This is a genomic window from Streptomyces sp. cg35 (assembly GCF_050410835.1).
Lineage (GTDB): Bacteria > Actinomycetota > Actinomycetes > Streptomycetales > Streptomycetaceae > Streptomyces.
In genome coordinates this window covers 3,571,817-3,629,487 of record NZ_CP191268.1, presented here as the reverse complement: position 1 = coordinate 3,629,487, position 57,671 = coordinate 3,571,817, and the positions used below count along the sequence as shown (strand labels likewise).

Sequence of the window (57,671 nt, the reverse complement as noted above, 5' to 3'; positions counted from 1 at the left end):
CGTCAAGTCATCATGCCCCTTATGTCTTGGGCTGCACACGTGCTACAATGGCAGGTACAATGAGCTGCGATACCGCGAGGTGGAGCGAATCTCAAAAAGCCTGTCTCAGTTCGGATTGGGGTCTGCAACTCGACCCCATGAAGTTGGAGTTGCTAGTAATCGCAGATCAGCATTGCTGCGGTGAATACGTTCCCGGGCCTTGTACACACCGCCCGTCACGTCACGAAAGTCGGTAACACCCGAAGCCGGTGGCCCAACCCCTTGTGGGAGGGAGCTGTCGAAGGTGGGACTGGCGATTGGGACGAAGTCGTAACAAGGTAGCCGTACCGGAAGGTGCGGCTGGATCACCTCCTTTCTAAGGAGCACTTCTTACCGAGTCCTTCGGGACGAGGTCAGAGGCCACTACGTCGGCAAACGTTCGACGGTGGTTGCTCATGGGTGGAACGTTGATTATTCGGCACACTTGACCTGCTCTGGTCGCGAGTACTGCTTCGGCGTGGAAAGCGAGATGGAGGGGCGAGGGTGTCGGGCACGCTGTTGGGTATCTGAGGGTACGGACTTGTTCCTGACCTCAATGCCGGCCCCGGTGAAGCGCCAAGGTTCTTGGTGTGTGACGGGTGGTTGGTCGTTGTTTGAGAACTGCACAGTGGACGCGAGCATCTGTGGCCAAGTTTTTAAGGGCGCACGGTGGATGCCTTGGCACCAGGAACCGATGAAGGACGTGGGAGGCCACGATAGTCCCCGGGGAGTCGTCAACCAGGCTTTGATCCGGGGGTTTCCGAATGGGGAAACCCGGCAGTCGTCATGGGCTGTCACCCGCTGCTGAACACATAGGCAGTGTGGAGGGAACGCGGGGAAGTGAAACATCTCAGTACCCGCAGGAAGAGAAAACAACCGTGATTCCGGGAGTAGTGGCGAGCGAAACTGGATGAGGCCAAACCTACGACGTGTGAGACCCGGCAGGGGTTGCGTCGTGGGGGTTGTGGGATCTCTTTTCTACGGTCTGCCGGCCGTGGGACGAGTCAGAAACCGTTGATGTAGGCGAAGGACATGCGAAAGGTCCGGCGTAGAGGGTAAGACCCCCGTAGTCGAAACGTCAGCGGCTCGTTTAAGAGACACCCAAGTAGCACGGGGCCCGAGAAATCCCGTGTGAATCTGGCGGGACCACCCGTTAAGCCTAAATATTCCCTGGTGACCGATAGCGGATAGTACCGTGAGGGAATGGTGAAAAGTACCGCGGGAGCGGAGTGAAATAGTACCTGAAACCGTGTGCCTACAAGCCGTGGGAGCGTCGGATATGTGCTTGCACATATCTCGTGACTGCGTGCCTTTTGAAGAATGAGCCTGCGAGTTTGCGGTGTGTTGCGAGGTTAACCCGTGTGGGGAAGCCGTAGCGAAAGCGAGTCCGAATAGGGCGATTCAGTAGCGCGCTCAAGACCCGAAGCGGAGTGATCTAGCCATGGGCAGGTTGAAGCGGAGGTAAGACTTCGTGGAGGACCGAACCCACCAGGGTTGAAAACCTGGGGGATGACCTGTGGTTAGGGGTGAAAGGCCAATCAAACTCCGTGATAGCTGGTTCTCCCCGAAATGCATTTAGGTGCAGCGTCGTGTGTTTCTTGCCGGAGGTAGAGCACTGGATAGGCGATGGGCCCTACCGGGTTACTGACCTTAGCCAAACTCCGAATGCCGGTAAGTGAGAGCGCGGCAGTGAGACTGTGGGGGATAAGCTCCATGGTCGAGAGGGAAACAGCCCAGAGCATCGACTAAGGCCCCTAAGCGTACGCTAAGTGGGAAAGGATGTGGAGTCGCAGAGACAACCAGGAGGTTGGCTTAGAAGCAGCCACCCTTGAAAGAGTGCGTAATAGCTCACTGGTCTAGTGATTCCGCGCCGACAATGTAGCGGGGCTCAAGCGTACCGCCGAAGTCGTGTCATTGCAGCAAGAGGGCCAACGCCTGCTGTGATGGGTAGGGGAGCGTCGTGTGCCGGGTGAAGCTGCAGCGGAAGCTAGTGGTGGACGGTTCACGAGTGAGAATGCAGGCATGAGTAGCGATACACACGTGAGAAACGTGTGCGCCGATTGACTAAGGGTTCCTGGGTCAAGCTGATCTGCCCAGGGTAAGTCGGGACCTAAGGCGAGGCCGACAGGCGTAGTCGATGGATAACCGGTTGATATTCCGGTACCCGCTGTGAAGCGTCAAACATCGAATCCAGTGATGCTAAGGCCGTGAAGCCGTTCCGGACCCTTCGGGGAATGGAAAGTGGTGGAGCCGCCGGCCCAAGTTGGTAGTAGGTGAGTGATGGGGTGACGCAGGAAGGTAGTCCAGCCCGGGCGGTGGTTGTCCCGGGGTAAGGGTGTAGGACGTGATCCAGGTAAATCCGGTTCACATGAGTCTGAGACCTGATGCCGAGCCGATTGTGGTGAAGTGGATGATCCTATGCTGTCGAGAAAAGCCTCTAGCGAGTTTCATGGCGGCCCGTACCCTAAACCGACTCAGGTGGTCAGGTAGAGAATACCGAGGCGTTCGGGTGAACTATGGTTAAGGAACTCGGCAAAATGCCCCCGTAACTTCGGGAGAAGGGGGGCCATTCCTGGTGATGAGTCTTGCACTCTGAGCTGGGGGTGGCCGCAGAGACCAGCGAGAAGCGACTGTTTACTAAAAACACAGGTCCGTGCGAAGCCGTAAGGCGATGTATACGGACTGACGCCTGCCCGGTGCTGGAACGTTAAGGGGACCGGTTAGTCAAGATTCGTCTTGGCGAAGCTGAGAACTTAAGCGCCAGTAAACGGCGGTGGTAACTATAACCATCCTAAGGTAGCGAAATTCCTTGTCGGGTAAGTTCCGACCTGCACGAATGGCGTAACGACTTCTCGACTGTCTCAACCATAGGCCCGGTGAAATTGCACTACGAGTAAAGATGCTCGTTTCGCGCAGCAGGACGGAAAGACCCCGGGACCTTTACTACAGTTTGATATTGGTGTTCGGTTCGGCTTGTGTAGGATAGGTGGGAGACTGTGAACTCTGGACGCCAGTTCAGGGGGAGTCGTCGTTGAAATACCACTCTGGTCGTGCTGGATGTCTAACCTGGGTCCGTGATCCGGATCAGGGACAGTGTCTGATGGGTAGTTTAACTGGGGCGGTTGCCTCCCAAAGGGTAACGGAGGCGCCCAAAGGTTCCCTCAGCCTGGTTGGTAATCAGGTGTTGAGTGTAAGTGCACAAGGGAGCTTGACTGTGAGACCGACGGGTCGAGCAGGGACGAAAGTCGGGACTAGTGATCCGGCGGTGGCTTGTGGAAGCGCCGTCGCTCAACGGATAAAAGGTACCCCGGGGATAACAGGCTGATCTTCCCCAAGAGTCCATATCGACGGGATGGTTTGGCACCTCGATGTCGGCTCGTCGCATCCTGGGGCTGGAGTCGGTCCCAAGGGTTGGGCTGTTCGCCCATTAAAGCGGTACGCGAGCTGGGTTTAGAACGTCGTGAGACAGTTCGGTCCCTATCCGCTGTGCGCGTAGGAGTCTTGAGAAGGGCTGTCCCTAGTACGAGAGGACCGGGACGGACGAACCTCTGGTGTGCCAGTTGTCCTGCCAAGGGCATGGCTGGTTGGCTACGTTCGGAAAGGATAACCGCTGAAAGCATCTAAGCGGGAAGCCTGCTTCAAGATGAGGACTCCCACCCCCTTTGAGGGGTTAAGGCTCCCAGTAGACGACTGGGTTGATAGGCCAGATCTGGAAGCACCGTAAGGTGTGGAGGTGACTGGTACTAATAGGCCGAGGGCTTGTCCTCAGTTGCTCGCGTCCACTGTGTTGGTTCTGAAACCACGAACAACCCCGCATGGGTCACATATGCGGTGCGGTTGACAGTTTCATAGTGTTTCGGTGGTCATAGCGTGAGGGAAACGCCCGGTTACATTCCGAACCCGGAAGCTAAGCCTTACAGCGCCGATGGTACTGCAGGGGGGACCCTGTGGGAGAGTAGGACGCCGCCGAACTATTGTTGAGAAAAGCCCCGGACCGGGATACGGTCCGGGGCTTTTCTGCGTTTACGGCGAATTTTTGTCGGAGCCCCAGCCGCGTGGCGGGGCTCCGGAATGTCAGAGGCGGCCGGCTGATTTCAGGGAGAGGTAGGCGTCCGCCAGGGCCGGGGCCAGTTCCGAGGGGGTTGCGTCCACGACAGTGACGCCGTGGCGGGTGAGCTTGTCCGCGGTGCGGAGACGCTCTGCCTTGGCCTGGGCCGCTGAAGCCGCGTCGTAGATCGATTCCGTGGTGCCTCGGGAGGCCGCCATCATTTCGACCGCGGGGTCGGCGACCGATGCCACGACCACCGTGTGGCGTTTCGTCAGGCGGGAGAGGACCGGGAGGAGTCCCTCTTCGACAGGGGCCGCGTCCAAAGACGTAAGAAGGACGATGAGGGAGCGGCGGGGGGCCGTGTGCAGAGCCGTGGCGGTCAGGCCGCGGGCATCTGTTTCGACCAGTTCCGGTTCGAGAGGGGCCATGGCGGTCACCAGGGCCGGGAGAACCTCGCCTGCTGTGCGGCCCTGGACCAGAGCGCGGATGCGGCGGTCGTAGGCCAGGAGGTCGACGCGGTCGCCGGCTCGGGAAGCCAGAGCTCCCAGGAGAAGAGCCGCGTCCATCGAAGAGTCGAGGCGCGGTGCGTCGCCGACGCGGCCTGCCGACGTACGGCCGGTGTCGAGGACCAGCAGGATGTGGCGGTCGCGTTCCGGGCGCCAGGTGCGGACGGCCACCGCCGACTGCCGGGCCGTTGCGCGCCAGTCGATGGAGCGGGTGTCGTCCCCGGGCACGTACTCGCGGAGGCTGTCGAACTCGGTGCCCTCGCCCCTGGTCAACACGCTGGTGCGGCCGTCGAGTTCGCGTAGCCGGGCCAGCTTGGAGGGGAGGTGCTTGCGGCTGTGGAAGGGGGGCAGGACGCGGACAGTCCAAGGGACCGAGTGCGTGCCCTGCCGGGTGAAGAGGCCCAGGGGGCCGTAGGAGCGGATCGTGACGCGGTCCGCCTGGCGGTCGCCCCTGCGGGTGGGCAGGAGGCGGGTCGTGACACGGCGGCGTTCGCCCGCGGGGATCGTCACGCGGTGGCGGGACGCGTCGTGCTCCGTGCCCGGGCGCCAGGCGCTCGGGGGCCATGCGTCACGGATGTGCGCACGCAGGGGGCGGCGCGCGGGGTTCGTGATCGTGAGAGTGACGTCGGCCGGGTCTCCGGGGCGTACGGAGGTGTCGCCGGAGCGCGTCAGGCGCAGGCGGCGGACCGGGGCGGCCAGCGCGAAGTCGCAGGCGCAGGCCAGGGCCAGGGGAGTGTTGACGGCCAGGATGCCCGTCCAGCTGGGCTCCCAGATCCCTACGGGGAGGGAGCCCAGGGCGGCGAGCAGGGCCGTACGTCCGGTGAGGGCCATGTCGGTGTCGTCTCCGGCCTTGTTCGGATCAGCGGGGGACGGGGACGTGGGTCAGGAGCGCGTTGATGACCGAGTCCGGGGTGACGCCTTCCATTTCGGCCTCCGGGCGCAATTGGACGCGGTGACGGAGAGTCGGGAGGGCGAGGGCCTTCACGTCATCGGGGATGACGTAGTCGCGGCCGGTCAGCCAGGCCCAGGCGCGGGCCGTCGCGAGCAGGGCCGTGGCACCTCGAGGGGAGACGCCGAGGGTGAGCGACGGTGATTCGCGGGTCGCGCGGCAGATGTCGACCACATAGGCCGTGATCTCGGGGGAGATCGTCGTCCTCGCGACCGCGGACCGGGCCGCTTCGAGGTCCGCTGCCGTGGCCACCGGCCGGATGCCCGCCGCGTGCAGATCTCGGGGGTTGAAGCCGGCGGCATGGCGGGTCAGGACGTCGATCTCGTCCTGGCGCGTAGGAAGAGGAACGTTCAACTTGAGCAGGAAGCGGTCCAGCTGGGCCTCGGGCAGGGGGTAGGTGCCTTCGTACTCGACCGGGTTCTGGGTGGCTACGACCATGAACGGGTCGGGGAGCGGGCGCGGGGTGCCGTCGACCGTGATCTGGCGCTCTTCCATGGCCTCCAGGAGGGAGGACTGGGTCTTGGGCGGGGTCCGGTTGATCTCGTCCGCGAGGAGGAGGTTGGTGAACGCCGGGCCCGGCTGGAAGGAGAAGCGCGAGGTGTGGGTGTCGTAGACCAAGGAGCCCGTGACGTCGCTGGGCATCAGGTCCGGGGTGAACTGGACGCGCTTCGTGTCGAGTTCGAGGGAAGCCGCGAGGGCTCGTACAAGAAGCGTTTTTGCTACGCCGGGGACGCCTTCGAGGAGGACGTGGCCGCGGCAGAGCAGGGCCACGACCAGGCCCGTGACGGTGGGGTCCTGGCCGACCACGGCCTTGGCGATCTCGGCGCGCAGGGCCTCCAAAGAGGCCCGTGAGCTGCGGGGATCGGTCGTGGGCCCGGCGTTGTCAGTGGTCGGGTCCATCATGAATGGCGTACCTCTCTTTCGAGGGCGTCGAGGTGGTCGGCGAGTGCGATCAGCGCTGCGTCGGTGGTCGGCGGCGGGCCGAAGAGGAGGGTGTGCAAGTCCTGGGTGGGCGTCGGGAGTTGGCGCGCCAGGGCGGGGAGGAAGGTCTCGGGCGTGTGGGCCTGGGACGGGGGGACGCCGATGAGGGGGGCGAGCTTGGTGCGGGTGGAGATACGCAGGGCCGTGGCGGCGCGGTCCCGGGCGTTCGCCTTGCGGTAGAGGCGGGCGCGGCCTTCGACGGTTTCGGAGGCGCGGATCGCGACGGGCAGGCGCTCGGCGACCAAGGGGCCCAGTCGTCGTGCGCGCCACAGGGCGGCGAGTGCTGCCGCGATGAAGAGCTGCAGGGTGCCCCAGCGCCAGCCCGAGGGGATCAGGTCGAAGAAGCTGCGGTCGTTCTGTGCGCCGCCGGCCGCGGCGTCGTCGGAGAGGGAGGGGAGGTACCAGACCAAGTGGGTTCGGGTACCGAGGAGTTGCAGGGCGAGCGAGGCGTTTCCCTGCTCGTCGAGGCGGTCGTTGAGAAGGATGTCGGGGGAGCCGAGGACCACCGTGTCGCCGTTGCCGGTCGTCGCGGGCAGGCGCAGCAGTGTGGGGGCGCCGCCGCTCGGATAGCAGGAGTCCGCGCCGGCGACCGTGGTGCCGTAGCGGTGGCCGCCGGTTTCGGCAGGGCCGGCGCGACGGGCCTCGGGGAGGGTGCAGCCGGGGGCGAGCGTCGTGGCGGAGCTGGGTTCGGAGTCCGCGGTGACCCCGGGGGCCAGCCGGTCGACGGACGCGGCGCCGGGGGCGACGAGGAGCGTGCGGCCGCCGGAGTCGGCGGTCGCGGCCTGGAGCTGCTCCTGCTGGTGGGCCGTGAGCAGATCGGGGACGGCGACCAGGAGGGTGGTGTCGGGACCGGTCGCGGCCCGCGCTTCGGCGGTGGTGGTGACCAAGCGGGTGTCGACGCCCCTGTCGGCGAGGAGTTCGGCGACGGCGCGGCTGCCGTACTGGTCGGCGGAGCGCGGGTCGAGCATGCCGTGCTTCTCGCCGGAGCGGACGGCCGCGATGGCCACGCCGGCGACCAGGAGGAGGACCAGGGCGAGGGCGATGCCTCGCGTGCGGGTCCAGACCTGCCGGACCGTGGGGGTGGCCGAGGTGTCGGTGTCGTCGGAGGCCGGGGCCGGGGGAGGCGGTGCCGTGAGCGTGGACCCGCCGGTCGGCTGGTCCTCTGGGCTGCCGCTGCCGCTGCCGCTGCCGCTGCCGCTGCCGCTTTCGTGGTGGGGGTTCGGGGTGGAGGGCTCGGTCACCGGGGGGCTCCCGGGGCGGCGGTCAGGGACGGCGTCGTGCGTTCCACCTCGGTGTCCAGGGTGGTCAGGCGCTGGTACGTGTCGGGGGTCGCGGTGCGGCCGCCGTATGCGACGTCGTCGAAGTCGCGCGCCGCGGCGTGCAGGCGGTCCGCGTGCCGGGGCAGCGGACGGGAGGCTTCCGTGGCGGCCTCGTCGGCGGTGCGGCCGGGGCGCGGGTCCAGCAGGGCGCGCTCCTCCAAGGAGCGGACCAGGGCGCGCATCCGCTCCTGGACGGCCTGGTTCCAGTGGCCCTGGGCGGCGTGCGCCTCGGCGGCCGCGCGGTGCTCGGCGGCGCTGCGCGGACGGTCGTCGAAGAGCGGAGCCGCCGAGGTGGGGGAGCGGCGGGGAGTGCCGAGGCGCCACCACAGGGCCACCACCACGGCGACGACGGCGAGCAGGATCACGACCAGGCCGAGTGTGCCGCCCGGAGCGACACCGGAGGCGGCGGAGAACAGGTCGTCGACCCACTCCCAGAACTTGTTCAGGGCGCGCATGAACCAGCTCGGATCGTTCTCGTGGTACGCGGGCTTGGACAGCTCTCGTTCGGCCGCCTCCCGCGCGGGATCGCGCGGGATGGTCACCGGCGGCTCGTCGCCGCCGGCGCGCGTCAGCAAAGCTGCGGCCCTGAGCACTCCCCCGGGCGTGCTCACCGCATCAGCTCCCCGGGGTGGCGCCGGAGGTGTCCCCGTAGCCCTGCAGGCCCGCGGCGCGGGCGAGTTCGAGGTCGAGGGCCTCGCGGCGGATGCGCTGGTCGATGTAGAGCAGCACGGTGACGCCCGCGGTGATCGGGAAGGTGATGGTGGAGCCGACCACCGAGCCGATGCCGCTGATGATCAGGAAGGCCCAGCCCACGTCGCCGCCGGTGTCGAGGAAGCTGCCGAGGCCGTCGCCGCTGACCGCTCCCGCGATGAGGCTGAAGGGGACCAGGATGATCGACGCCACGACGCCGGCGATGATCGACGCGAGGATCTGGATGCCGAAGACCCGCCACCACGAGCCGCGAACGAGCTTGACGGAGCGGCCCATCGCCTTGCGGATCGTCTGCTTCTCCAGCATCAGGGCCGGCGAGGCGAGCGAGAAGCGGATCATCAGCCAGATCGCGACCACGAGGCCGGCGAGACCGCCGATGATCGCGAGGGCGAGCCCCCCTTCGGAGGAGCCCAGCACGGCGACGAGGATGCCGGGCACCGTGCCGACGAGGACGACCGCGGCGGCGATCAGCGGCAGCAGCAGCGTCAGGCCGAGCAGCCGGAGGACCTGCGGCCGGGCATCGCGCCAGGCCTCTCCTATGGCGACGGACCTGCCGAGCACGGCGCGGCTGGTGACCGTCGTCAGCAGGGCCGTGGCGATGATCGTGCCCAGCAGCGTGACGATCTGCACCACGCCCGAGCCGATCAGGACCCCGCCCATGGCGCGGGTGACCTCGCCCGCGCTGGCGTTGGGGTCGTCCAGGGCATCGGTCGTGGAGTCGTTGAGGACGAAGCCCTGGAGGAGCACGACGAGGAGCTGGGTGAGGACGGCGACCGAGAGCGAGATGCCGAGGACGGTGCGCCAGTAGGTACGCATCGTGGACACCGCGCCGTCGAGGATCTCCCCGACCCCGAGCGGGCGCAGCGGGATCACGCCGGGCTTGGCCGCGGCAGGCGGGCCGCCCCAGACACCGGGGCCCCAATTGCCGGGGCCGCCCTGCGGGGGAGCGCCCCAGCCTCCCTGCCCGCCGCCGTATCCGCCCGAGCCGCCCCAGCCCTGGCCGGGCGCCGGAGGCGGCGGCGGGGCCTGGCCGGAGGCGGAGGATCCGGAGGGCGCGGACCACTGGCCGGGCGGCGGCTGCTCCTTGGACCACTGAGGGCCGTGGCCCGCGGCGTCCTGCGGGGCGGCGCCCTGGGCGCCGCCGTCCTGACCGTCCTGGCGGTTGTCGTCGGGGCCGTCGGAGGGGGCAGATCCGGGCGATGCCCAGCCCGGAGTGTCGTTCATCGTCGCTCCTTCAAGGTGCCCGTCCGCGGTCGCGGCGGCAGGTTGGCTGCCATCGTGCCATGGGGTGGGCGCCAGGTGACCTGGCCCCGTAAGGGCTGGACACCTTCAATTGTCGGCCCTGTACGGGGCAGACTGGGCGGATGGCTGATCAGTACGCGCAATCCGGCGAGGACATACGGCCCAGCGAGGACATACAGCCCAAGGTCGTCGACATACCGGCGATCAGGTGGGAGGAACCGGCCGAGGGGCCTGTTCTGGTGCTGCTCGACCAGACGCGGCTGCCCGCCGAGGAAGTCGAGCTGGTCTGCACGGATCCGCAGGGTCTGGTGCAGGCGATCCGGTCCCTCGCCGTGCGCGGGGCTCCGCTGCTCGGTATCACGGGGGCTTACGGGGTGGCGCTCGCGGCGGCCCGCGGGTTCGACGTGCAGGACGCGGCGGACGCACTGGCCGGGGCGCGGCCCACGGCGGTCAATCTCGGGTACGGCGTGCGCAGGGCCCAGGAGGCCTACCGCGCGGCGCTGGGGACCGGGGCGGACGACTCGGCGGCCGTACGGGAGCGGGCGGCCGAGGCGGCGCTCGCCGCCGCGCGGGCGCTGCATCAGGAGGACGCCGAGGGCAGCGCCAAGATGGCCGAGCACGGGATGCGGCTGCTCGACGAGCTGCTGCCCGGCGGCAACCACCGCATCCTGACGCACTGCAACACCGGGGCGCTGGTCTCCGGCGGTGAAGGCACCGCCTTCGCCGTGGCGCTCGCCGCGCACCGGGCGGGGCGGTTGCGCCGGCTGTGGGTGGACGAGACGCGTCCGCTGCTGCAGGGTGCCCGGCTGACCGCGTACGAGGCCGCGCGCAACGGGATGGCGTACACGCTGCTCACGGACAACGCTGCCGGGTCGCTGTTCGCCGCCGGTGAGGTGGATGCCGTGCTCATCGGGGCGGACCGGATCGCCGCCGACGGTTCGGTGGCGAACAAGGTGGGGAGCTATCCGCTCGCCGTGCTGGCGCGATATCACCATGTGCCGTTCATCGTGGTGGCGCCGGTGACGACCGTGGATCTGGAGACTCCCGACGGTGCGTCCATCGAGGTGGAGCAGCGGGCCGGGCATGAAGTGACGGAGGTCACGGCGCCGCAGGCGCCGCTGGCCGGAATGGAGGCAGGTGGCGGGATTCCCGTGGCGCCGCTGGGAACGCAGGCGTACAACCCTGCGTTCGACGTGACGCCACCGGATTTGGTGACGGCGATCGTCACGGAGTGGGGCGTTGTGGCGCCCGTGACAGCTGAAGACTTGGGTGAGCTGTGTGCCAGGTCACGCCAGGTAACGATGAGCTAATGGGATGATGTGGTCCATGAAGGGACGAGTCCTTGTCGTCGACGACGACACCGCACTGGCCGAGATGCTCGGCATTGTGCTGCGTGGTGAAGGTTTTGAGCCGTCGTTCGTAGCTGACGGCGACAAGGCGCTGGCCGCTTTCCGTGAGACCAAGCCCGATCTGGTGCTGCTCGACCTGATGCTGCCCGGGAGGGACGGCATCGAGGTCTGCCGGCTGATCCGGGCGGAGTCCGGAGTGCCGATCGTGATGCTCACGGCGAAGAGCGACACCGTCGATGTCGTCGTGGGCCTGGAGTCGGGCGCGGACGACTACATCGTGAAGCCGTTCAAGCCGAAGGAGCTCGTGGCCCGGATCCGGGCGCGGCTGCGGAGGTCGGAGGAGCCCGCCCCCGAGCAGCTGGCCATCGGTGACCTGGTCATCGATGTGGCCGGGCACTCGGTGAAGCGGGACGGGCAGTCGATCGCGCTGACGCCGCTGGAGTTCGACCTGCTGGTCGCGCTCGCCCGCAAGCCGTGGCAGGTGTTCACGCGTGAGGTGCTCCTCGAGCAGGTCTGGGGCTACCGGCACGCGGCGGACACCCGTCTGGTGAACGTGCATGTGCAGCGGCTGCGTTCGAAGGTCGAGAAGGACCCCGAGCGTCCGGAGATCGTGGTGACCGTCCGTGGCGTCGGTTACAAGGCCGGACCGAGCTGACGTGTCCCGGGACAGTGCCGCTTCGGCGCCCGGCAAGCCGGGGTCTCGCTCGGAGCGGCCTGTGGGACCGGCGGCCGGGCCCGCCGCCGCGCGCGGCTCCTGGCTGCGCCGCGTCATGGACGGCGGGCTGCTGCTCCAGGGCGGGATGAACGGCAGCCCGGTGCTGCGCCTGTTCATGCGCTGGGTGCGGCGCCCGCTGCTGCCCGCGATGCGGCTGTGGCGGCGCAACATCCAGTTGAAGGTCGTCGTCACGACGCTGTTGATGTCGCTCGGTGTCGTGCTGCTGCTCGGCATCGTCGTCATCGGCTCCGTACGCAACGGGCTGCTGGACGCCAAGGTGAAGGCGTCGCAGAGCCAGGCCGAGGGCGGCTTCCGCGCGGCCAAGGACCGGGCCGACTCGGCGGTGGCCGGGACGCGGGACGGGCTGTCCGATGACAGCCGCACCCCGATCCCCAAGACCTGGATGAGCGATCTCGCCACCCAGCTCTCCAGCGGAGGCAAGGGCGCCTTCGACGTGGTGACGCTCAGCTCCAGCGAGGTCGGCAGCGGCAGCGGGCGGGCGCCGCGGGGCTCCGGTGGCGTGGAGCCGGACCGCAGCGTGCCCGTGGATCTGCGGGCCCAGGTCGACCGGACGACCAGCGCGTCCCAGGAGTACACGCGGATCGTCTACACAGACGGCCAGCCCTCGCAGCCCGGCCTGGTGATCGGCAAACAGCTCACCGACCCCCAGGGCAACCCCTACCAGCTGTACTACCTCTTCCCGCTCACGCAGGAGGAGAAGTCCCTCGGCCTGGTCAAGGGCACGCTCGCGACCGCCGGACTCTTCGTGGTCGTGCTGCTCGGGGCGATCGCCTGGCTCGTCGTGCGGCAGGTCGTCACGCCGGTGCGGATGGCGGCCGGAGTGGCCGAGCGGCTCTCGGCGGGACGCCTCCAGGAACGTATGAAGGTGACCGGCGAGGACGACATCGCGCGCCTCGGCGAAGCCTTCAACAAGATGGCGCAGAACCTGCATCTGAAGATCCAGCAGCTGGAGGACCTGTCGCGGATGCAGCGACGGTTCGTCTCGGACGTGTCGCACGAGCTGCGGACGCCGCTGACGACCGTGCGGATGGCCGCCGATGTCATTCACGAGGCACGGGTCGACTTCGATCCGGTGACCGCGCGGTCCGCGGAGCTGCTCGCCGATCAGCTGGACCGCTTCGAGTCGTTGCTGGCGGACCTGCTGGAGATCAGCCGGTTCGACGCGGGGGCCGCCGCGCTGGAGGCCGAGCCGATAGACCTCCGGGAGGTCGTACGGCGGGTCGTCGGCGGCGCCGAACCGCTCGCCGAGCGCAAGGGCACCCACATCCGGATCGTCGGCGACGACCAGCCCGTGGTCGCCGAGGCGGACGCGCGCCGCGTGGAGCGTGTCCTGCGCAACCTCGTGGTCAACGCCGTGGAGCACGGCGAGGGCAAGGACGTCGTGGTGCGGCTCGCGGCCGCGGGCGGCGCGGTCGCCGTGGCGGTGCGCGACTACGGGGTCGGGCTCAAGCCGGGCGAGGCCACCCGGGTGTTCAGCCGTTTCTGGCGGGCCGACCCGGCACGCGCGCGTACCACCGGCGGCACCGGGCTCGGCCTGTCGATCGCCCTGGAGGACGCGCGGCTGCACGGCGGCTGGCTGCAGGCGTGGGGCGAACCGGGCGGTGGTTCGCAGTTCCGGCTCACGCTGCCGCGGACGGCGGACGAGGCCCTGCGCGGTTCACCGATACCGCTGGAGCCCGAGGACTCGCGGCGCGGCCGTACCGCGGACGACGCGGAGCCGCCGCAGGGCGAGGGCAGGAAGCTCGCGACGGTGCCGGCGCAGACGCCGTCCGCGCCGTCGAAGGCCCCGATCGCGCCGCGCTTCCAGCAGGCGGCGGTGCCCGCCGACCCGACGGCGCTGCCGGGCAACGGCGCGCGCGTGGTGTCCCGTGGCGGTGCGCACGGCGGCGACGGCGCGGTGAGCGTGCCGCACCAGCCGGGTGAACGCGTCGGCGAGGCGGGCCCGGCCGAGCCGGCGGACGCTGGGGACCGGGACGTGAGCGGCAGGGACGAGGCGCGCACCGGCTCCGGTGCGTGGCGGGGGGACGTGGCCGTGGGCGGGCGCCGCACCGCGGATCGGGAAGAGCGCGCCGAGGGGAGCGACGGCGGTCATGAGTGAGCAGCGGGCGCCGCGTCGACGGCGTGCGGTACGGGCCGGTGCGCTGGCCGGATGCGGCGTGATCGTGCTCGCCGGATGCGCGTCGATGCCGGACAGCGGCGGGCTCGAAGCGGTCGAGGCGTCGCAGCGGCCGGACTCGCAGGTGCGCGTCTTCGCGCTGCCGCCGCAGGACGGGGCCAGCCCCGCGAACATCGTCGAGGGCTTCCTGGAGTCGCTGACCAGCGACGACCCTTCGTACGCGATGGCGCGCAAGTATCTGACGCCGAAGGCGGCGAAGAACTGGCGTCCCGGGCAGCGGACCGTCGTCCTCGCGGACGGCCCCAACACCCGGCCGGTCAGCCAGCAGAACGCGGGCGACGAGGGCCGGACCTTCCGGCTGACGGGCCGCCAGGTCGCCACGGTCGACCAGCAGCAGGCCTATGAGCCGCGCACGAACCAGTACCAGAAGGACCTGCACCTGTCCCAGGTCGAGACGGCCAAGGGCACCCAGTGGCGGATCGACACCGTGCCGACGGGCGTCGTGCTCAGCGAGTCCGACTTCCAGCGGATCTACCAGTCCGTCAACAAGTACTACTACGCGGTGGATTCGAAGTCCGGCGACGGTCCTCCCCGGCAGGAGCTCGTCGCCGACCCCGTCTTCGTGCGGCAGTGGACCGATCCGCTGACGGAGACGGTCAAGGAGGTGCTCGCCGGGCCGACGCGCTGGCTGAAGTACTCGGTGCGGACGTCGTTCCCGACGAACTCGGCTCTGAAGGACGGCGTGGACTCGCTGGCCCCGGACGACGACAACAAGCTGACGGTGCCGCTGAACAAGTACGCGGACGCGGCGACGCCGACCAAGTGCAAGCAGATGGCGGCCCAACTGCTCTACTCGCTGCGGGACCTGTCGTCCTCGAGCGTGAACGAGGTCGAGCTCCAGCGCGCCGACGGCCGCTTCATGTGTGCGCTGAACGAGGGGGCGGCCGACGCCCTGGCGGCGCCGCGGTCGTCCGCCGGACCGGACGCCCCGTACTTCCTGGACGACAAGGGCCGGCTCGTGCGGATGCCCAACAACAGCAGCTCCGACCGGGATCCGGTGCGGGTGCCGGGGCCGCTGGGCGAGGGCGAGCAGCGACTGCGGTCCGTGGCGGTCTCCCGCGACCAGGAGCGCGCCGCGGGCGTGTCGAACGACGGACGTTCGCTGTACGTGGCCTCGTTCGTCAACGGCGCGTCGCTGGGCGACGCGCTGGCGCGCAGCCAGGCCGCCGGTGAGAAGGACGGCTTCTCCACGCCGAGTTGGGACGGGCGCGGGGACCTGTGGGTCGCCGACCGCGATCCGAAGCATCCTCGGCTGCTGGTGTTCGGACAGGGCCTCGGCGACAAGATGCAGGAGGTCGACGTCGAGGGACTCGCCGACGGCGCCCGCATCGAGGCGGTGAAGATGTCGGCCGACGGCGCGCGGACAGCGCTGCTGGTCAAGGAGGACGGCACGACGTCGCTGCGGATCGGACGGGTCGAGCGGGAGTCCGACGGGGACGGCGGCACCGCCTTCTCGATCGCCGGACTGCGCCCCGCCGCACCGGAGATGGAAGACGTCACGGCCGTGTCCTGGGCGGGCGGCAGCCGGCTCGTGGTGGTCGGCCGGGAGGCCGGCGGGCTGCAGCAGATGCGGTACGTGCAGTCCGACGGGTCGAGCCCGACGGGGCAGGCCCTGCCGGGGCTGACCCGGGTGAGCGAGATCGCGGCGTCCGACAACGACGCCTTGCCGCTGCTGGCGCACTCCGACGACGGGATCGTGCGGCTGCCCTCGGGCGCCGCGTGGCAGTCCGTGCTGAAGGACGGAACGGCGCCGGTCTACCCGGGGTAGTGCCCGCGCGCCGTGGGGGAGTTGTTCCGGCGCGGAGCTGTGCGTCCGACTGCGGCTGGCCGGCCGGCCGGCGGAGCGGCGGGCGGACACGAGCCCCGCGCGGCTCTCGGGCAGCCGTCGGCAACGTCCGTCCGTTACTGCCCAGTTGTCCACAGGGTGTTGTCCACAGGGGTGGTCGCCTGGCGCGCATGTTGGCACAGTGGTGGGTATGCGGGCGTGGTGGCAGGACCTCTCCGATCTGGTGCTGCCGGCCCAGTGCGCAGGCTGCGGCAGGTCTCGTACGGCGCTGTGTGCGCGGTGCTCGGCGGCGTTGCGCGGCGCCGTGCCCAGACGGGTGCGGCCGCGCCCGGAGCCGCCCGGGCTGCCCGTCGTGCACGCCGCCGCGCCGTATCGGGACGCGGCGCGGGCCGTGCTCCTCGCCCACAAGGAGCGGGGCGCCCTCGGCCTGGCCCGGCCGCTCGGCGCCGCGCTCGCCGGAGCGGTGCGCGAAGGGCTGCCCAGCCGGGAGCCGGGCGGCACGGTAGCCGTGGCGCTCGTACCCGTGCCCTCGGCACCCCGTGCCGTGCGGGCGCGCGGGCACGACCCCATGCGGCGGATCGCGTACGCGGCGGCCGCCGAGCTGCGCCGCACGGGCGTACCCGCCAGGGTGCTCGCCGTGCTGCGGCAGCGGCGCGCGGTGGCCGACCAGGCGGGGCTCGACGCCCGGCAGCGGCTCGCCAATGTGACCGGTGCGCTGGAGGCGGTGGGCGGGAGCGGTGGGCTGCTCACGGAAGTTGGCCGGATCGTGCTGGTCGACGACCTCATGACGACCGGCGCTTCGTTGGCGGAGGCGGCGCGCGCAATAGGTGCCTTGATGCCGTCGACATCGGGTAGCGGAGAAGGCGGAGCGGGTCGGGAACGCTCCCGGACAGGTCCTGGAATGGCATGCCAGAGCCCGGTCCGGGCAGCCGTGATCGCGGCGTCTCCGGATTCCTTCGAAATAAACCGGAACTGACCAGCAATCTGCGTCGTTGCAGGTAACGAGAGGGTTGTTTCACCTGAATGGAGGTACGCGCCAGTAGAGGGTGACGACATCCGTCCGGGCGAGATATGTTCGGTTGTGAGGAACTTGGCGAAGAAAGGCAGCCACCGTGCCTCGCATATCGGAATGCCGTGCCGTGGGATTGCACAGAGATTTCGCAATCACCCGGTCCGGTGGGGTGGAGATCTTGTTCGTGGGGGAGGAGGAGGTGGAAGTCACCGAGTCCGAGGCTCCGGAAGTGGCCGGAGTCTGGTGCAAAAGGGAGATGCTCCGCCACAGGAGCGGAGCTATCCGGGAACGGAGTTCTGCGTGGACATCGTCGTCAAGGGCCGCAAGACCGAGGTGCCGGAGCGGTTCCGCAAGCACGTGGCCGAGAAGCTGAACCTGGAGAAGATCCAGAAGCTCGACGGCAAGGTGATGAGCCTCGACGTCGAGGTGTCCAAGGAGCCCAACCCCCGACAGGCCGACCGGTGCGACCGCGTGGAGATCACGCTGCGCACGCGCGGCCCGGTGATCCGGGCGGAGGCCTCGGCGAACGACCCGTACGCGGCGCTCGACCTCGCCACCGAAAAGCTGGACGCGCGGCTGCGCAAGCAGCACGACAAGCGGTCGTCGCGACGCGGCACGAAGCGGATCTCGGCTGCCGAGGTCGCCGAGCGCGTCCCGGACGCCGCCACGCTCAACGGGGACGGCACGGTCGCCAAGGACGAGACCGAATCCGACGGCGTACCGATCACCAGGATGGGATCGCTCGAGGTCCAGGGCGAAGGCCCGATCGTCGTGCGCGAAAAGACGCACGTGGCGGCACCCATGACGCTCGACCAGGCGCTCTACGAGATGGAGCTCGTCGGGCACGACTTCTATCTGTTCGTCGACTCCGAGACCAAGGAACCGAGCGTCGTCTACCGGCGCCACGCCTACGACTACGGCGTCATCCACCTCAGCACCGACCCGATGGTCGCCGAGGTGCACAGCGCCGACGCCGGCGACGCCATCGGCTGAGCCCCGCTCGGGCAGGACTGTCCGAAAACACACTCATCCGGTGCCCCTGGAGCGCGCGTGCGCCCCCAGGGGCACCATCGTGCGACCCCCACTTGCACCGCACCGTCGTCGCGCGGGCACCGCGGCATGAAATCATGGCCGAGCCGGGTCAACCGGCGTGGCGGCGCCTCGGGTTGGCGCGGCACAGGAAGACGGGCCACGGCCTTCAGGGGGAGGAACGATGGCGGACAGCTTCGGACCGATGCGGGGCGAGGACGCCGGCGCTGCCGACGGCGGCGCCGGCATGGGACCGGACGCGGGCTCCCCGCGCGAGGAGCCCATCCGGGTCCTTGTGGTGGACGACCACGCGCTGTTCCGGCGCGGGCTGGAGATCGTCCTCGCCGCCGAGGAGGACATCCAGGTCGTCGGCGAGGCCGGCGACGGTGCTGAGGCGGTGGACAAGGCGGCCGACCTGCTGCCGGACATCGTCCTCATGGACGTACGCATGCCCAAGAGGGGCGGAATCGAGGCGTGCACCTCCATCAAGGAGGTGGCGCCCAGCGCCAAAATCATCATGCTGACGATCAGCGACGAGGAAGCCGATCTCTACGACGCGATCAAGGCGGGCGCGACCGGTTATCTCCTCAAGGAGATCTCGACCGACGAGGTGGCCACGGCCATTCGCGCGGTGGCCGACGGGCAGTCGCAGATCAGCCCGTCGATGGCGTCGAAACTGCTCACCGAATTCAAGTCGATGATCCAGCGCACCGACGAGCGCCGGCTCGTGCCCGCGCCCCGGCTGACCGACCGGGAGCTGGAGGTGCTCAAGCTCGTCGCCACCGGCATGAACAACCGGGACATCGCCAAGGAGCTCTTCATTTCCGAGAACACCGTGAAGAACCATGTGCGCAACATCCTGGAGAAGCTGCAGCTGCACTCCCGGATGGAAGCCGTGGTCTACGCGATGCGGGAGAAGATCCTGGAGATCCGCTAGCCGGACAGGCCCGGCCCGCAGCCGTCTCCGGCGGCGCGCCCGGCGGCCCCGCTCAGGTGAGCGCCTTCACCAGGGCGGGCTTGAGCGCTGCCGCGTCCACGCGCTCCACCCGGACGCTGTCGCAGCCGACCCAGGCCGCGGCCTCCAGCAGCGCCCCCGCCACCGCAGGGACCGCCTTCGCGCCGTCCAGGGACACCTGCTTGGCGACCAGCGTGGCTCCCTCGCGCGCCGGATCGACACGGCCCACCAGACGGCCGCCGGACAGGACCGGCATCGCGAAGTAGCCGTGGACCCGCTTCGGCTTGGGGACGTAGGCCTCAAGCCGGTGGGTGAAACCGAAGATCCGCTCCGTGCGCGCCCGCTCCCAGATCAGCGAGTCGAACGGCGACAGGAGCGTGGTGCGATGGCGGCCGCGCGGGGCCGACGCCAGGGCCGCCGGGTCGGCCCAGGCCGGCTTGGACCAGCCCTGGACCGTCACCGGGACCAGGCCGGTCTCCTGGATCACCGCGTCGAACTGCTCGCTCTTCAGACGGTGGTAGTCCGCGATGTCCGCGCGCGTGCCGACGCCCAGCGCCTCGCCCGCCTGACGCACCAGGCGGCGCACGCACTCCTGGTCGTCCAGGTCGTCATGGAGCAGCTCGGCGGGGATCGCGCGCTCCGCGAGGTCGTAGACCCGCTTCCAGCCGCGGCGCTCGACGCACACCACCTCGCCGTACATCAGCGCGCGCTCGACGGCGACCTTCGACTCCGACCAGTCCCACCACTCGCCCTTGTTCTTCGCGCCGCCCAACTCCGTCGCGGTGAGCGGGCCTTCGGCGCGCAGCTGCTTGATCACCTGGTCGTACGCGCCGTCGGGCAGGTCGTGGTGCCAGTGCGGCCGGGTGCGGTAGGCGCGGCGGCGGAACGCGAAGTGCGGCCACTCCTCGACGGGCAGGATGCAGGCCGCGTGCGACCAGTACTCGAAAGCGTGACGGTCGGTCCAGTAGGCCGCCTCGATCGTCTTGCGGCCCACCGCGCCCAGACGCGCGTACGGGATCAGCTCGTGCGAGCGGGCCAGCACCGAGATCGTGTCGAGCTGGACCGCGCCCAGGTGGCGCAGCACTCCGCGGACCCCTCCCCGGCGGTCCGGGGCGCCGAGGAAGCCCTGGGCGCGCAGCGCGATGCGGCGGGCTTCGTCGGCGGACAGATCGGCGGCGGGACGCGGCAAGGTCGTCATGCCCCGAACGATAGGTGCAGCCACTGACAGTCAGGCCGGTGTCGGCAGGTAGGGCAGCGGGCACGGCAGGCCCAGGTCCGAGGGCAGCAGCGCGCCGATCCAGCAGTCACGCAGCACCTCCTTGTTGAGCAGGCCCGAGCGCAGCACGCCCTCGATCGTGAAGCCGGCCTTCTCGGCGACCGTGCGCGAGCCCACGTTGCCCACCTCGGCGCGCCACTCCAGGCGTGTGCAGGCGAGCTGAGTGAAGGCCCAGCGGGCCAGGCCCAGGGCGGCTTCCGTCATGTAACCGCGGCCGCGGTGCTCCTTGGCCGTCCAGAAACCGATCTCCCAGCTGCCCGCGCGCGGGTGGTGCAGCGAGACCGCGCCGAGGATCGGGCCGTGCTCCTCGGCCCGCACGGCGAAGGTGTACTCGGTGTCGGTGCGCCAGCCGTCCGCGACCACGCGCAGGACGAAGTACTCCGCGTCCGCGCGCGCGTACGGAGAGGGAACCGGCACCCAGCGCTGGATCTCGGGGTCCTGGACCGCCGCGCACACCTCGTCGATGTCGGCGGGCACGAAGGTACGCAGCTGCAGGCGGCCGGTGGTCAGCGTCACGGGGTCCATCGCCCGATTCTGCTCGGGGACAGGGAGGGATGTCACCACTTTTCGTGTCCCTTACCGGCACCTTCCGGGGCCCCTGTCCGTTGGACCTGATGGCAGACCTCCCGGCGCGGTGGGGTCCTCGCATACGATGGCCGTTGCTCAGGCTGTCGCCTGAGTAACCGACCGTGCCAGGCCCGACCGGCAAGGAGACCAACCCCCGTGTCCGTCCTCCAGAAGATCATGCGTGCAGGCGAAGGCAAGATCCTGCGCAAGCTGCACCGCATCGCGGACCAGGTCAACTCCATCGAAGAGGACTTCGTCAGCCTCTCCGACGCCGAGCTGCGGGCCCTCACCGACGAGTACAAGCAGCGCTTGGAGGACGGCGAGACCCTCGACGACCTGCTGCCCGAGGCGTTCGCCACCGTCCGTGAGGCCGCCAAGCGTGTGCTCGGCCAGCGTCACTACGACGTGCAGCTCATGGGCGGCGCCGCCCTCCACCTCGGGTACGTCGCCGAGATGAAGACCGGTGAGGGCAAGACCCTCGTCGGCACGCTGCCCACTTACCTGAACGCGCTGTCCGGCAAGGGCGTCCACCTGATCACGGTGAACGACTACCTGGCCGAGCGCGACTCCGAGATGATGGGCCGCGTCCACAAGTTCCTGGGCCTGAGCGTGGGCTGCATCCTGGCGAACATGACGCCGGCGCAGCGCCGTGAGATGTACAACTGCGACATCACGTACGGCACGAACAACGAGTTCGGCTTCGACTACCTGCGCGACAACATGGCGTGGTCCCAGGACGAGCTCGTCCAGCGCGGCCACAACTTCGCGGTGGTCGACGAGGTCGACTCCATCCTCGTCGACGAGGCCCGTACGCCGCTGATCATCTCCGGCCCCGCCGACCAGGCCACCAAGTGGTACGCGGACTTCGCCCGGCTCGTCACGCGCCTGAAGAAGGGCGAGGCGGGCAACCAGCTGAAGGGCATCGAGGAGACCGGCGACTACGAGGTCGACGAGAAGAAGCGGACCGTGGCGATCCACGAGCCCGGTGTCGCCAAGGTCGAGGACTGGCTGGGTATCGACAACCTCTACGAGTCGGTGAACACCCCGCTCGTGGGTTACCTGAACAACGCCATCAAGGCCAAGGAACTCTTCAAGAAGGACAAGGACTACGTCGTCATCGACGGCGAAGTCATGATCGTCGACGAGCACACCGGCCGTATCCTCGCCGGCCGCCGCTACAACGAGGGCATGCACCAGGCGATCGAGGCGAAGGAAGGGGTGGACATCAAGGACGAGAACCAGACCCTTGCGACCATCACCCTGCAGAACTTCTTCCGCCTCTACGACAAGCTCTCCGGCATGACCGGTACGGCGATGACCGAGGCCGCCGAGTTCCACCAGATCTACAAGCTCGGCGTCGTCCCGATCCCGACGAACAAGCCGATGGTCCGCAAGGACCAGGCCGACCTGATCTACCGCACCGAGGTCGCCAAGTTCGACGCGGTCGTCGACGACATCGCGGAGAAGCACGAGAAGGGCCAGCCGATCCTCGTCGGTACGACGTCGGTCGAGAAGTCCGAGTACCTCTCGCAGCAGCTCTCCAAGCGCGGCATCCAGCACGAGGTGCTCAACGCCAAGCAGCACGACCGTGAGGCCACGATCGTCGCGCAGGCCGGCCGCAAGGGCGCCGTCACCGTCGCCACGAACATGGCCGGCCGTGGTACCGACATCAAGCTCGGCGGCAACCCGGACGACCTCGCCGAGGCCGAGCTGCGCCAGGCGGGTCTCGACCCCGTCGAGCACGTCGAGGAGTGGGCGGCCCGGCTGCCCGCCGCCCTGGAGAAGGCCGAGCTGGCCGTCAAGGCGGAGTTCGAGGAGGTCAAGGACCTCGGCGGGCTCTACGTCCTCGGTACCGAGCGGCACGAGTCGCGGCGTATCGACAACCAGCTGCGCGGTCGTTCCGGCCGTCAGGGCGACCCCGGTGAGTCGCGCTTCTACCTGTCGCTCGGCGACGACCTGATGCGCCTGTTCAAGGCGCAGATGGTCGAGCGCGTGATGTCGATGGCCAACGTGCCGGACGACGTGCCGATCGAGAACAAGATGGTGACGCGGGCGATCGCCTCCGCGCAGTCGCAGGTCGAGCAGCAGAACTTCGAGACGCGTAAGAACGTCCTGAAGTACGACGAGGTGCTCAACCGGCAGCGTGAGGTCATCTACGGCGAGCGCCGTCGCGTCCTGGAGGGCGAGGACCTGCACGAGCAGGTGCAGCACTTCATGGACGACACCATCGACGCCTACATCGGCGCCGAGACCGCCGAGGGCTTCGCCGAGGAGTGGGACCTCGACCGGCTGTGGGGCGCCTTCAAGCAGCTCTACCCGATCAAGGTCTCCACGGAGGAGCTGGAGGACGAGGCCGGGGACCGTGCCGGTCTCACCGCCGAGTTCATCGGCGAGGCCGTCAAGGACGACATCCACGCGCAGTACGAGGGGCGCGAGGAGCAGCTCGGCTCCGAGATCATGCGTGAGCTGGAGCGCCGCGTGGTGCTCTCCGTGCTCGACCGCAAGTGGCGTGAGCACCTCTACGAGATGGACTACCTCCAGGAGGGCATCGGTCTGCGCGCCATGGCGCAGAAGGACCCGCTGGTCGAGTACCAGCGCGAGGGCTTCGACATGTTCACCGCCATGATGGAGGGCATCAAGGAGGAGTCCGTCGGCTACCTGTTCAACCTGGAGGTCCAGGTCGAGCAGCAGGTCGAGGAGGTCCCGGTGGAGGACGCGGCGCCCACGTCGCTGGACAAGGCCGACGCCGTGCCGGCGCAGGCCGGGCCGCGTCCGGAGATCCGCGCCAAGGGGCTCGACGCTCCGCAGCGTCCCGACCGGCTGCACTTCCAGGCGCCGAACGCCGAGGGCGGTGTCGACGAGGGCGACTTCGTGACCGAGGACGGTCCCCTGCGCTCCGAGGCGGACGGCCTGACGCGGGCCGAGCGCAGGAAGCAGTCGAAGGGGCGTCGTCGCAAGAAGTGACCATCGCTTCCTGAAGGGCCGGGCACGGTGTGCCCGGCCCTTCCGCGTGTCCAGCGTGTCCAGCGTGTGCGGCGTGTGCAGTGTGTGCCGTGTCTAGAACGTCTCGCGGGGCGGGCGGCCGTCCAGTTCCACCGCGGTGACCCGCCAGCGCTGATCGTGGGACAGGTGGAGGCGGAAGGCCAGGGCGTGCAGCCGGGAGCCCGCCGTGATGCGGGCGAAGACCTCGTAGGTGCCGCTCGACGGTTCGAAGTGGCCGATGCGGTGGATCGTCGGGCGGGGCCCGCCGGTGCCGAGGGAGCGGCGGGCCACCAGCCACAGCAGGTCCTCGTAGGCCTGATGGGCGGTGTGGCGGGCGAACCAGTGCGGGGGCCGGTGGCCCGACAGGACCAGGAGCAGGCGCTGGGTGAAGAGCTCCGTGGGGTGCGGCGGGGCCTGGGGCGGGACCCGGCGGTCGGCCGGGCGCCGGGAGTCCCGGCGGGACGGGGGCCGGGTGGTCGCGCGGGGACCCCGCCTGGTCATCACCTTCTGCACAGCGCCTCCGGATACCAGTCGGTAACTTTGCTTGGTGATCTTGTACGGGGTCCGTCGAGAGCCCCGCAAGGGACGCCGGGCCGGGCAGGCCGGGGGCGGGCGGTTCACCTATCCGAGTGGCCGGGCGGCGGACGGGCCGGAGGCCGCAAGGGGCGGGCGGGTGAATCGGCGGAACCCCGTTGACGTGCGCGCGGGGTCCGGCCGGCAGTCCGAAGGGGGACTCCCGCACGTATCCTGAAGGCCCCATCGGCACCCTGGGCCATGGGGCCGGCTCCGAAGACGACGAAAGCGGCCCGTCATGCGCGTGTACGTACCTCTGTCCCTGCCTCGACTCGCAGAGGCGTACAAGACGGGCGAGCTGGGACCCGCGCCGCTCACCGCCTACGCCGTGACGCCCGCGCTGCGCGAGTGGTACCTGTCCGACGACATCGAGGAGCTGGAGTACGCGGCCCTCAACCGCGCCGCGCTGGCCTCGCTGCGGCTGCTTGCCGGTGAGCCCGACGCGGCACGGCGGCGGGTCGTCGTCGCCGTGGATGTGGCGGACCGGGCCGCCGTCGCCGACCCCGACCGCGGGCTCGACCCGGCCGCGCTCGGTGAGGTGACCGTGCGCGAGGCCGTGGTGCTGGCCAAGGCCGCCGCCGTGCACGTGGACGCCGACGACGCCGAGGCCGATGTCGCGGCCGCCGCGGCCGCGCTGGGCGCCGCCGATCACGGGGACGACGACGCCCAGTTCGTCGTGGACGGGGCCGAGGACCACGAGCTGCTGTGGTTCGCCACGCAGGAGATCGCGAGCCTGGTGGGCCGCGGCGACTGAGCTCGTGGGGGCCCAGTGCGCACGGGGTACGTTCTAGGGCATGGGGAAGCACATAGCCGGCGCGCACATCGTCTGGGACTGGAACGGGACGCTGTTCCACGACAACGATGCCATCATCCGTGCCACCAACGCCGCCTTCGAGGAGATCGGGCTCGCCCCGATCACGCTGGAGAAGTACCGCGCGCTGTACTGCGTGCCGGTGCCCAAGTTCTACGAGCGGCTGATGGGGCGGCTGCCCACCGATGCCGAATGGGCCGTGATGGACGAGGCGTTCCACCGGCACTACCTGCGGCACTCCGTGGCGTGCGGCCTCGCCGAGGGCGCCGAGCTGCTGCTCGCCGGGTGGCAGGACGCCGGGCGCAGCCAGTCGATCCTCAGCATGTACGGGCATGAGGAACTGGTACCGCTGGTACGGCAGTTGGGGATCACCGAGCGGTTCGTGCGGGTCGACGGGCGCACCGGCCCGTCCGGCGGCAGCAAGGCCGAGCACATGGTGCGGCACCTGGGCGCGCTGCGGGGCGTGGCGCCGGAGCGGACCGTCGTCATCGGGGACGCCGCGGACGACGCGGTCGCCGCGCTGGGCGCGGGCGCGCGGGCCGTGCTCTACACCGGCGGTTCGCACAGCAGGGCCAGCCTCGAAGGGGTGGGGGTGCCCGTCGTGGACACGCTCGCGGAGGCGGTGGGCGAGGCGGAGCGGATCGCCGCCGCGGCCTGAGCCGGATCTTCTCCGCGGAGTGGTCTTCCGGGGCTTCTGCGCCGACTTCGTTCACGCTCCGCAGGGCGCTGCGTACTCTGTGGTGAGAGTTCGGTGGTGTGGCAGGGCGCGACGGGGGGACGGGGAGCATGGGTTTCGGCTTCGGGCAGCGGCGTGGCGGGCAACTGCCGGTCGAGGTCACCACGTTCGTCGGCCGGGCGGCCGAACTCGCGCAGGTGCAGGGCGCGTTCGAGCAGGCCAGGCTGGTCACGCTGGTCGGACCCGGCGGTGTCGGCAAGAGCCGTACGGCCCTGCGGGCGGCGGCCGGGCTCGCCGAGCGGTTCCCGGACGGGGTGTGGCTGGTCGAGCTGAGCGCGCTGCGCGACCCCGAGCTGATCCCGGTGACGCTCGCCGCGGTGCTCCAACTGCCCGAGCAGGCGGGCATGGAGCCCCTCGACGCGGTCGTCGCCCATCTGCAGGGGCGGCAGCTGCTCGTCGTCCTCGACACGTGCGAACACCTCGTCGACGCGTGCGCGATGCTCACCGACGTGCTGCTGCGGGAGGCGGCCGGGGTGAGCGTCCTCGCCACCAGCCGGCAGCCGCTCGACGTGCCGGGCGAGCACTGTTGCGCCATCGCGCCGCTCGGCCCCGACGACGCCCTGGAGCTGTTCGTGCAGCGGGCCGCGGCCGTCGTCCCCGGCTTCGAGGTGACGGACGCCAACCGCGCGCAACTCGCCGCGCTGGCAAGCCGGTTGGACGGGATCCCGCTCGCTCTGGAGCTGGCCGCGGTGCGCTTGCGGGCGGTACCCCTGGAGCAGCTGGTGGAGCGGCTCGGGCAGCGCTTCGAGGTACTCACCGGCGGGCGGCGCACCGCGCTGACCCGGCACCAGACGCTGCGCACGGCCATCGGCTGGTCGCACGAGCTGTGCACGCCGAAGGAGCGGCTGCTGTGGGCGCGGCTCTCCGTCTTCGCGGACTCCTTCGAGCTGTCGGCCGCCGAAGTGGTCGGCGCGGGAGGCGAGCTGGGCGGCGGCGAGGTGCTCGAGTGCCTGATCGGGCTCGTCGACAAGTCCGTCGTCCAGCGCATCGGTGAGAACGGCAGCCGCTACCGGCTGCTCGACACCATCCGCGAGTACGGCGCCGAATGGCTGGCGGAGTCCGGGCAGGCGGCCGCCGTGCGGGGGCGGCACTTCGCGTACTACCGGGACCTCGGGCAGCGCTACTGGGACGAGTACCTCACGCCCGCGCAGCCCGCGCACTACCGGGTGCTGCGCGCCGAGAAGTCCGACCTGCGGGCCGCGCTCGAATACGCCTACGAGCGGCCGGAGTCGGTCGCGCAGGGCGTGTGGCTGGCCGCTCAGCTCGGCCCGTACTGGCGGGCGGTCGGCGGGATCTCCGAGGGCCGGTACTGGATCGAGAAGGGGCTGGCGCTCCTCGACGAGGTGGGCGAGGAGCAGGCGTGGGGGCGCTTCATGGTGGCCCTCGCCGCGGTGTGGACCGGCGATCTGCCCGGCGCCCTGGAGCTGTTCCACCGGGCCGTCGAGGTGGCCCGGGAGTCGGGGACGGACCGCGTGGAGCTGTTCTGCGACGCCTACCTCGGCGGGCTGACCGCGCTGTGCGGGGAGCCCGAGGGGCTCGTGGCGCTGGAGGACGCGCGGCAGCGGATCCTGGCGCGCGGCGACGGGCTCGGCATCGGCGTCATCCACTACGAGGCCGCCGTGGTGCTCGGCGTGCTCGGCGACACCGAGAGCGCCCTGGAGCTGTGCCGCACGGGCCTCGCGTACCTGGAGAGCACCGGCGAGCGCCAGTTGCTCGGCTCCACGCTCATGGTGCAGGGCCTCATGCTGTGGCTCGGCGGCGAGCGCGAAGCGGCCCTCGGGCCCCTGTGCCAGGGACTGGAGGCCGCCGCCGAGATCGACGAGGTGCTCGTCGCCGCGATGTGCTGCCTGGTGCTCGCCTGGTCCGCCGCGCACGAGGAGCGGTACGTGCGGGCGGCGTGGCTGCTCGGCTACGCGGAGAACGCCCGGCGGCTCGGCGGCGACCCGGTGGGCATGCTGCCCTCGCTCTTCCACGAGCAGGAGACCGTGCGCGGAGCCGTGCGGCTGGCGCTCGGGGACGCGGAGTTCCGGCGGTGGAACGAGGTGGGCGCGCGGCTCTCCGGCAGCCGGGTGCTGGACGCCGTCCGCTCGGGAGCCGAGACGCCGGGGGCCGCGCCGGTGCCCGCGGCCCGGCGCGCCGGGGTGGACGCGCTCACCCGGCGCGAGCGGGAGGTCGCCGCGCTGGTGACGCAGGGGCTGTCCAACCGGGAGATCGCGGAGCGGCTGGTGATCTCCAAGCGGACCGCCGACGCGCATGTGGAGCACATCCTGGCCAAGCTGGGGGTGGGGTCCCGCACGGAGGTGGCCGCCGTCGCCGGTGCCGGCCTGGAGAACTCGGACCGGCCCTAGGGCGGGTCCGGCTCTAGGTATACGGAGTCCCGCTCACCGGGCCGACATGCGTATACGTGTCTCGCGCGATACCGATGCACCGGTCAGGCGGGTGCCGCTTAGCTGTACACGTGCCGCATGGTCCGGGAAGGACACGCGCGGCGGGGCGTCGGGCAGTAATGGTCAACTCCCCACGGCTGTCGTGGCAACGGCTCCCCGTCGTGGTGCCCGGAGCGCGGTGCGCCACGGTGGCTGCCCTCGTCGGCGGGGCAGCCACCTCCTTGAGCCAGGCCCGCCCGGACCCCGCGGGCCCAGGTGCTTCAGACCGCCGGTGCCTTCGCCCGCAGCACCGTGAGGAACTCCCGCATCCAGGCCGGGTGGTCCGACCAGGACCGGGCCGACACCAGCGTGCCGTCGACGACCGCCGCCGCGTCCTGGAAGGTGGCGCCGGCCGCCTGCATGTCCGGCTCCAGCGCCGGGTACGCCGTCACGCGGCGGCCCCGCAGGCCGTCGACCGCGGCGGTCAGGAGCGGGCCGTGGCAGATCTGGGCGACGGGCTTGTCGGTGTCGAAGAAGGCCTTGACGATCTTGCGGAGTTCGCCGTCGCCGCGCAGGTACTCCGGCGCCCGGCCGCCCGGGATCACCAGGGCGGCGTACTGGCCCGGGTCGACTTCCGCGAAGGCCAGGTCGGCCGGCCAGGTGTAGCCCGGCTTCTCCGTGTACGTGTCGAAGCCCGGCTCGAAGTCGTGCACCACGAGGCGCAGCCGCTTGCGGGTCGGGGCCGCGACGTGGACGTCGTAGCCCTCCTCGCGCAGCCGCTGGTACGGGTAGAGGACCTCCAGCGACTCCGCCGCGTCGCCGGTCACGATCAGGATCTTGGGTGCCATTGGTCACACGCTCCCCTCGGCGAGCCGGTGTCCGCCGTCGTGCCCAACCTCCCGCCGCCCCCGGATCCTGGCAAGAGGGCGCGGTTCTGTGCAGAGTGTCAAAGTTCGGCCGCTGGTTTTGTACACATACGGCTCATGACGGGTCCCCGGTGCGGAGCGATAGCCTTGTCCCGTGATCAGCGCGATATCTCGCGGGGGCATCGTCGCCCCCTGCCCGCGCCGGGAGCTCACGGGTCGCCACCGCGACCGTGCCCGGCGCTCAGCCGCTGATCGTTTCCGGCGGATGGCCAGTTCGTTGAAAATGGCGCATTACCGTCCGCTCTTCTCCCATTCCGGCATAACGTCGATGTCGACCGGACACCCCGCGTCGCGGCGTTACGTCGACCGCTTTACCTACGTCACGTCTACGTCACGCAACGGCGCGCGACAGGAGCCAGAGGACAATGCAGACCAAGCTGGACGAAGCCAAGGCCGAGCTGCTCGCACGGGCCGCCCGGGTAGCTGAGAACAGCCCGGTAGGGGGGCACCTACCGACTGGGGCGACGGACGAGGGCACTCCTGACCGGGACACCGTGCTCACGTTCCTCCAGCGCTACTACCTGCACACCGCACCCGAGGACCTCACGGACCGCGACCCGGTCGACATCTTCGGCGCCGCGTACTCGCACTACCGCCTCGCCGAGAACCGACCGCAGGGCACCGCGAACGTCAGAGTCCACACGCCGACCGTCGAGGAGAACGGCTGGACCTCCAGCCACTCCGTCGTCGAGGTCGTCACCGACGACATGCCGTTCCTGGTGGACTCCGTCACCAACGAGCTGTCCCGTCAGGGCCGCGGCATCCACGTCGTCATCCACCCGCAGGTCGTCGTCCGCCGCGACGTCGCCGGCAAGCTCCTCGAGGTGCTGCCGGCCGGCACCACCGCCGAGGGCCACGACGTGCTCACCGAGTCGTGGATCCACGTCGAGATGGACCGCGAGACCGACCGGGCCGACCTGAAGCAGATCAGCGCCGACCTGCTGCGCATCCTGTCCGACGTGCGCGAGTGCGTCGAGGACTGGGAGAAGATGCGCGACGCTGCGCTGCGCATCGCCGACGACCTGCCGCGCGAGCCCACCGCGGGCGACCTGGACGAGCAGGAGGTCGACGAGGCCCGCGAGCTGCTGCGCTGGCTGTCCGCCGACCATTTCACCTTCCTCGGCTTCCGTGAGTACACCCTCACCGACGACGACTCGCTGGCCGCCGTGCCCGGCACCGGCCTCGGCATCCTGCGCGCCGACCCGCACCACGACGCCGACGACCACCACCCGGTCTCGCCGTCCTTCAACCGGCTGCCGGCCGACGCCCGCGCCAAGGCCCGCGAGCACAAGCTCCTCGTCCTGACGAAGGCCAACAGCCGCGCCACCGTGCACCGGCCGAGCTACCTCGACTACGTCGGCGTGAAGAAGTTCGACGCCGAGGGCAATGTCATCGGCGAGCGCCGCTTCCTCGGGCTGTTCTCCTCCGCCGCGTACACCGAGTCCGTGCGCCGGGTCCCCGTCATCCGCCGCAAGGTCGCCGAGGTCCTCAAGGGCGCGGGTTTCTCGCCCGCCAGCCACGACGGCCGCGACCTGCTCCAGATCATGGAGACGTACCCGCGCGACGAGCTGTTCCAGACCCCGGCCGACGAACTGCGCGACATCGTCACCTCCGTCCTCTACCTCCAGGAGCGCCGTCGGCTGCGGCTCTACCTGCGCAAGGACGAGTACGGGCGCTACTACTCGGCCCTCGTCTACTTGCCGCGCGACCGCTACACCACGGGCGTGCGCCTGCGGATCATCGACATCCTCAAGGAGGAGCTGGGCGGCGAGACCGTCGACTTCACCGCCTGGAACACCGAGTCGATCCTCTCCCGCCTGCACTTCGTCGTCCGCGTCGCGCCCGGCACCGAGCTGCCGCAGCTCTCGGACGCCGACAAGGACCGCATCGAGGCCCGCCTCGTCGAGGCCGCCCGCTCCTGGGCCGACGGCTTCGCCGAGGCGCTGAACGCCGAGTGCGGCGAGGAGCGCGCCGCCGAACTGCTGCGCCACTACGGCCAGGCCTTCCCCGAGGGCTACAAGGCGGACCACTCGCCGCGCGCCGCCGTCGCCGACCTGGTCCACCTGGAGCAACTCACGCAGGGGGACAAGGACTTCGCGCTCTCCCTGTACGAGCCGGTGGGCGCGGCCCCCGGCGAGCGCCGCTTCAAGATCTACCGGACCGGCTCGCCCGTCTCCCTGTCCGCCGTGCTCCCGGCGCTGCAGCGGCTCGGCGTCGAGGTCACCGACGAGCGCCCGTACGAGCTGCGCTGCGCGGACCGCGCCACCGCCTGGATCTACGACTTCGGCCTGCGCATGCCGAAGCCGGCGAACGGCAACGGGGACGACCTCGGGGCCGACGGCCGTGAGCGGTTCCAGGAGGCGTTCGCCGCCACCTGGACCGGGCTCGCCGAGAACGACGGCTTCAACTCCCTCGTCCTGCGCGCCGGTCTGAACTGGCGGCAGGCGATGGTGCTGCGCGCGTACGCCAAGTACCTGCGCCAGGCGGGCTCCACGTTCAGCCAGGACTACATGGAGGACACCCTCCGCACCAACGTGCACACCACCCGGCTGCTCGTCTCCCTCTTCGAGGCGCGGATGTCGCCGGACCGCCAGCGCGCGGGCACCGAGCTGACCGACGGGCTGCTCGAGGAGCTCGACGGCGCCCTCGACCAGGTGGCCTCGCTCGACGAGGACCGGATCCTGCGGTCCTTCCTCACCGTCATCAAGGCGACGCTGCGCACGAACTTCTTCCAGGAGGCGGCGGGCGGTCAGCCGCACGAGTACGTCTCCATGAAGTTCGACCCGCAGGCCATCCCGGACCTGCCCGCGCCGCGGCCCGCGTACGAGATCTGGGTGTACTCGCCCCGCGTCGAGGGTGTGCACCTGCGCTTCGGCAAGGTCGCGCGCGGCGGACTGCGCTGGTCCGACCGGCGCGAGGACTTCCGCACCGAGATCCTCGGCCTGGTCAAGGCGCAGATGGTGAAGAACACCGTCATCGTGCCGGTCGGCGCCAAGGGCGGCTTCGTCGCCAAGCAGCTCCCGGACCCGAGCGTGGACCGGGACGCCTGGATGGCCGAGGGCGTGGCGTCGTACAAGACCTTCATCTCGGCGCTGCTCGACATCACCGACAACCTGGTGGCCGGCGAGGTCGTGCCGCCCGCCGACGTCGTGCGGCACGACGAGGACGACACGTACCTCGTGGTCGCGGCCGACAAGGGCACGGCGACGTTCTCCGACATCGCCAACGGGGTCGCGGGCAGCTACAACTTCTGGCTCGGCGACGCGTTCGCCTCCGGCGGCTCGGCCGGCTACGACCACAAGGCGATGGGCATCACCGCCCGCGGCGCCTGGGAGTCCGTCAAGCGGCACTTCCGGGAGCTGGGCGTCGACACCCAGTCCGAGGACTTCACGGTCGTCGGCGTCGGCGACATGAGCGGTGACGTCTTCGGCAACGGGATGCTGCTCTCCGAGCACATCCGGGTGGTCGCCGCCTTCGACCACCGGCACATCTTCATCGACCCGAAGCCGGACGCGGCGACCTCGTACGCCGAGCGCCGCCGCATGTTCGAGCTGCCGCGCTCGTCCTGGGCCGACTACGACAAGGAGCTGATCTCCGCGGGCGGCGGCGTGTTCCCGCGCTCCGCCAAGGCGATCCAGCTCAACGCCCACATCCGCGAGGCGCTCGGCATCGAGTCCGGCCAGGCCAAGATGACCCCGGCCGAGCTGATGAAGGCCATCCTGCAGGCGCCGGTCGACCTGCTGTGGAACGGCGGCATCGGCACGTACGTGAAGGCGTCCGCGGAGTCGAACGCGGACGTCGGCGACAAGGCCAACGACGCCATCCGCGTCGACGGCCAGGACGTCCGCGCCAAGGTCATCGGCGAGGGCGGCAACCTCGGCGCGACCCAGCTGGGCCGCATCGAGTTCGCCCGCAGCGGCGGCAAGGTCAACACCGACGCCATCGACAACAGCGCCGGGGTGAACACCTCCGACGTCGAGGTCAACATCAAGATCCTGCTCAACGGCCTGGTGGCCGACGGGGATCTGACGGTGAAGCAGCGCAACAAGCTGCTCGCCGCGATGACCGACGAGGTCGGCCACCTGGTGCTGCGCAACAACTACGCGCAGAACACCGCCCTGGCCAACGCCGAGGCCCAGTCGCCCTCGCTGCTCCACGCCCACCAGCGCTTCATGCGCCGGCTCGGCAAGCAGGGGCACCTCGACCGCGGCCTGGAGTTCCTGCCCAACGACCGGCAGATCAAGGAACTCCTCAACACCGGGCGCGGGCTGAGCCAGCCGGAGCTGGCCGTCCTCCTCGCGTACACGAAGATCACGGCCTCGGACGAGCTCATCCAGACGAGCCTGCCCGACGACCCGTACCTGCGTCGGCTGCTGCACGCCTACTTCCCCGAGGCGCTGCGCGACAAGTACGGCGAGGCGATCGACGCGCACGCGCTGCGCCGCGAGATCATCACGACCGTCCTCGTCAACGACACGGTGAACACGGGCGGTTCGACGTTCCTGCACCGGCTGCGCGAGGAGACCGGCGCCTCGCTGGAGGAGATCGTGCGGGCGCAGCTCGCCGCCCGGGAGATCTTCGGGCTCGGCGAAGTGTGGGACGCGGTGGAGGCGCTCGACAATGTCGTCGCCGCCGATGTCCAGACCCGGATCCGGCTGCACTCGCGCCGGCTCGTCGAGCGCGGCACGCGCTGGCTGCTCAACAACCGGCCGCAGCCGCTGCAGCTGGCCGAGACGATCTCCTTCTTCCAGGACGGCGTCCACGAGGTGTGGGCGGCGCTGCCGAAGATGCTGCGCGGCGCGGACGCCGAGTGGTACCAGTCGATCCTCGACGAGCTGACCGGCGCCGGGGTGCCGGAGGAACTGGCGCAGCGCGTCGCCGGGTTCTCCTCGGCCTTCCCGACGCTCGACATCGTGCAGATCGCCGACCGGACGGGCAAGGAGGCGCTGGCCGTCGCCGAGGTGTACTACGACCTCGCCGACCGGCTGTCGATCACCCAGCTCATGGACCGCATCATCGAGCTGCCGCGGGCCGACCGCTGGCAGTCGATGGCCCGCGCCTCGATCCGCGAGGACCTGTACGCGGCGCACGCCGCGCTCACCGCCGATGTGCTGGCGGCGGGCAACGGGACCTCGACGCCGGAGCAGCGGTTCAAGGCGTGGGAGGAGAAGAACGCGCCGATCCTGGGCCGCGCGCGCACCACTTTGGAGGAGATCCAGGGCTCGGACGCCTTCGACCTGGCGAACCTGTCGGTGGCGATGCGGACGATGCGTACGCTGCTGCGGGTGCACTCGTAGGGCGTAGCCGATACGCAGACGGGGGCGCCCCGGGCCGGATGTGCACCGGCCCGGGCGCCCCCGTTTCCGTGGCCGGTGCGGCACGGACCGGGCGCCGTCCTTCGCCATACGCCGCTAATTCCGGCATTCCGTCTAAAGTGGACCTGATTGTCTGACAGATCTCTGACCGATCAGGGAGAACCGATGCCGTCGAAGCCGTCCAGGCCGGATACGAAGCCGACGGACCGTGCGGTCGCGCTGCCCGCCGACTGGGCCGCGACACCGCTGACCGTCGTCATGCCGACGTACAACGAGGCGGGGAACCTGCCCGGGATCGCCGAGGCGCTGATGGCGCTGCCGCTGCCCGGGCTGCGGCTCCTCGTCGTCGACGACTCCAGCCCGGACGGCACGGGCGAGATCGCCGACCGGTACGCCGAGCGGTTCGCCGGGCGGATGGCCGTGCTGCACCGGGCCGGCAAGGAAGGGCTCGGGCGCGCCTACGCCGCGGGCATGACGCGGGCCGTCGCCGACGGCGCACGGTACGTCCTGCAGATGGACGCCGACGGCAGCCACCCCGTCGCACGGGTTCCGGAGATGCTGGGAGTCGCCCTCTCCACCGGCGCCGGGGTGACCCTGGGCAGCCGCTACGTGCAGGGCGGCACCCTGTCCGACGCCTGGGGCGCCCACCGCCGCCTGCTGTCCCGCTGGGCGAACGCGTACGCGGGCACCATCCTCGGCACCCGGGTCCGTGACATCACCGGCGGCTTCAACCTGTGGCGCGAGGACGCGCTGCGCGCCATCGACCTGGCCTCCGTGGACAGCGCGGGCTACAGCTTCCAGGTCGAGATGAAGTACCGGGCGCTGCGCCGCGGTTACGGGATCATGGAGGTGCCGATCCACTTCGAGGACCGCACCGTCGGCGAGTCCAAGATGAACCTGATGGTGCAGCTCGAATCCGTCGCCATGCCGTGGAAGCTGCGCGCGAGGTCGCGCCGGTGACCGCGACGTCGTACGCGCCGCCGCGTCCGGCCCTCGTGCGGCTGCGCCGCCTCTCCTTCGAGATCGTGAAGTTCGGCGTGGTCGGCGGCAGCGGCGTCGTGGTGAACCTGCTCGTCTTCAACCTCCTTCTGCACGGCCTGGGTTCGGGCCCGATGCCGGCGACGGTGGTGGCGAGCTGCGTGGCGATGGCCACGAACTACCTCGGCTTCCGGTTCTTCGCCTACCGCGACCGCGCCGCCCGCACCCGCCGCCAGATCGCGCTGTTCTTCGTCTTCAGCGGGATCGGGGTGGCGATGGAGAGCCTGCTGTTCTACGCGGGCTACCACGGAGCGGGCCTGACCGGACCGCTCGCCTCGAACGTCGCGAAGGGCCTGTCGATCGTGCTCGCCTCCGCCTTCCGCTTCCTCGTCTACCGGACATGGGTCTTCCAGCACCCCGCGCGCCGCTGGTAGCACGCTCGCGCGGACCCGGGCCCGGCTGCTCCTGGTCCTCCCGCGCCCCTCAGCGAACCAGCCGTACCGCCTGACGGATCGTGCGGGCCAGCGGGGTACGGCCCACCCGGCGTGCCACCGGGCCCGCCACGCGTGCGGTCAGGCCCGTCGGCTCCCAGCGGGCCTGCAACCGTCCCGCCCCCCGCCCCTCCGGCTCCACCGTCAACCGGTGATGCGGGACGGCCGCCGTGAAGGAAGGGAACTCCAGGGGGGCCAGCAGAAGGCCCGTGTTGCGCAGGCCGCCGGGGGCCTGGAGCTGGAGCAGCGGATGGCGGATCCCGGCGAAGCCCTGCGGCGGCAGCGACGCGGTGGCCAGGTCGAGGAGGACCCGGCCCTCGAAGATCCCGGGCCGCACCGGGTCCAGCCGGAACCGGACGGTCATGCGCCGGCGGCCGGGGGAGAGGACCAGCGCCGCCACCTGCGGGCCGACCGGCAGCCGCAGCCCGGGGTCGTAGGTGCGCACCGTCAGCCGCACCGAGGCCGGCCCGGGCCCTCGGTCCAGGGACACGATCTCGTGCCGGAACTGGGCCCGGGGGAAGGGGCGCGCGTCCAACGCCAGTTCGGACAGGGACAGTTCACGCCGACCGGTCTGTGTCGAGGGGACCTCGGACCCCCAGTAGACCGCCCCGGCCGCGTCGGACACGGTCTCCCGCGGAGCGACCCCGTGCCCGAGCCCCCGCGCCGCGAGCCGCGCGTCGTCGAGGCGGCCGTCCCGTACGAGCTGCAGCACGACCCGCTCGGCCCGCGGGAGACGGGCGTACGCGCCCGGTGCCAGCCGCGCCAGGTACGGGTTCACGGTCTGCGCGAAGCCCGACAGCCACTCCTCGTCCCGGTACGGCAGGTCGCCCGCGTACATCCGGAAGTCGTGCTTGAGGAACTTGTAGTCCTTGGCCTCGCGCAGCGCCGCGCTGTAGCCGCCCTGTGCCAGGAAGTCGTCGATGAGCTCCTGTACGTGGATGCGGTCGCGGACATTGCTCAGCTTGTGCCGCTGGTTGGAGATGGAGGCCGCGGACTCCTCGACGTACGGGGCGATGTACCAGCGGTACACCGGCTCCGGGACGATCGAGAAGGCCTTCGCCAGGCAGTAGGCCTGCGCGGAGAACAGCTGGTCCTCGTAGTGGATGCCCTCCGGGAAGCGCAGGCCGTTCCGGTCCAGGAAGGCGCGCGCGTACATCTTGCTCGTCGACAGGTGCTCGAAGAACAGGCCGGGTTCGGCCTCGATGCCGTTCACCGTGCGGCGCTCGGCGACCAGGTGCGGCATCCAGACCGAGGTGCGGCCCGTGTCGACGCGGACCCGCTCCACGGCGCCCATCGCGAAGTCGATGTCGGGGCGCTCGCGATGAGCCGCCAACAGCAACTCCACCGACTTCGGCGGCAGTTCGTCGTCGCTGTCGAGGAACATCAGGTACGGGGCGCGGGCGATGTCGAGCGCCCGGTTGCGCGGGGCGCTGCAGCCGCCGGAGTTCTCCGGGAGGCGCAGATACGTGATGCGGTGGTCGGCCGCCGCCAACTCCCTCGCCACGGCGGGGGTGTTGTCGGTGGAGTGGTCGTCGCTGATGACGATCTCGATGTTCGCGTGCGTCTGCGCCTGGAGCGAGGCCACCGCGCGCGGGAGGCGCTCCGCGTCGTTGAAGACGATGACCGTGACCGTCACGTCGGGGGTGAACGCCATCAGCGGGTCGCCTCCTCGGGCGTGGGGGCGGGGGTGCGGGCGGCGACCGGCACGACCGGCGGCAGCGCCTCCTCGGGTTCGCCGAGGAAGACCCGGCGCACGACCCGCTCGGCGGCGTGCCCGTCGTCGAACTCGCAGAACCGGCGCCGGAAGTGGGCACGGGCCTTGGCGGACGCCTCGTCGCGCCACGCGTCGGTGGCGAGGAGCTCCGTCAGCTCGTCCTGGGTGCGGGCCACCTGGCCGGGCGGCTCGGCCATCAGGTCGAAGTAGACGCCGCGGGTCCGCGCGTACGTGTCCCAGTCGTCGGCGTAGCTGATGATCGGGCGGTCCAGGTTGGCGTAGTCGAACATGATCGACGAGTAGTCCGTGATCAGCGCGTCCGACGCCAGGGCCAGCTCCTCCACCGGGTCGTACGCCGACACGTCGATCACGTGGCCGCTGCGGCGCAGGCTCGCGAGCGGGGAGGCGGCGCCGCCGTAGAAGTAGTGGCCGCGCACGAGGAGGACGGTGTCGTCGCCGAGACGTTCGGAGAGGGCGGCGAGGTCGAGGCGCGGTGTCCAGTTCGCCTCGTAGTCGCGGTGGGTGGGGGCGTAGAGGACCGCGCGTCTGCCGGGGGCGATGCCGAGGCGGTCGCGGACCGCGCGGATGTCGGCCGACGTGGCGCTGTAGTAGACGTCGTTGCGCGGGTAGCCGTGGTCGAGCGAGGTGTAGTGGGACGGGTAGGCGTGCTCCCACATGCGCGTGGAGTGGGAGTTGGCGCTGACGCTGTAGTCCCACTTGTCGACGCGGGACAGCAGCGCGTCGAAGTCGAGGCCCTTGGAGGCCGTCGGGTAGTCGAGCTGGTCCAGGCCCATCTTCTTCAGCGGAGTGCCGTGGTGGGTCTGGAGGTGGACCGCGTCGGGGCGCTTGACCACGGCGTTCGGGAAGTTGACGTTGTTGACCAGGTACGCGGCGCGGGCCATCACCTCCCAGTAGCGGCGGGTGCCGGGCACGACGTGGTCGGTGCCCGGCGGCAGCAGCGGCTCCGTCGCCCTCGACACGACCCACACCGGGCGGATGTGCGGGGCGAGCTCGGCGAGCTTCGCCGCGATCGCCGCCGGGTTGCAGGCCACCCCGCGGTCCCAATAGGCCGAGAAGACGGCGAGATCCGGATCGACCGGCTGGCGCAGCGCCCGCTGGTACTGCACGTCGCGGACCTTGGCACCGAGCTGCTTCTTGCGGGTGCGCGCCGTCGCCTTCCAATCGCGCCGCAGGTGGTTGGCGCTCTGGAACGCGCGGTACTTCGCGTACGCGTCCTCTTCGAGGAGCCGCCGCCGGACGCCCTCCAGGCCGCCGGGCCGCCGGTGGCCCTCCGGCCGCCAGCGCACGGCCGCGGCCGACGCCCGGCGGAAGAACTCCCGCGCCACCGCGTCCGGCATCGACTCCCGCGCCACGACCCGCATCGACTCCGTGGCCATCAGGTCGTACAGGACGGCGCGCGGCCGGGCCGGGCCGCCCCGGCGCTCCATCAGCCGCTGCAGGTCCTCGTACGCCCCGACGAGGCCGTACCGCTGCTCGGCGGTCACCGGCGGCAGGCTCTCGGGCCGCAACTCCCTTGCCTCGACGACCACGTGCTCCAGGCAGGCGATCCGGCCGGCCAGGACCAGGGCGGCGCGGGCCGCGAACATCTCGTCGGCGTCGGCCAGTTCGTCCCGGTGCTCCTGCCAGAACGCGGCGCGCACGGCGCGGTTGCCGAGCAGCGGCGCCACCCGCAGCAGGTCGGACGCCTCGGCCGGCGACAGGTCGCGGCGGCCCACCCGGGCCAGGCGTCCGGCGTCGGCGCCGGACCCGCCGGCCGAGCGCCACGTCGAACGGACGTGGTCCGCGACGACGACGTCCACGGTGTCCGGCACCTCGGCCAGCCGGTCGAGCAGGGCCCGCGGAGCGCCCGTCGGCAGCCGGTCCTTGGCGTGCACGAACCACAGCCAGGTGCCGCCCGCCCGCGCGGCGCCCGCGGCGCGCGCGGCGGCGTCGGAGGTGCCGGGCGCGAGCGGTACGACGCTGCCGCCGTGCCGCACCGCGACGTCCTGCGCGGTCTCGCCGACGGCGGCCGTCACCAGCTCGGCGTCCGGCGGGAGCTGCCCGGCGACGCTGTCCAGGCACGCGCCGAGCAGGCCCTGCACGTCGGGGCCGTACACGATGACGCTCAGCTTCGTCATGTCAGGCCTCGCTCTTCCCCGGGGCGCGCTCCGCGGACGGTTCCAGCATGCGGTCCACCACGCGACGGGCCGCCTGTCCGTCGTCGAGGTCGCAGAACGCGGCGCGGAAGTCCGTGTACGCCGCCTCGTACGGGGCGCTCGCCGCGTCCAGGTCGCGCAGCGCCGCGATCAGCTCGGCGGAGGTCTGCACGAGCGGGCCCGGCGCCTTCGCCTCGAAGTCGAAGTAGAAGCCGCGCAGCCGGTCCCGGTAGTGCTCCAGGTCGTAGGTGAAGAACAGCATCGGGCGGCCGGTCACCGCGAAGTCGAACATCACCGAGGAGTAGTCGGTGACCAGCACGTCCGCGACGAGCAGCAGGTCCATCACGTCGGTGATCCCGGCCTGCGCGGACACGTCCCACACGAAGCCGTCGCCCGCGCCGGGCACCGGCTCCACGACGTGCGAGTGCGGCCGGATCAGGAGCACGTGGTCGTCGCCCAGCTCCCGCTTCGCCGCTTCCAGATCGATGCGCAGGTCGAGCAGGAAGCCGCCCTTGTGACGCTGCTTGTCCTCGCGCCACGTCGGCGCGTACAGGATCACCTTCTTGCCCTCGGGCAGACCGAGCCGCTCGCGTACCCGCGCGGTGCGCTTGGCGCGGTCGGGGGACAGGAGCACGTCGTTGCGCGGGTAGCCCGCCTCGACGAGCTCGCCCTCGTAGCGGAAGGCGCGGCGCAGGATCGGCGTGGAGAAGCTGTTCGGGGAGAGCAGCATCGACCACTGGTGCCGCTCGCGGTCCAGGTCCTCCAGGTACGCCGTCGACGCGAAGTGCTCGTTGTCGAAGTCGAAGCCGATCCGCTTGAGCGGGGTGCCGTGCCAGGTCTGCACGATCTTCTGGCCGGGGCGGCGCTCCAGCCACTTCGGCAGATGCGTGTTGCCCACGATGTAGCGGGAGCGGGCCAGTGCCTCGTAGTACTCGGGGCTGTGCACGCGCAGTGCCCGCGCGGTCGCGGGCACCTCGCACTGCCCGTCCTTCACCACCCACAGATGCTCCAACGGGGCGCCCCTGCGCACGAGTTCCTCGTGCAGGGCGCGCGGCGAGTCGCCGTACATGCGGCCGCCGAACACGTCGTAGACGACCGCCTCGCGCAGCGGCTCGTGCCGGGCCAGCGGGTACGTCCGCTCGCGCAGCCGGGTCTGGCGGTGCCGGCTGCGCTCCTCGGGCCGCAGTTCGGAGTGGGCGAGCAGGGCCAGCTGGTCGTACTGGCGGACCTGGAGCTCGACGCGCTTGCCGCCCGCGGTGACCTCGGCCGGCAGGTCCCGGGACGCGGTCGGCGCGAGCTGCACCGAGCTGCGGGTGCCGTCGGCCCGCTCGACGGAGGGCCACCAGAACCCGGACCGCAGGGGCAGTCCGGAGCCGGGCGGGGCCGGGCTGAACGTGGCGCGGAACGTGCCGCCCGCCGCCTCGGCCGGGAACACGTACTCGTGGCCCGACCAGGTCTGGCGCAGCACCAGGCGCAGGGCGTGGGTGCCGGGCGCCGGGTAGGTGCCGGTGAGGGTGACGGTGCCGTCGGCCGCCGTGGCGACGTGCTCCACCAGCGGCTGGGCGGGCTGGTCGACCAGCTGGAGGTAGCCGCCGGGGGAGCGGCGGGCGTACAGCGTCCGCCCCTCGTGGGGGAACTGGGCGCCGGTGCAGCCCTCGCGGTCGTCGAGGACGAGGGCGAGCCGGTGCGGCCGCTCGGCGTCCTCGGGGCCGATCAGGACCGAGGTGTCCCAGCGGGCGATGGACCGCTCGGCCTGGGTCGGGCGCAGCCGCTCGTGGTCGGCGCGGACGGCGGTGAGGTCACCGGGCCGCACCCGCACGGTGAACGGCACCCGGCCGTCCGCGTCCGCCGGGCCGGGGTCGAGCGGTGTCGTGAGGACCTTGCCGGACTCGCGGTGGCGCAGCCGCAGGGCCGCCGGGGCGTCCGGTGCCGTGCGCAGCACGCCGCGGACGATCAACTCGCCGTCTGCGTAGCGGACTTCGAGGGCGCGGGCGTGGGCCGTCTCCACCCGGAGCTGGAGGATGCCGCCCTGGATCTGCGGGGCGACCCGTACGTCGGGGGAGACCCAGTGGGCGGGCGGCGTCTGTCCGGAGCCGGTGCCGGCTCCCCGCAGCGGGCCGCGGCGCGGTGTGGCGCCCGTGCCGCCCACCGCGATCCGCACGTGCCACAGGCCGTCGACCCACTGGCCCCGGCGCCTGAGCCGGTCCGGGTTCACGACGGCGCTGAAGCCGGCCCAGTCGGCGTGCCGGAACTCGGCGCCGGAGGCGACCGTCGCCTCCGGGTCGTAGTGGCTGCGGACCGGGACGACGACCCGCTTGCGGCCGCCCTTCTCGCGCAGGATCAGCGTCTTCAGGGCCCGGCTGCGCTTCTCGGCGCCGAGCTGGCGCGCGAACGCCCACCCCGACAGGTGCAGCCTGCCGTCCTCGTCCCAGGTCGCGGTGTCCAGGCGGCTGCGCAGGCCCAGCTCCTGGTGGTCCAGGCGCAGTACGGAGTCGGGGACGGGACGCGAGGCGTCGAGGAAGGGGTAGTCGGCGCGCGGGCGCAGCACCCCCGCCACCGGCAGCGAGCCGCCGTGCTTCTTCTCGAACTCCAGCAGGGCGATCAGCTCGTCCATGCGCCGGTGCACCGTCAGATAGATCTTGAGCTTGTGCGGCACCGGCAGGGCGCGCACCCGGTCCTGCCCGATGTCGCGGGCGAGCCGCCCGACGTGGTCGAGGAACGCCGCACGGTACGCCGGGTCGGACGCCGGCAGCACCTTCCAGAACAGCGGCATCTCCTCGTACAGCGCGTTGTGGTCGTAGGCCGCGAGGTGGTCCGCGTACATCGGGTCGGAGCCGACGCGCGCGGTCAGGAAGTCCCGCACCATGCGGATCGACCGCACCCGGTCGATCAGGCCGCGCGGGTCGGTGCGGTTCTGGGTGATGGAGCGCTCGCCGGTCTCGCGCTCGCGCCAGTTGTAGATGGGCTCGCTCAGGATGTCGACGGATTCGGCCAGGTAGTGGGCCGGGACGCTGACGGGCGCGTCCTCGTACAGCATGCCTTCGGGGTACGCGAGCGCGTGCCGCTCCCAGAAGGCGCGGCGGTAGACCTTGTTCCAGGCGGTGCGGTCGGTCAGCAGCGGCCGGAAGCGGGAGATGTGGGTGCGCAGCCGGGTGGTCGCGAAGGGAGTGCGGTGCACGGGCGACTGGACGTGGCCGGCGGATCTGAAACGGGTGACGTTGCCCGCCGCGAAGTCGGATCCCGTCTCGTCGAGGGTCTCGATGAGCAGCTCGTACGCGTTCGGCGGGAGGGTGTCGTCGCTGTCGACGAAGGCGAGGTACTCCGGGCCCGCGGGGCCGGTGGCCAGTGCGCGCACCCCCGCGTTCCGGGCGGCGCCCAGGCCCTGGTTGGCCTGGGATATGAGCCGGAAGCGGGGGTCTCGGGCGGCCCATTCCCGGGCGATCGCCGCGCTGGCGTCGGTCGAGCCGTCGTCCACCATCACCACGTCGAAGTCGGTGAAGGTCTGGTCGGCCAGCGACCTGAGGCACTCGTCGAGGTACAGCTCTACGTTGAAGACGGGGACGATCACACTCAGCCGGGGCTGGGCCTTGGCCTGCACACGGGCTCCTTATCCTCTTCTGTTCACCGCTAGCGCACCATATTGGCACTAAACGGACAAAAGGGTAAGTGCGGTGCGCCCATGGTGGGACTCAGGAGGGAAGAGGGACTTTCTGGGCCTTAGGTTCCGACTTGGGCTTGCTCTCCCGCTTTGGGGGATTCGTGAACTCCTCGTACGCCTTCAGCACCTCCTCCGTCGGCCCGTCCATCCGCAGCTCGCCGCGCTCCAGCCAGAGCACCCGGTCGCAGGTGTCCCGGATCGACTTGTTGCTGTGGCTGACCAGGAAGACGGTGCCCGCGCGCTTGCGCAGCTCGCGGATCCGCTGCTCGGAGCGCTTCTGGAAGGAGCGGTCGCCGGTGGCGAGCGCCTCGTCGATCAGCAGGACGTCGTGGTCCTTGGCGGCGGCGATGGAGAAGCGGAGCCGGGCCGCCATGCCGGACGAGTACGTGCGCATCGGCAGGGTGATGAAGTCGCCCTTCTCGTTGATCCCGGAGAAGTCGACGATCTCGTCGTAGCGCTCGCGGACCTGCTGCGGGCTCATCCCCATGGCGAGCCCGCCGAGCCGGACGTTGCGTTCGCCGGTCAGGTCGTTCATCAGCGCCGCGTTCACACCGAGCAGCGAGGGCTGCCCGTCCGTGAAGATCCGCCCGTTCTCGGTGGGCAGCAGTCCGGCGACGGCCTTGAGCAGGGTCGACTTGCCGGACCCGTTCGTGCCGATGAGGCCGATGGCCTCGCCCCGGTACGCGGTGAAGCTGACGTTCCTGACGGCGTGCACCTTGCGCACGCCCGCCCGCTTCTCGGCCTTCTTCCTGCCGCCGAGGATGCGGTTCAGGGCGGCGGTGGCGCTGCCGCGGCCCGCGCCCGTGCCGTTGACCCGGTAGACGATGTCGACGCCGTCGACGATCACGGTGGGGACCCGCTGGTCCCGCTGCTGGTCTGTGGTGAGGTCAGCCACGGCCGTACGTCTCCTCTGCCTTCCAGAAGTAGATGAACCCGCCGACGCCGGCGAGCAGCGCCCAGCCCACGGCCAGTGCCCACACGTGCGGCGGCAGCTGGTCCGCGGTGAAGCTGTCGATCAGCGCGAAGCGCATCAGGTCGATGTAGACGGCGGCCGGGTTCGCCTTGAGCAGCGTCAGCACGATGTGCGGGACGTCTTTCCCGTTCGTCAGGTGGTCCAGGCTCCACATCACGCCGGACACGTACATCCACGTACGCAGCAGGAACGGCATGAGCTGCGCGATGTCGGGGGTGTGCGCGCCGATCCTCGCCATGATCAGGGCGAGCCCGGTGTTGAACGTGAACTGCAGCAGCAGCGCCGGGATCACCAGCAGCCAGGACATGGTCGGCGGGACGCCGAAGCAGAGCAGGATCACGACGAGCGCGCACATCGAGAACAGCAGCTGCTGGAGCTGTTGCAGGCAGTACGACACGGGGAGCGAGGCGCGCGGGAAGTGCAGGGCGCGCACCAGGCCCAGGCTGCCGGAGATGGCCCGCGTGCCCGCCATCACCGACGACTGCGTGAACGTCCACACGAACACGCCCGTGACCAGGAACGGGATGTAGTCCGGCACGCCCCGGCTGGTGCCCATGAGCACGCCGAAGATGAAGTAGTAGACCGCCGCGTTCAGCAGCGGCGTCGCGACCTGCCAGACCTGGCCGAGCTTCGCCTGGCTGTACTGCGAGGTGAGCTTGGCGGTCGCGAAGGCGGTGATGAAGTGCCGGCGCTGCCACAGCTGCCCGACGTACCGGGACAGTGAGGGGCGGGCGCCGCTGACGGTCAGCCCGTACCGGGCCGCGAGGACGGCGGGATCCTCCACGGCCGGTGCGGAGGCCGGCGTGGGAGGCGTGTCCAGGACCTGACTCACATCCGCTGCTTTCGCTCGGGGGACCGCCCGGGGAATCGCCCCGGGGGTGCTTGCTGTTTGCCTGCTGTTTACGTCGGGACGGACCCGTATCGTCGTGACGTGAGAGTAGGCCGTTCCGACGTCGGAACGCAACCGTTTCGTCGTTACGGACCTATGCTGGGTGTCATGACGACCAACGCCGACTCCGCCAAGCCGACGCGTCGCAGAGCTCCCGCCGGAGCCGCGGTCCTCCGGGAGGACGTGACCGAGGCCATTCAGGCCGCCGTTTTCGAGGAGCTCGCCGCCGTGGGCTACGCCCGGATGTCCATCGAGGGCATCGCGCGCCGCGCGGGCGTCGGCAAGACGGCCGTCTACCGCCGCTGGCGCTCCAAGCTGCACCTCGTCCTGGACCTGGTCTCCGCCATAGCGGTGCAGGGTCTGCCGACGCCGGACACGGGTTCGCTCGAAGGGGATCTGGAGCTCCTGTACCAGGTCACTTCACGGGCGCTGAAGCACCCGGTGGCCGGTCAGATCATCCCCGACCTGCAGGCCGAGGCGGCCCGCAACCCCGACATCGCCGACGCCATGCAGAAGGCGCTCCGCGAGGGGCAGCACAGTGTGGCCAGCGGAATCGTTCAGTCCGCCGTGACGCGGGGGGAGCTCCGCTCGGGGCTCGATGAAGAGCTGGCCCTCGATCTGATCTCCGGGCCGCTCTACTGGCGCTCCGTCGTCGTGCGCACGCCGCAGCTGCCGAAGGGCCATCTGAAGCGGCTTTCGGCGGCTACCGCGGCTGCGTTGAAGGCGCTGTGAGGTTCAGCGGGTTGCGGCGTAGGTGAGGAAGGCGGTCCAGGTGGACGGGGTCGCGGTGAGGCGCGGGCCGTCCGGGTTCTTGGAGTCGCGGATGTGGATGGTGGTGGGGGTGGGGGCGACCTCTACGCAGTCGTTGCCGTCGCTGCTGCTGCTGTAGCTGCTCTTGTGCCACTCCAGGGCGACCTCTACACAGTCGCTGGGGTTGTTGGTGTCGCTGTAGCTGCTCTTGAACCAACGCAGTTCGGAGTCATCCCCGGCGGAAGCCCTGCGGATCATGTCTCTCCCAGCACTTGCTCGATGAAGGCCAGCGACTCGCGAGGCGTAAGAGCCTCGGCCCGGATGATGCCATAACGCAGTTCCAGGATCCGTAGCTGCCTCGGATCCGATACCGGGCGGCCGCCGAACTCGTCGTCGGTTCGCCCGATGCCCGAACCGTCGGCGAAGCGCATTACCTGGATGCGCCCGTTGCCCGGGTGCTCCCAGCGTGCGGTGGGCATCACCTGGATGCTGACGCCGGGCAACTGGCTTACCTGTAGCAGCCGTTCGAGCTGCCGACGCCACACCATTCTCCCTCCGGTGGGACGGCGCAGCGACACCTCTTCCTGGACGAAGCTGAGGTCGGGCGCGGGATCTCGTTCATAGATCACGTTACGTGCCATACGGGCGGCCACGGCCCGCTCCAGCTCTCCCGCGGATAGCAACGGGCGCCGAGTGTCGAGCAGGGCCCGTGCGTAGTCCTCCGTCTGCAAAAGCCCATGGAGGGTGTGGTTGCTGTAGAAGCCGAGCTCCACGGCCCGCGCCTCCATATCGGCCAGCTCCCGAACCTTCCTCGGGTAACGCGCCCGCGCCATGCGGGGTTTCATGGCGCGGACCTGCCCACCCGCGTCCAGCACCTCGTCCACCTTGTCCAGGTACTCCGGCCGAGGAATCCGTGCCCCGCGCTCGATCTTCCGTACGAGGTCCTCGCCGTACCCGATGACCTCCGCGAACTCAGGGACCCGCAGACCCGCCGCCTCCCGCAGGAACTTCAGCTGATCGCCCACGATCTCCACCGCAGAAGCGATCTCGTCCTCGGGGTCGACGTCCCACCCGGGCTCGTCCATGCGCACCCACCTCCAACGCCGAGCCATACCCGTACGCGGCTCCGGACAGCCCGGACATGGCGGGACAGACGCGGGACAGAAAGGGGGGTACGGACGGCCGCCCGAAAATGCCGCGCGCCGCCCTGCCCTTCGTCGTTACCGTCCTCCCATGGTCAACGGAGACGCAGCCCCCGAACCTGCCCTCGACCCCGACGGTTACTTCCCCGAGCGGATCGCGGCGACGTACGACCGGTCGTCCGCCGGGATGTTCACCCCGGAGACCCTCGATCCCGTCGTCGACTTCCTCGCTCAACTCGCCGGTAAGGGAACCGCGTTGGAGCTCGGGATCGGCACGGGACGGGTCGCCCTCCCGCTCGCCGCGCGCGGCGTTGCGGTGCACGGCATCGACCTGTCCAGAGCGATGGCAGCCCGGCTGCGCGCCAAGCCGGGCGGTGACCGGATTCCCGTGACCATCGGCGACTTCGCCAGCGCCACGGCCGGCGGCGCCGAGTTCTCGCTCGCCTACCTCGTCTTCAACACCGTCATGAATCTGACCTCGCAGGACGCGCAGGTCGACTGCTTCCGCAACGCCGCGGCCCACCTCGCCCCCGGCGGCTGCTTCGTCATCGAGACGGGCGTCCCGGACCTGCGCAGGCTGCCGCCGGGGCAGGAGGCCGTGCCGTTCCATGTGAGCGACACGAAGTGGGCGTTCGACCGGTACGACGTCGCCACGCAGGCCATGAGCTCGAACTACGTGGAGGTGGACCCGGAGACCGGGCAGGGGTCGTACTGGACCATCCCCTTCCGCTACGTCTGGCCGTCCGAACTCGACCTCATGGCACGGCTCGCCGGACTGCGGCTGCGCGAGCGATGGAGCGGCTGGACCCGCGAGCCCTTCACGAGCGAGAGCGGGCAGCACGTGTCCGTGTGGGAGAAGTCCGCCTGAGACCTCCTAGCGCGGGCGGATGTTGTGGTTGGAGGAGAACAGATTGCCCGGGTCGTACCGGCGCTTGACCGCCGCGAGCCGCTCGCGGACCGCCGCCGGATAGACCGCGGCGACGTCGTCGTCGGTGGCCGAGGCGAGGAAGTTCGCGTAGGCGCCGCCGACATGCGGGGCGAGCCGGTGCCAGAGCGCCTCCAGCGCCGGACGCGCCGCCTCGACGACCGGCTCCGGACCCGCGGTCGTCGTCACGATCATCAGCTCCGCCCGGCGGTGCGCGTAGGCGGTGGCGTCGTCGGCGACCCGGGACACCGCCGCGCCCACACTGCGTACGGCGATGAACGGCGACCCCTGCGCCGCCCCCGCCTCGGCCAGGACCCGGAGCGCCCCGGGCACCGCCTCCTCGGTGACGAAACCGCTCCGGGTCAGCAGCCGGACGCCGGGCGGCGCGGCCACGGCGTCCACGAGCGTGTCCGCGCAGGGCTTCAACGCGATGTCGTCGCCGGTCACCGTGCCGAGCCGGCGGATCGGGTCGACGGCCCGCGCCGCCGCCCGCGGATCGTCGCCGTCGAAGGCGACGTGGATCTGCACCGGCGCCTCGGGCCCGCCGGCGAACGGGTTGGCGAAGTCCGCGGTGGAGGTGAGCGCGTCGGGGGCGGTGCGCACGTACTCCGCCCAGCCCTGGAGCACCCCGGCCGCCTCCGCCGCCGGAAAGGTGATCCGGCCGTGGAAGACGTCCGTCGTCGGGTGCGCCGCGAACTCGAAGGCGGTCACGATCCCGAAGTTGCCGCCGCCACCGCGCAGCGCCCAGAACAGGTCCGGATGCTCCGCCGCGCTCGCCCGCACGACCTCCCCGGCGGCGGTGACCACCTCCGCGGCGACCATGCTGTCCAGGGTCAGCCCGTACTTCCTGACCTTCCAGCCGATGCCGCCGGACAGCGTCAGCCCGCCGACACCGACGCCCCGGGTGTCGCCCGAGGAGATTGCCAGGCCGTGCGGGGCGAGGGCGTCCGCGACCTGGCCCCAGGTGGCGCCGCCGCCGGTCCGCACCAGGTGACGTACGTCGTCGATGACCTCCACGTGCGCGAGATGGCCCAGGTCGATCACGACGCCGCCGTCGTTCGTGCCGAAGCCGGGGAAGGAGTGGCCGCCGCCCCGCACGGACAGCAACTGGCCGGTGGCGGAGGCGAATCGGACACCCGCCCGGACGTCCGCGACGTTCTTCGGCCGCAGGACGAACGCCGGGCTGCCCGGGACCAGCACCGTGCGGCCGGCCGACGCGTACCGCGCGCCGCCCGGTTCGATGATGTCGCCGCCGAAGTCACGGCGGAGCGTTTCGAGCGCTGTGCTCATGAGGTTCCCGTTCCTTTCCGCGCCGGGTCAGCCGAACTGGCCGGGCTGGTAGTCGCCGCCGGCCATCCGGTTGATGACCCCCATGCGGTTGGAGGCGTTGATGAGGGAGATGAACAGCACCAGGGCGGACAGCTGCTCCGTGTCGTAGTGCTCGGCGGCCCGCGCCCAGACCTCGTCCGGGACGCCGCCGGCCGCGTCGGCGATGCGCGTGCCCTGCTCGGTGAGCTCCAGCGCGGCGCGCTCGGCGTCGGTGAACACGGTGGACTCGCGCCAGGCGGCGACCAGGTTGACGCGCGCCGCGCTCTCCCCGGCGTGCGCCAGGTCCTTGCTGTGGGCGTCGGTGCAGTAGCCGCAGCCGTTGATCTGGCTGGCCCGGAGCATCACCAGGTCCTGGGTCGCCTTCGGCAGCTTCGAGCCGTCGATGATCGCCCGGCTCGCCGAGGCGAAATGCTTCAGGGCCCTGGCCACGACCGGGCTGCCGAAGAGGTCCAGACGGGGTGCGTGGAGTTCCATGTCGTCGTCCTCACAGGTGGATTCGGGTGGTGGATTCGGGATCTGACGAACACGAGATGCCGACGACCCGGACTCTGTGACGCCCCGCAAATGTGACGTACGCCATGCCGGTGGGGGTGTCACAGAGCGGCGGCGGGCGGCGTCATGTGTGCGAGATCGGCGCGAGCGACACCGACGCAAGAGACACCGACGCGAGACAAGAGGAGCCGTCCATGGCCGGCACGCCGGACCCCGCCACCGAGGCGTTCGTGGCCCACCGCAACCTGCTCTTCACCGTCGCCTACGAGATGCTCGGCTCCGCCGCCGACGCCGAGGACGTCCTCCAGGAGACCTGGCTGCGCTGGGTGGGCGTCGATCTCGGCACCGTGCAGAACCGGCGCGCCTACCTGGTGCGGATCACCACCCGCCAGGCCCTGACCCGGCTGCGCACGCTCGACCGCCGCAAGGAGTCCTACGTCGGCCCCTGGCTGCCCGAGCCGCTGCTCACCGCGCCCGACGTGGCCGAGGACGTCGAGCTGGCCGAGAGCGTCTCGATGGCGATGCTGCTCGTCCTGGAGACCCTCGCGCCGACCGAGCGGGCGGTGTTCGTGCTGCGCGACGTGTTCGACCTCGGATACGACGAGATCGCGGAAGCCGTCGAGAAGAGCCCGGCCGCCGTCCGGCAGATCGCCCACCGGGCGCGGGCGCACGTCGCGGCGCGCCGGCCGCGCGGGGTCGTTTCCCCCGCCGAGAGCCGAGGCGCGCTGGAAGCCTTCCAACGGGCCGTCGACACAGGGGACTTGCAGGGCCTGCTCGACATCCTCGCCCCGGACGTCGTCTTCCTGGGCGACGGCGGCGGAGTCGTCCGGGCCGCGCTGGAGCCCGTCGTGGGGATCGAGAACGTGGCCCCCGTGCTGAGCCGGTTCATCGCCCTGGTGACGGCGCAGCAGACCCGCCTCAACGGCGCCCCGGCGCTGACGCTCCGGATCGGCGACGAGATCGTGGCCGTCCTCGCGGTGCGCATCGACGACGGCCTCGTCACCGGCCTCTACGCCGTGCGCAACCCCGAGAAGCTGTCGCGGGTGGAGCGGGAGACCCCCGTGAGCCGCTGAATCAGCCGGTGACGCACGGGAGTTCGATCTCCAGCTGCGCCAGCTCCGCGCGCTCGGCCACCACATGGATCGCCGCGATGTCCCCCGATCCGGCGGGCCCGAACGTGAACCTGAGGACCAGGGCGAGGCGGCCGTGGACCGCCATGACCAGGCCCGGCACGCCGTCGATGAGCGCGACCCCGGTGAGCCGCGCCCGCGCCACCGCCGCCATCGCGCTCTCGGCCACGGCCCGCGCGCCGGCCAGCGTGACCGGCTCGGGCGTGGGGATGACGGCCCGGTCGGCGTGCAGCACGACATCCGGGGCGAGCAGCGCCAGCAGCGCCTCGAAGTCACCGCCGCGCGTGGCGGCGAGGAAGGCCTCGACGACCCGGTGGCGCAGCGCCGGGTCCGAGCCGGAGGCGGGCTCCGCGCCCCGCACCCGGCGCCGGGCCCGGCTGGCGAGCTGGCGCACGGCGGCGGGGGAGCGGTCGAGGAGCGGCGCGATCTGCTCGAACGGCACCGCGAACGTGTCGTGCAGGACGAACGCGACCCGCTCCGCCGGCGACAGCGTGTCCAGGACGACCAGGAGCGCCACCCCCACCTCGTCCGCGAGCAGGGCCTCCTCCTCGGGATGGCCCTGCTCGTCGGGGCCGAGCGCCGGGTCGGCGGGCCGCTCGTCTAGCGGGGTCTCGTGGCGCGTGGCGCGGGACCGCAGCATGTTGAGGCAGACCCGGGCGACGACGGTGGTCAGCCAGCCGGCGAGGTTGCCGACCTCGTCGGTGTCCGCGCGGTCGGCGCGGATCCAGGCCTCCTGGACGGCGTCGTCGGCCTCGCTGAGCGAACCGAGAATCCGGTACGCCACCGAGCGCAGCCGGGGCCGCTGCTCCTCGAACCGCTCCGTGAGCCGCGCCGCCGTGCCCGTCGCCCGTATCGGGTCCTTGTCCGTCACGGCAGCAGTACAACACGGCGGCACGGCCGGGATCTCAGGAAACCCGCGTGGCCCCGGCGAACGGCATCTGGTCGATCGGCGCGATCCGCACGGGCGCGCTCGGGTTCGGCGCGTGGATCATCTGCCCGTTGCCGATGTAGAGCCCGACATGGCTGATGCCGGAGTAGAAGAACACCAGGTCGCCCGGCTGCAGTTGGGACTTCGAGACCCGCTGCCCCGCGTTGATCTGCGCGTACGTGGTGCGCGGCAGCGAGACGCCCGCCGAGCGGTACGCGGCCTGCGTCAGGCCCGAGCAGTCGAAGGCGTTCGGGCCGGTGGCGCCCCAGACGTACGGGCTGCCGAGCGCGTTGTGTGCGAAGGCGATGGCCGCCTGGGCACGGGAGTTGGGGGCCGTGCCCACCTTCCCCCGGGGCGTGGAGCGGGAGGCGCGGTCGCCGCCGTCGGCCGTGGTGAGGTCCCGGTCCGCCGGGGTGAGCCGGTCGAGCAGCTGCCGGGCGTCCGCCAGCTTCTTCGTCACCGTCTTCTTCTGCTTCTCCAACTCCTTCTGCTTGGCTCGCAGTTCGGAGAGGGAGCCGTCGGCCTGGGTGTGCAGCTGGTCGATCTCGCGCAGCTCCTTGCGGACGCGGGTGATCGTGGCGGCCTGGCGGGTGCCGACGCGGTTCGTGAAGGACGCCTCGTCGAGATAGCGGTCGGGCGTGGAGGACAGCAGCAGCTGTACGGACGGGTCCACGCCGCCCGTGCGGTACTGCGCCGCCGCGACCGCACCCAGTTGCTGGCGCTGCGTGTTGAGCGACTCCGTCCGGCGGGACGCCTCGTCCTGCAGCGAGTCCACCTTCTTGCGGGCCTTGCCCGCCTTCTCCTTCGCGCCGTTGTACTTCTCGGTGGCGACCTCCGCCTCCTGGTAGAGCCTGTCGACCTTCGCCTTCACCTGAGCGGGGCTGAGGTTCGGCTCCGCGTGCGCCGCACCGCCGTCGAAGGCGATGGTGGTCGCCGCGGAGGCGAGAGCGAGGGTGGCCGCGGTGCGGACCGTACTGCCACTGAACGAACGCTGTTTCGGCTTGCGATGCGCTGCCGGCACGAAGTGCCACGTCCTTCCGGTCGTACTGCCTGCCTGCACGTACTGCTGCGTGAGGGGCGCCGATCGCGCGTCCGGCGGCGGCCCGCACAGGGGGAGCGGGCCGCCGCCGGACCTTTCTCGGCGGTGGTGTCCGACTGCCGCCCCTGGCCCGGGCGGCGGTGGGGAGCCGGTCACCTGAGGAAGGACGCTAAACCTCTGCGTAACGGGTTGGCGCCGGATTGTTAGGAACTGGCTTGTTTGTTACGGCTGGTGGCAGAGAGTGATGGACAGGTGCGCGTAGTGGCCCGAAGCGGCCCGAAGTCGTCCGCGAGGGCTACGGGGGATCGGTGTCGGGACGACACAGGCGTCCCGTTAGGCTCCGCAGCATGGACGTACTCATCCATCTCTTCGTCGGCCTGCACATCATCGGCATCGCCTCGCTGCTCGGCGGCTTCCTCACGCAGATGTCGGCGATGGGGCAGGGCACGGCCCGCTTCAACAAGGCCATGCTGCACGGCGCCCTGACCATGCTGGTGACCGGTGTCGCCCTGGTCGGCCTCCATCAGGCCGACGACAACACCGTGAACAACATCAAGATCGGCGTGAAGCTGGCGATCCTGATCGTCATCCTCGGCATCGTCTACGTGAAGCGCGACGAGGAGAAGGCGGAGAAGGGCCTGTTCGCGGCGGTCGGCGGCCTCACCGTGGCCAACATCTTCATCGCCGTGCTCTGGACCTGACGGCCCCGGCCGAGCGGGCCGCCCCCACCGCGGTGACCAGCCAGACGGCCACCGCGATCCACAACAGCACCTGTCCCGGCCCCTTGAGCCAGGACGTCTCGACGGCGGTGGCCACGGAGAGCGTGGCCACGGCCGTCACCCCCATCGGGAACACCGTCGACCAGCGCCGCACGTCGTACGTGAACCGCGGCTCCAGCACCTCCGCCACCGCGAGCACCACGTACCAGGCCAGGTCGAGCGCGAGCAGCACCCCGCACATGTCGCGCAGCACCCCGGTGACGTCGGAGTTCCAGAGGTCACCGGCCCGCCCGGCGAGCACCAGCCGGGCCGCCGCGAGCGCCGAGATCCCCAGCGCCCCGCCCGCGATCCAGTGGTCCCCGGCCCCCTCGAACACCTGCCGGCGGTCGAACCGGGCGAACGCGACGACGTACAGCACGATCCCGCACCAGAACACCACCACCGCCGCGTGGCCGAGCCAGGCCACGCCCAGCTCCGCCGACAGCGTCGCCCCGAGCACGGCCAGGCTCTGGGTCGCCACGCAGACGAGGAAGACGAGCCCCGGCATCCGCGGTTTCCAGTGGCGGACGACGGCGAGGAGCAGCACGGGCCACACGAGCGCGGCGATCACCAGCAGCGCCTCGGCGAGCGCCTGCAGGCCCGCCAGCGAGAGCCGGGTGCCGAGGACGCACGTCGCCGCGACCGCGGTCAGCGCGGGCGGCGTGTCCGCCTCGCGCTCCCAGCGGCCGCGGTCGCGGACGAGACGGAGCAGGAAATCGCAGGCCAGCACCGCCCAGAGCGCCGCGGCAAGGACCAGGAAGACACCGGACAGGACGGCGTACCCGGTCAGCCGGAACCCGACCGAGACGATGCCGGTCGCCATCACGGCGGCACCGGCGGCGGGCGGGAGCTGGGACCAGAAGGACTGCGGGATCACGTCCGGGCGGTGCTGCACCGCCCGAACGTAACCGCGGATCCGGTCAGGCGGGGCGCACCACGCTGTGGATCGACCCCGTGCCGTCGTAGTAGATGGACTCCTCGCGGACGTACGCCCCCGGCTTCGGCGCGTGGATCATCATGCCGTCGCCGAGGTAGAGGCCGACGTGGCTGATGTCGTCGTAGAAGAAGACCAGGTCACCCGGCTGGATGTCGGAGAGCGGGACGGTCGTGCCGACCTCCACCTGGTCCCAGGTGGTGCGCGGCAGCGAGATGCCCGCCGCCTTCCAGGCCGCCTGGGTCAGCCCCGAGCAGTCGTACGAGTCCGGGCCCGTGGCGCCCCACACGTACGGCTTGCCCTCCTGGGACTTGGCGAACGCCAGCGCCTTCGCCGCCTTGGCCGCGTAGGTCGACGACGAGCCGGACGAGCCGGACGAGCCGGACCCCGATCCGGACGACGTACCCGAGCCGTCCTCCTGCCGGGCCGCCTCCTCGGCCGCCTTCCGCTTCTGCTCCTCCTCGGCCTTCTGCTTCTGGGCGAGCTCGGCGGCCTTCTTGCGGGCCGCCTCTTCCTTCTTCTTCTCGATCGCCGCGAGCCGCTGCTTCTCCTCGGCCGTCAGCTCGGACAGCAGCCGGCGCGCGTCGGAGAGCTTGGACTGCACGCTCTGCTTCGAGGTCTTCAGCTCGGTCTGCGAGGAGGTGAGCTGCTGGAGGTTCTCCTGCGCCTCGGTGCGCTTCTTCGCGGTCGCGCGCTGCTGCTCCTGGTAGTCGTCGACCGCCTTCTTCTGGCTGGCGGTCATCCGGCTCATCAGGTGGTTCTGCGCGAAGTAGTCCTCGGGGTCGTCGGCGAGGAACATCGTCGCGGTGTCGCTGACCCCGCCCGAGCGGTACTGCTCGGCGGCGAACCGGCCCAGGTCCTGGCGGGCCGCGTTCATCTTCTCGGTGCGCTGCGCGATGTCGTCGAGGAGCTGGTCGACCTGCTTCTTCTTGCTGTCGGTCTGCTCCTTGGCGGAGTTGTACTTCTGCGTGGCGACCTCGGCCTGCCGGTACAGGGTGTCGACCTTCTTCTGCACCTCTTCGAGGCTCGGCCTGGCCGGCTGCGCGGGGGCGGCCTGTGCCGTCTGCGAGAGCAGGGCCACCGAGGTGAGGGCGGCGGTCGTGATCCCGACCGCGGGGGTGGTGCGAAGGCCGCCCGACATCCGGGAGCGGGTGCGCGGCTTGCGGTGCGACGCCAAGGAGGCGACTCCTTCCGTGGTCCGCCTACCGGGTTAGCTGTCGGGTTCGGGCGTACGGAAGGCTGCCCTACGGTCAACTGCCCGATGGTGCCGGGCCGTTGAGTCGATTCACCCCAAGGTCGGTTGGGTCCCCGGTTCCCTGCCTCTCGGCGTACGGAACTCAGCGGGGGCTGCCCGGTCGCCGCGTTGTTCGCGAGCGGGGGGACGGGCTGCCCGCGCAGCACCGTAGCCAACTCGTGTTGCTGCTGTGAAGGTTGATGTTCGATATGCCCGATACATTTTCGTGACCTTGGCGACTCCGCGGCCCCGCACCTGGCCGTATGCGGCCAACCCCTCATGGTCTGCGGCGATTTGTTCGCATTTCGTCCATGCGCTTGTCGGGGATGCGGGAGTGTGTGGGCTTCACTCACTATTTGTGAAGGTGTCGTCATGGAGTGTGACGAGGGGGCGTCCGGTGTCCGGGCCCGGCCGACCCGCGCGTTCCGAAGCCGCTGACCTGCTCGGACGGGCGGTGTGGTGAAGGCGGCGGCGGGGTGTCAGTGGGGCGGCCTAGACTCGTAGAGCGATGAGCAGCCTCTTTGACGACAACTTCCTGGCCAGCCTCCAGCGCGGCGCGGAGGAGCCCCCGCCGCCGCCCGAGGACGAGCACGACGGCCCCGCGCCGGAGCCGATCCCGGACGACCTGTTCGGCGGGAAGTTCGACGTGCCCCCGGCCAGGGACGCCTACTACCGCGACGGCGCCCCCCGCCCGGCCCTCGACCCGGCGGCCCTCCTCGACGGGCTGAACGAGAACCAGCGGGCGGCCGTCGTGCACGGCGGCACCCCACTGCTCATCGTCGCGGGCGCCGGCTCCGGCAAGACCCGCGTCCTCACCCACCGCATCGCCTACCTGCTGGCCGAGCGCGGCGTGCACCCCGGCCAGATCCTCGCGATCACGTTCACGAACAAGGCCGCGGGCGAGATGAAGGAGCGCGTCGAGTCCCTCGTCGGCCCGCGGGCCAACGCCATGTGGGTCTCGACCTTCCACAGCGCCTGCGTGCGCATCCTGCGCCGCGAGTCGAAGAAGCTCGGCTTCACCTCGTCGTTCTCGATCTACGACGCCGCCGACAGCAAGCGCCTGATGGCCCTGGTCTGCCGCGACCTGGACCTCGACCCGAAGAAGTTCCCGCCGAAGTCCTTCAGCGCCAAGATCTCGAACCTGAAGAACGAGCTGATCGACGAGGAGGACTTCGCCGGCCAGGCCGCCGACGGATTCGAGAAGACGCTCGCCCAGGCCTACGCGATGTACCAGTCGCGGCTGCGCGAGGCCAACGCGCTGGACTTCGACGACCTGATCATGACGACGGTGAACCTGCTGCGCGCGTTCCCCGACGTCGCCGAGCACTACCGCCGCCGCTTCCGCCACGTCCTGGTCGACGAGTACCAGGACACGAACCACGCGCAGTACGCGCTGGTGCGCGAGCTCGTCGGCCCGGCCCAGGACGCGGAGGGCAACGACGCGGACCCCGCCGAGCTCTGCGTCGTGGGTGACGCCGACCAGTCCATCTACGCGTTCCGCGGCGCCACGATCCGCAACATCCTCCAGTTCGAGGAGGACTACACGGACGCGACGACGATCCTGCTGGAGCAGAACTACCGCTCCACCCAGACGATCCTCTCCGCGGCCAACGCGGTCATCGAGCGCAACGAGTCGCGCCGCCCCAAGAACCTGTGGACCAACGCGGGCGCGGGCGCCCAGATCACCGGCTACGTCGCGGACACCGAGCACGACGAGGCCCAGTTCGTCGCCGAGGAGATCGACCGGCTCACGGACGCGGGCGACGCGAAGGCCGGCGACGT

General features: G+C 70.6%; 41 protein-coding genes, 3 rRNA genes and 1 riboswitch (2 of these 45 running past the window's edge). Of the genes, 22 read left to right on the top strand and 22 right to left on the bottom strand.

What is annotated here, in order from left to right; all coding sequences use genetic code 11:
• The 3 genes from ACQUQD_RS16465 to rrf all read left to right on the top strand — a co-directional run.
• A 16S ribosomal RNA gene (locus tag ACQUQD_RS16465) occupies positions 1–355 on the top strand; it begins 1,171 nt to the left of the window's first position.
• A 309-nt stretch (positions 356–664) separates the two neighbouring features.
• Positions 665–3,785 (top strand): 23S ribosomal RNA (locus tag ACQUQD_RS16460).
• 88 nt (positions 3,786–3,873) lie between these two features.
• Positions 3,874–3,990, top strand: a 5S ribosomal RNA gene (gene rrf / locus ACQUQD_RS16455).
• The 16S, 23S and 5S rRNA genes sit together here, the layout of an rRNA operon.
• A gap of 102 nt (positions 3,991–4,092) precedes the next feature.
• Here the strand turns inward: rrf and ACQUQD_RS16450 are convergent.
• The 5 genes from ACQUQD_RS16450 to ACQUQD_RS16430 are packed head-to-tail and all read right to left on the bottom strand — an operon-like array spanning position 4,093 to position 9,756.
• The gene (locus ACQUQD_RS16450; RefSeq protein ID WP_428952832.1) at positions 4,093–5,403 is read right to left on the bottom strand and encodes a DUF58 domain-containing protein; all 1,311 of its coding nucleotides are present in this window, start codon (positions 5,401–5,403) and stop codon (positions 4,093–4,095) included.
• A gap of 28 nt (positions 5,404–5,431) precedes the next feature.
• Positions 5,432–6,421, bottom strand: coding sequence for an AAA family ATPase (locus ACQUQD_RS16445; RefSeq protein ID WP_428957579.1), 990 nt, complete (start codon positions 6,419–6,421; stop codon positions 5,432–5,434).
• A complete protein-coding gene (locus ACQUQD_RS16440; RefSeq protein ID WP_428952831.1) occupies positions 6,421–7,743 on the bottom strand; it encodes a DUF4350 domain-containing protein in 1,323 nt (440 codons plus the stop codon). Before ACQUQD_RS16440 ends, ACQUQD_RS16445 begins: the two co-directional genes overlap by 1 nt.
• Positions 7,740–8,432: a DUF4129 domain-containing protein gene (locus tag ACQUQD_RS16435; RefSeq protein WP_428952830.1), complete on the bottom strand. Its 693-nt coding sequence runs from the start codon at positions 8,430–8,432 to the stop codon at positions 7,740–7,742. Before ACQUQD_RS16435 ends, ACQUQD_RS16440 begins: the two co-directional genes overlap by 4 nt.
• Positions 8,433–8,436: 4 nt before the next feature.
• A complete protein-coding gene (locus ACQUQD_RS16430) occupies positions 8,437–9,756 on the bottom strand; it encodes a glycerophosphoryl diester phosphodiesterase membrane domain-containing protein (protein WP_428952829.1) in 1,320 nt (439 codons plus the stop codon).
• A 140-nt stretch (positions 9,757–9,896) separates the two neighbouring features.
• On the opposite strand from ACQUQD_RS16430, the gene mtnA reads away from it, so the two are divergent.
• The 7 genes from mtnA to ACQUQD_RS16395 all read left to right on the top strand — a co-directional run bounded on the left by mtnA (position 9,897) and on the right by ACQUQD_RS16395 (position 18,799).
• Entirely contained in the window at positions 9,897–11,084 is a 1,188-nt protein-coding gene (mtnA, locus tag ACQUQD_RS16425; protein ID WP_428952828.1) for an S-methyl-5-thioribose-1-phosphate isomerase, read from the top strand.
• A gap of 4 nt (positions 11,085–11,088) precedes the next feature.
• Entirely contained in the window at positions 11,089–11,778 is a 690-nt protein-coding gene (gene mtrA, locus ACQUQD_RS16420; RefSeq protein ID WP_199836122.1) for a two-component system response regulator MtrA, read from the top strand.
• 1 nt (position 11,779) lies between these two features.
• Positions 11,780–13,957 carry an MtrAB system histidine kinase MtrB gene (gene mtrB, locus ACQUQD_RS16415; RefSeq protein ID WP_428952827.1) on the top strand — a complete coding sequence of 726 codons (2,178 nt, stop codon included), beginning with the start codon at positions 11,780–11,782 and terminating at the stop codon, positions 13,955–13,957.
• Positions 13,950–15,803 (top strand): LpqB family beta-propeller domain-containing protein, encoded by a 1,854-nt coding sequence (locus ACQUQD_RS16410; RefSeq protein WP_428952826.1) that lies wholly within the window; start codon positions 13,950–13,952, stop codon positions 15,801–15,803. Before mtrB ends, ACQUQD_RS16410 begins: the two co-directional genes overlap by 8 nt.
• A gap of 208 nt (positions 15,804–16,011) precedes the next feature.
• Positions 16,012–16,797 carry a ComF family protein gene (locus ACQUQD_RS16405; protein ID WP_428952825.1) on the top strand — a complete coding sequence of 262 codons (786 nt, stop codon included), beginning with the start codon at positions 16,012–16,014 and terminating at the stop codon, positions 16,795–16,797.
• Between the two features lie 336 nt (positions 16,798–17,133).
• Positions 17,134–17,826 carry a ribosome hibernation-promoting factor, HPF/YfiA family gene (gene hpf, locus ACQUQD_RS16400; protein WP_428952824.1) on the top strand — a complete coding sequence of 231 codons (693 nt, stop codon included), beginning with the start codon at positions 17,134–17,136 and terminating at the stop codon, positions 17,824–17,826.
• 220 nt (positions 17,827–18,046) lie between these two features.
• On the top strand, positions 18,047–18,799 hold the full coding sequence (locus ACQUQD_RS16395) for a response regulator (RefSeq protein ID WP_428952823.1): 753 nt from the start codon (positions 18,047–18,049) through the stop codon (positions 18,797–18,799).
• Between the two features lie 52 nt (positions 18,800–18,851).
• Here the strand turns inward: ACQUQD_RS16395 and ACQUQD_RS16390 are convergent, their stop codons facing one another.
• Both ACQUQD_RS16390 and ACQUQD_RS16385 read right to left on the bottom strand, forming a co-directional pair.
• Entirely contained in the window at positions 18,852–20,015 is a 1,164-nt protein-coding gene (locus ACQUQD_RS16390) for a winged helix-turn-helix domain-containing protein (RefSeq protein ID WP_428952822.1), read from the bottom strand.
• A gap of 30 nt (positions 20,016–20,045) precedes the next feature.
• Entirely contained in the window at positions 20,046–20,618 is a 573-nt protein-coding gene (locus ACQUQD_RS16385; RefSeq protein ID WP_428952821.1) for a GNAT family N-acetyltransferase, read from the bottom strand.
• A 198-nt stretch (positions 20,619–20,816) separates the two neighbouring features.
• Between ACQUQD_RS16385 and secA the strand changes: the two genes are divergently transcribed.
• Positions 20,817–23,624, top strand: coding sequence for a preprotein translocase subunit SecA (secA, locus tag ACQUQD_RS16380; protein WP_428952820.1), 2,808 nt, complete (start codon positions 20,817–20,819; stop codon positions 23,622–23,624).
• A gap of 93 nt (positions 23,625–23,717) precedes the next feature.
• Here the strand turns inward: secA and ACQUQD_RS16375 are convergent, their stop codons facing one another.
• Positions 23,718–24,143: an Rv3235 family protein gene (locus ACQUQD_RS16375; protein ID WP_428952819.1), complete on the bottom strand. Its 426-nt coding sequence runs from the start codon at positions 24,141–24,143 to the stop codon at positions 23,718–23,720.
• Between the two features lie 310 nt (positions 24,144–24,453).
• Here ACQUQD_RS16375 and ACQUQD_RS16370 point away from each other — a divergent pair, with 310 nt between their 5' ends.
• The 3 genes from ACQUQD_RS16370 to ACQUQD_RS16360 all read left to right on the top strand — a co-directional run bounded on the left by ACQUQD_RS16370 (position 24,454) and on the right by ACQUQD_RS16360 (position 28,110).
• Positions 24,454–24,969, top strand: a complete 516-nt coding sequence (locus tag ACQUQD_RS16370) for a DUF6912 family protein (protein ID WP_428952818.1) — start codon at positions 24,454–24,456, stop codon at positions 24,967–24,969.
• Positions 24,970–25,009: 40 nt separating this feature from the next.
• Positions 25,010–25,684, top strand: a complete 675-nt coding sequence (locus tag ACQUQD_RS16365) for an HAD family hydrolase (protein ID WP_428952817.1) — start codon at positions 25,010–25,012, stop codon at positions 25,682–25,684.
• 128 nt (positions 25,685–25,812) lie between these two features.
• On the top strand, positions 25,813–28,110 hold the full coding sequence (locus tag ACQUQD_RS16360) for an ATP-binding protein (protein ID WP_428952816.1): 2,298 nt from the start codon (positions 25,813–25,815) through the stop codon (positions 28,108–28,110).
• A gap of 299 nt (positions 28,111–28,409) precedes the next feature.
• Here ACQUQD_RS16360 and ACQUQD_RS16355 read toward each other — a convergent pair whose 3' ends face one another.
• Positions 28,410–28,976: a DJ-1/PfpI family protein gene (locus ACQUQD_RS16355; RefSeq protein ID WP_428952815.1), complete on the bottom strand. Its 567-nt coding sequence runs from the start codon at positions 28,974–28,976 to the stop codon at positions 28,410–28,412.
• Positions 28,977–29,419: 443 nt separating this feature from the next.
• On the opposite strand from ACQUQD_RS16355, the gene ACQUQD_RS16350 reads away from it, so the two are divergent.
• The 3 genes from ACQUQD_RS16350 to ACQUQD_RS16340 all read left to right on the top strand — a co-directional run bounded on the left by ACQUQD_RS16350 (position 29,420) and on the right by ACQUQD_RS16340 (position 35,781).
• The gene (locus ACQUQD_RS16350) at positions 29,420–34,351 is read left to right on the top strand and encodes an NAD-glutamate dehydrogenase (protein ID WP_428952814.1); all 4,932 of its coding nucleotides are present in this window, start codon (positions 29,420–29,422) and stop codon (positions 34,349–34,351) included.
• 183 nt (positions 34,352–34,534) lie between these two features.
• Positions 34,535–35,329, top strand: a complete 795-nt coding sequence (locus ACQUQD_RS16345) for a polyprenol monophosphomannose synthase (RefSeq protein ID WP_428952813.1) — start codon at positions 34,535–34,537, stop codon at positions 35,327–35,329.
• Complete coding sequence (locus tag ACQUQD_RS16340) at positions 35,326–35,781, top strand: GtrA family protein (protein WP_428952812.1); 456 nt, start codon at positions 35,326–35,328, stop codon at positions 35,779–35,781. The genes ACQUQD_RS16345 and ACQUQD_RS16340 overlap by 4 nt, the downstream gene beginning before the upstream one ends.
• Before the next feature lie 49 nt (positions 35,782–35,830).
• On the opposite strand, the gene ACQUQD_RS16335 is transcribed toward ACQUQD_RS16340, so the two are convergent.
• The 5 genes from ACQUQD_RS16335 to ACQUQD_RS16315 form a co-directional block, all read right to left on the bottom strand.
• Entirely contained in the window at positions 35,831–37,492 is a 1,662-nt protein-coding gene (locus ACQUQD_RS16335; protein ID WP_428952811.1) for a glycosyltransferase family 2 protein, read from the bottom strand.
• Entirely contained in the window at positions 37,492–39,690 is a 2,199-nt protein-coding gene (locus ACQUQD_RS16330; protein ID WP_428952810.1) for a CDP-glycerol glycerophosphotransferase family protein, read from the bottom strand. The genes ACQUQD_RS16335 and ACQUQD_RS16330 overlap by 1 nt, the downstream gene beginning before the upstream one ends.
• A gap of 1 nt (position 39,691) precedes the next feature.
• The gene (locus ACQUQD_RS16325) at positions 39,692–43,306 is read right to left on the bottom strand and encodes a CDP-glycerol glycerophosphotransferase family protein (RefSeq protein ID WP_428952809.1); all 3,615 of its coding nucleotides are present in this window, start codon (positions 43,304–43,306) and stop codon (positions 39,692–39,694) included.
• A gap of 91 nt (positions 43,307–43,397) precedes the next feature.
• Positions 43,398–44,261: an ABC transporter ATP-binding protein gene (locus ACQUQD_RS16320; protein WP_428952808.1), complete on the bottom strand. Its 864-nt coding sequence runs from the start codon at positions 44,259–44,261 to the stop codon at positions 43,398–43,400.
• Complete coding sequence (locus tag ACQUQD_RS16315) at positions 44,254–45,171, bottom strand: ABC transporter permease (RefSeq protein ID WP_428952807.1); 918 nt, start codon at positions 45,169–45,171, stop codon at positions 44,254–44,256. The genes ACQUQD_RS16320 and ACQUQD_RS16315 overlap by 8 nt, the downstream gene beginning before the upstream one ends.
• Positions 45,172–45,336: 165 nt before the next feature.
• Between ACQUQD_RS16315 and ACQUQD_RS16310 the strand changes: the two genes are divergently transcribed.
• Positions 45,337–45,960, top strand: a complete 624-nt coding sequence (locus ACQUQD_RS16310) for a TetR/AcrR family transcriptional regulator (RefSeq protein WP_428952806.1) — start codon at positions 45,337–45,339, stop codon at positions 45,958–45,960.
• Positions 45,961–45,963: 3 nt separating this feature from the next.
• On the opposite strand, the gene ACQUQD_RS16305 is transcribed toward ACQUQD_RS16310, so the two are convergent.
• On the bottom strand, positions 45,964–46,236 hold the full coding sequence (locus tag ACQUQD_RS16305) for a DUF397 domain-containing protein (RefSeq protein ID WP_428952805.1): 273 nt from the start codon (positions 46,234–46,236) through the stop codon (positions 45,964–45,966).
• Positions 46,233–47,063, bottom strand: coding sequence for a helix-turn-helix domain-containing protein (locus ACQUQD_RS16300; protein ID WP_428952804.1), 831 nt, complete (start codon positions 47,061–47,063; stop codon positions 46,233–46,235). Before ACQUQD_RS16300 ends, ACQUQD_RS16305 begins: the two co-directional genes overlap by 4 nt.
• A gap of 148 nt (positions 47,064–47,211) precedes the next feature.
• Between ACQUQD_RS16300 and ACQUQD_RS16295 the strand changes: the two genes are divergently transcribed.
• Positions 47,212–47,988, top strand: a complete 777-nt coding sequence (locus ACQUQD_RS16295; protein ID WP_428952803.1) for a class I SAM-dependent DNA methyltransferase — start codon at positions 47,212–47,214, stop codon at positions 47,986–47,988.
• Positions 47,989–47,994: 6 nt separating this feature from the next.
• Here the strand turns inward: ACQUQD_RS16295 and ACQUQD_RS16290 are convergent, their stop codons facing one another.
• Together ACQUQD_RS16290 and ACQUQD_RS16285 are read right to left on the bottom strand one after the other, a co-directional pair.
• A complete protein-coding gene (locus tag ACQUQD_RS16290) occupies positions 47,995–49,335 on the bottom strand; it encodes an FAD-binding oxidoreductase (protein ID WP_428952802.1) in 1,341 nt (446 codons plus the stop codon).
• Between the two features lie 27 nt (positions 49,336–49,362).
• Complete coding sequence (locus ACQUQD_RS16285; protein ID WP_428952801.1) at positions 49,363–49,848, bottom strand: carboxymuconolactone decarboxylase family protein; 486 nt, start codon at positions 49,846–49,848, stop codon at positions 49,363–49,365.
• A 212-nt stretch (positions 49,849–50,060) separates the two neighbouring features.
• Between ACQUQD_RS16285 and ACQUQD_RS16280 the strand changes: the two genes are divergently transcribed.
• On the top strand, positions 50,061–50,939 hold the full coding sequence (locus tag ACQUQD_RS16280) for an RNA polymerase sigma-70 factor (RefSeq protein ID WP_428952800.1): 879 nt from the start codon (positions 50,061–50,063) through the stop codon (positions 50,937–50,939).
• Between the two features lies 1 nt (position 50,940).
• Here the strand turns inward: ACQUQD_RS16280 and ACQUQD_RS16275 are convergent, their stop codons facing one another.
• Together ACQUQD_RS16275 and ACQUQD_RS16270 are read right to left on the bottom strand one after the other, a co-directional pair.
• Entirely contained in the window at positions 50,941–51,867 is a 927-nt protein-coding gene (locus tag ACQUQD_RS16275) for a sigma-70 family RNA polymerase sigma factor (RefSeq protein WP_428952799.1), read from the bottom strand.
• A gap of 34 nt (positions 51,868–51,901) precedes the next feature.
• The gene (locus tag ACQUQD_RS16270) at positions 51,902–52,945 is read right to left on the bottom strand and encodes an NlpC/P60 family protein (protein ID WP_428952798.1); all 1,044 of its coding nucleotides are present in this window, start codon (positions 52,943–52,945) and stop codon (positions 51,902–51,904) included.
• A 365-nt stretch (positions 52,946–53,310) separates the two neighbouring features.
• On the opposite strand from ACQUQD_RS16270, the gene ACQUQD_RS16265 reads away from it, so the two are divergent.
• Positions 53,311–53,664: a hypothetical protein gene (locus ACQUQD_RS16265; protein WP_428952797.1), complete on the top strand. Its 354-nt coding sequence runs from the start codon at positions 53,311–53,313 to the stop codon at positions 53,662–53,664.
• Here the strand turns inward: ACQUQD_RS16265 and ACQUQD_RS16260 are convergent.
• Complete coding sequence (locus ACQUQD_RS16260; RefSeq protein WP_428952796.1) at positions 53,642–54,616, bottom strand: tellurite resistance/C4-dicarboxylate transporter family protein; 975 nt, start codon at positions 54,614–54,616, stop codon at positions 53,642–53,644. The two genes, ACQUQD_RS16265 and ACQUQD_RS16260, sit on opposite strands and share 23 nt — an antisense overlap.
• A gap of 25 nt (positions 54,617–54,641) precedes the next feature.
• A complete protein-coding gene (locus tag ACQUQD_RS16255) occupies positions 54,642–55,832 on the bottom strand; it encodes an NlpC/P60 family protein (protein ID WP_428952795.1) in 1,191 nt (396 codons plus the stop codon).
• Between the two features lie 7 nt (positions 55,833–55,839).
• Positions 55,840–55,994, bottom strand: a riboswitch (cyclic di-AMP (ydaO/yuaA leader).
• Positions 55,995–56,397: 403 nt separating this feature from the next.
• Between ACQUQD_RS16255 and pcrA the strand changes: the two genes are divergently transcribed.
• Positions 56,398–57,671: the 5' portion of a DNA helicase PcrA gene (gene pcrA, locus ACQUQD_RS16250; protein WP_428952794.1), read on the top strand. The gene runs 1,225 nt beyond the window's last position; 1,274 of the gene's 2,499 nt are visible here — the first part of the coding sequence; the start codon lies at positions 56,398–56,400; its stop codon lies beyond the right edge, outside the window.

What these genes read in the sequence shown, in the direction of transcription:
- mtnA (WP_428952828.1), top strand. Translation starts at nt 9,897, where the DNA reads ATGGCTGATCAGTACGCGCAATCCGGCGAGGACATACGGCCCAGCGAG.
- ACQUQD_RS16335 (WP_428952811.1), bottom strand. Translation starts at nt 37,492, where the DNA reads ATGGCGTTCACCCCCGACGTGACGGTCACGGTCATCGTCTTCAACGAC.
- ACQUQD_RS16370 (WP_428952818.1), top strand. Translation starts at nt 24,454, where the DNA reads ATGCGCGTGTACGTACCTCTGTCCCTGCCTCGACTCGCAGAGGCGTAC.
- ACQUQD_RS16375 (WP_428952819.1), bottom strand. Translation starts at nt 24,143, where the DNA reads ATGACCAGGCGGGGTCCCCGCGCGACCACCCGGCCCCCGTCCCGCCGG.
- ACQUQD_RS16365 (WP_428952817.1), top strand. Translation starts at nt 25,010, where the DNA reads ATGGGGAAGCACATAGCCGGCGCGCACATCGTCTGGGACTGGAACGGG.
- ACQUQD_RS16390 (WP_428952822.1), bottom strand. Translation starts at nt 20,015, where the DNA reads ATGACGACCTTGCCGCGTCCCGCCGCCGATCTGTCCGCCGACGAAGCC.
- ACQUQD_RS16265 (WP_428952797.1), top strand. Translation starts at nt 53,311, where the DNA reads ATGGACGTACTCATCCATCTCTTCGTCGGCCTGCACATCATCGGCATC.
- ACQUQD_RS16410 (WP_428952826.1), top strand. Translation starts at nt 13,950, where the DNA reads ATGAGTGAGCAGCGGGCGCCGCGTCGACGGCGTGCGGTACGGGCCGGT.
- ACQUQD_RS16345 (WP_428952813.1), top strand. Translation starts at nt 34,535, where the DNA reads ATGCCGTCGAAGCCGTCCAGGCCGGATACGAAGCCGACGGACCGTGCG.
- ACQUQD_RS16360 (WP_428952816.1), top strand. Translation starts at nt 25,813, where the DNA reads ATGGGTTTCGGCTTCGGGCAGCGGCGTGGCGGGCAACTGCCGGTCGAG.
- ACQUQD_RS16385 (WP_428952821.1), bottom strand. Translation starts at nt 20,618, where the DNA reads ATGGACCCCGTGACGCTGACCACCGGCCGCCTGCAGCTGCGTACCTTC.
- ACQUQD_RS16280 (WP_428952800.1), top strand. Translation starts at nt 50,061, where the DNA reads ATGGCCGGCACGCCGGACCCCGCCACCGAGGCGTTCGTGGCCCACCGC.
- ACQUQD_RS16395 (WP_428952823.1), top strand. Translation starts at nt 18,047, where the DNA reads ATGGCGGACAGCTTCGGACCGATGCGGGGCGAGGACGCCGGCGCTGCC.
- ACQUQD_RS16300 (WP_428952804.1), bottom strand. Translation starts at nt 47,063, where the DNA reads ATGGACGAGCCCGGGTGGGACGTCGACCCCGAGGACGAGATCGCTTCT.
- ACQUQD_RS16330 (WP_428952810.1), bottom strand. Translation starts at nt 39,690, where the DNA reads ATGACGAAGCTGAGCGTCATCGTGTACGGCCCCGACGTGCAGGGCCTG.
- ACQUQD_RS16430 (WP_428952829.1), bottom strand. Translation starts at nt 9,756, where the DNA reads ATGAACGACACTCCGGGCTGGGCATCGCCCGGATCTGCCCCCTCCGAC.
- ACQUQD_RS16290 (WP_428952802.1), bottom strand. Translation starts at nt 49,335, where the DNA reads ATGAGCACAGCGCTCGAAACGCTCCGCCGTGACTTCGGCGGCGACATC.
- ACQUQD_RS16355 (WP_428952815.1), bottom strand. Translation starts at nt 28,976, where the DNA reads ATGGCACCCAAGATCCTGATCGTGACCGGCGACGCGGCGGAGTCGCTG.
- ACQUQD_RS16445 (WP_428957579.1), bottom strand. Translation starts at nt 6,421, where the DNA reads ATGGACCCGACCACTGACAACGCCGGGCCCACGACCGATCCCCGCAGC.
- ACQUQD_RS16305 (WP_428952805.1), bottom strand. Translation starts at nt 46,236, where the DNA reads ATGATCCGCAGGGCTTCCGCCGGGGATGACTCCGAACTGCGTTGGTTC.
- ACQUQD_RS16405 (WP_428952825.1), top strand. Translation starts at nt 16,012, where the DNA reads ATGCGGGCGTGGTGGCAGGACCTCTCCGATCTGGTGCTGCCGGCCCAG.
- ACQUQD_RS16450 (WP_428952832.1), bottom strand. Translation starts at nt 5,403, where the DNA reads ATGGCCCTCACCGGACGTACGGCCCTGCTCGCCGCCCTGGGCTCCCTC.
- mtrA (WP_199836122.1), top strand. Translation starts at nt 11,089, where the DNA reads ATGATGTGGTCCATGAAGGGACGAGTCCTTGTCGTCGACGACGACACC.
- ACQUQD_RS16295 (WP_428952803.1), top strand. Translation starts at nt 47,212, where the DNA reads ATGGTCAACGGAGACGCAGCCCCCGAACCTGCCCTCGACCCCGACGGT.
- ACQUQD_RS16310 (WP_428952806.1), top strand. Translation starts at nt 45,337, where the DNA reads ATGACGACCAACGCCGACTCCGCCAAGCCGACGCGTCGCAGAGCTCCC.
- ACQUQD_RS16350 (WP_428952814.1), top strand. Translation starts at nt 29,420, where the DNA reads ATGCAGACCAAGCTGGACGAAGCCAAGGCCGAGCTGCTCGCACGGGCC.
- ACQUQD_RS16285 (WP_428952801.1), bottom strand. Translation starts at nt 49,848, where the DNA reads ATGGAACTCCACGCACCCCGTCTGGACCTCTTCGGCAGCCCGGTCGTG.